This window comes from Streptomyces sp. NPDC028298 (genome assembly GCF_055565895.1).
The window spans coordinates 902,030-959,700 of the sequence record NZ_JBVHTL010000001.1 but is presented as its reverse complement, the minus strand read 5'-3'; the positions used below and the strand labels follow the sequence as shown (position 1 = coordinate 959,700).

The following is a 57,671-nucleotide window of genomic DNA, read 5'->3' as shown; positions in this document are numbered from 1 at the left end:
GCGACGGAATCCGGATGCCCTCGTCCCGGTAGCGCTTGTGCAGGGCCTTGATGAACTCGTGCTTGATCCGGTACTGGTCGCTGAACTCACCCACGGCCAGGATCACCGTGAGACCGATGCGCGAGTCGCCGAACGTGTGGAAACGCACGGCCGGTTCGTGCTCCGGGACGGCACCGTCGATCTCGGTCATCACCTCGGCGACGACCTCGTTCGTGACCCGCTCGACGTGGTCGAGGTCGCTGTCGTAACCGACGCCGACCTGCACCAGGAGCGTCATCTTCTGCTCGGGCCGGGTGAAGTTGGTCATGTTGGTGCCCGAGAGCTGGGCGTTGGGGATGATGACCAGGTTGTTGGAGAGCTGACGGACCGTGGTGTTGCGCCAGTTGATGTCGACGACGTATCCCTCCTCCCCGCTGCTCAGCCGGATGTAGTCGCCCGGCTGGATCGTCTTCGAGGCGAGGATGTGCACGCCCGCGAAGAGGTTGGCGAGGGTGTCCTGGAGCGCGAGCGCGACGGCCAGACCGCCGACGCCCAGGGCTGTGAGCAGGGGCGCGATCGAGATGCCCAGGGTCTGCAGGACGATCAGGAAGCCGATCGCCAGCACCACGACCCGGGTGATGTTGACGAAGATGGTGGCCGAACCGGCGACGCCCGAGCGGGACTGTGTCACCGACCGGACCAGACCGGTGATCAGGCGGGCCGCCGTGACCGTCGCGACCAGGATCAGCAGGACGGTCAGCGACCGGTTCACGGTGCGGCCGACCGGCGCGGTCAGCGGAAGCACCGCGGCCGCCGCGGCGACGCCTCCGGCCACCGCCGACCACGGCACGACGGTACGCAGGGCGTCCACCATGACGTCGTCGCCGCTCCAGCGTGTGCGCTCGGCGTGCTTGCCCAGCCAGCGCAGCAGCATCCGCAGCAGGAACGCCGCCAGCAGCCCGGCCGCCACGGCTATTCCGGCGATCATCAGGTCGTCCAGGGTGACGGAGCGCTTCATCGGTGACCTCCTCGGAGAGCGGGACCGGGACCCGTACCGGGATGAGGGCCCACGGGCCGAATGTGCTGTGTCGTCACTTGCCACCTGCTCGAATCCGGGAACGCGATCATGCCCGGACGGGCGTCAGCCGTCGTCCGGGGAGACGGCTCATCCTGCCGCATCCCCCTGCCTCCCCGTCACCACCCCTACGAGGGCCAGCCCTTGACACCCCAATCCGACAGACCTCCAGCTCCGATCCGTCCACCGCGCACCCGCAGCCGGGATCCGGCCACCGCGCACCCGCAACCCGATCCGGACACAGCACACCCGCAGTCGGGATCCGGCGCGAGGGGCCGTGCCGGTACATCAAATGCCCGTCGCCACCGACGCTCACCCCTCACCCAACGGCGACGGGCGGATGTACCGGCACGGCCCCGACCCACCCACCGGCCGAAACCGCGGGTACGCGGCTACGACGGTCCCCGGCCTGCACACCCGCCCTCGCAGTCACGCTTCGCCGAACGCACCGTGGCGCCCCGCGCCGGAGGCGAAGCGGGCCGCGCCCTCCATGCTCTCCTCCAGGACGCCCATGCCGTAACGGAGTTCGGTCCGCATGGCCTCTTTCTCGACCAGGCCCTCCTGGTCGAGGACCGAGGCCCGGTCGCTGCGCAGGCAGGCCTGCGGGAAGTCGGCGATCTCCGCCGCCAGCCGCTCGGCCTCGGCGCGAGACCGGCCGACCGGGACCACCCGGTTCGCGAGCCCCATCTCGTACGCCTCGGCGGCGGCGACGGCACGGCCGGTGAGGATCATGTCCATCGCCCGGCTCGTGCCGATGAGCCGGGGCAGCCGCACCGTTCCCCCGTCGATCAGCGGCACGCCCCAGCGGCGGCAGAACACCCCGAAGACGGCGTCCTCCTCGGCGACCCGCAGATCGCACCAGAGCGCCAGTTCCAGACCGCCCGCCACGGCGTGCCCCGCGACCGCCGCGATCACCGGCTTGGTCAGCCGCAGCCGGGTGGGCCCCATCGGCCCGTCGCCTTCCTCGGCGACCGCGTTCCCCCGCTCCGTGCCGATGGACTTGAGGTCCGCGCCCGCGCAGAAGGTGCCGCCCTCACCCCAGAGCACGGCGACACGCGCCGTCTCGTCGGCCTCGAACTTCCGGAAGGCGTCGGCGAGTTCGGCGGCGGTCGGCCCGTCCACCGCGTTCCGGGCCGCGGGCCGGGAGAGGACGATCGTGGTGACGTGACCCTGACGTTCGCTGCGGACCGGCATCGCGCTGTCCCTCTCTGCGGCCGGCGCGCCCCGTCGCGCGCCGTGGTTACTCCTCGGTATCACAGCGCGCGGCGCCCCGCACGACCCAGGACGGAAACGCTCGTGACCCCTGGCGCCTGCCCCAGCCCCCGACCGGGTCAGATCACCTTCCAGCGGACCAGCGCGCCCAGGGTCAGCGCCCCCGGCAGCAGCGGCACCCACACCGTGATGATCCGGTACGCCAGCACCACCGCCGTCGCCACGGCCACCGGGCCCCCCGCCGCGACGAGGGCCACGATCAGCGCGGCCTCCACCGAACCGAGCCCGCCGGGGGTCGGCACCATCGCCACCGCGATCGTCGCCGCCAGGTAGGCGATCATCATGTGCGTGGGCGACACCGGGAGGCCCAGCGCGCGTCCCACCGAGGCCAGCCCGGCGGCCTGGAGCAGCGGGAAGGCCAGCGATCCGCCCCACAGGGCGAGGGCGCGGGACGGGCGGGTGTGCACCGAACGGGCCTCACCGAAGGCGGTACGCAGGAAGGAGAGGACGGCCGTGCGCAGCCTTCGTACGAGAGCGAGCACGGCCAGCGCGGCGCACAGGGCCACGCCGACGCCGATCAGCAGCGGTCCGAGCGCTCCGTCGGGTATCAGACCGTCGACCCGCAGCGCGTCGGGGAACGCGATCAGCAGGCCGACCAGCAGGGTCAGCCGGGCGACCGCCTCCGCCAGCAGATACAGCGCGAGCGCGGCCGAGGAGCGGGCCAGCGGCACCCCGCACACGGTCATGAACCGCAGATTGACCGCCCCGGCACCCAGCCCCGTCGGCAGCAGATGGTTCGCCGCGCCCGCCGCGAACTGCGTGGCCAGCAGCCGGACCGCGGGCAGCCGTTCCATGACCGCGCCCTGCCGGGTCACGGCCGCGGCCACCCAGGTCAGGCAGGTCGCGGCGGCCGCGGCGACGAGCCAGGGCCACTCGGCCGACCTCAGATGCCCGAAGCCCTCGGCGAGCACGGACCGGTGCCGCACGGCCACCACGAGGACCAGCGCGAGCGGGATCAGGCACAGGACCGGCCGGACGGCGGGCCGCAGGGTGAGGAAGCGGGGGAGCCGGGGCAGCGCCCGGGGAAGTCGTACGGCTGTCACATCTCGAGAGGTTTTCCACACCGCACCAACGCGAGGTTGCGGGCGCGGGGACGGAGGCTGACACGCCGGGCAAGCCGAGGGAGGCCCGCCCCGGGGGCGCCGGGTGCCGGTCTCCGGGGAGGCCCACCCGCGTGAGTGCTCCCGCCCCGATCCGTTGACCTCAACAAAGCTTGAGGTCCTACTGTCTCTCCCATGAGCATGGAGACCACAGCCTGGACACAGTTGCACAGTGTCATGAACGCCCAACAGGAGCGTCGCCCCTTCGACCGCGCGACGCTGCGCCGCATCGCCGCCTTCGCCCGCCCGCACCGCCGCCGTATCGCGCAGTTCGTCCTCCTCAGTGTGGTGACGGCGCTGCTCGCCGTCGCGACGCCGGTGCTCGCGGGGCACGTCGTGGACACCATCGTGGCCCACGGGGACGAGAGCACCGTCGTCCGTCTTTCCGTGCTCATCGCCGTCATCGCGCTCGCCGAGGCGGCCTTCGGGATCCTGAGCCGCTGGCTCTCGTCGACGCTCGGCGAGGGACTCATCCTCGATCTGCGCACGGCTGTCTTCGATCATGTGCAGCGCATGCCGGTCGCGTTCTTCACACGTACACGTACGGGAGCGCTCGTCAGTCGACTCAACAACGACGTGATCGGCGCCCAGCGCGCGTTCAGCAACACCCTGTCCGGCGTCGTCGCCAATGTGGTGACCCTGCTGCTCACGCTGGTCGTGATGCTCACCCTGTCCTGGCAGATCACGCTGCTGGCGCTGGTCCTGCTGCCGGTGTTCGTGCTCCCCGCCCGGCGGATGGGCAGCCGCATGGCCAGGCTCCAGCGGGAGGCCGCGGACCTCAACGCCGCCATGGGCACCCGCATGACCGAGCGCTTCTCCGCCCCGGGCGCCACCCTCGTCAAGCTCTTCGGGCGGCCCGGGGAGGAGTCCGCCGAGTTCGCGGCGCGCGCCCGGCGGGTGCGGGACATCGGCGTCCGTACGGCCATGGCGCAGTCCGCCTTCATCACCGCCCTCACCCTGGTCTCGGCCCTGGCACTCGCCCTCGTCTACGGGCTCGGCGGCTGGTTCGCCCTGCGCGGCACCCTGGAGCCGGGCGCCGTCGTCTCGCTGGCGCTGCTGCTCACCCGCCTGTACGCGCCGCTCACCTCGCTGGCGGGCGCCCGCGTCGAGGTCATGAGCGCCCTGGTCAGCTTCGAGCGCGTCTTCGAGGTGCTCGACCTCAAGCCGCTCATCGAGGAGAAGCCGGACGCCCGCACGCTCCCGGACGGTCCCGCCTCCGTCGAGTTCGACGACGTCCGCTTCGCCTATCCCTCCGCCGACAAGGTCTCCCTCGCCTCCCTGGAGGAGGTCGCCGCCCTCGACACCCGCGGCGGCGACGAGGTCCTGCACGGCATCTCCTTCCGCGCCGAGCCCGGCCAGACCGTCGCACTCGTGGGCTCCTCGGGCGCCGGCAAGTCGACCATCGCCCAGCTCCTGCCGCGGCTGTACGACACCGACGCCGGCGCCGTGCGCATCGGCGGCGTCGACGTCCGCGAACTCAGCGCCGTGTCGATGCGCGCGACCCTCGGCATGGTGACCCAGGACGGGCACCTCTTCCACGACTCGGTCCGCCAGAACCTGCTCCTCGCCCGGCCGGACGCCACCGAGGACGAGCTGTGGGACGTGCTGGGCCGGGCCCGTCTCGACGACCTCGTACGGTCCCTGCCAGACGGTCTCGACACCGTGGTCGGCGAGCGCGGCTACCGGCTCTCCGGCGGCGAGCGCCAGCGCATGACCATCGCCCGGCTGCTCCTCGCCCGCCAGCGCGTCGTCATCCTGGACGAGGCCACCGCCCATCTCGACAACACCTCGGAGGCGGCCGTCCAGGAGGCACTCACCGAGGCACTGGAGGGCCGCACCGCCGTCGTGATCGCGCACCGGCTGTCGACGGTACGGGCCGCCGACCTGATCCTGGTCGTCGAGGCGGGCCGGATCGTCGAGCGGGGCACCCACGACGAGCTGCTCGCGGCGGACGGGCGCTACGCGGAGCTGTACCGCACGCAGTTCAGGACCGGCCGGCCGCAGCACGAGGAGGAGATCCCGGTCACGGCGGACGCGACGCCGTAGCGGCGACGCGAACGCCGTGACCACCTGATCACCTCACCCGGCCCGGTCCGTCCGGTCCCTCCGTTCCCGCGGCCCCCGGTCAGGTGGTGAAGCGGTGCCGGCCGGAGCCGACGCGGTACACCGCGCAGCCGTCCTCCGTACGCAGGAAGGCGGCGCCGGTGTGCGCGACCGCGTCCGGGCCGCTCGCCGGGATCCACACCTCGGCCGTGGTGTTGGCCGGGACGGCGCAGGTGAGGTCGAAGCCGTCGGAGCCCTGTCGCCACCGGGTGGAGACCGGACCGTAGAGGGACGTGAACGTGGCCCGCGCGGAGGTGAGGCCGCCGCCCGGCCGGGGACGGACGACGATCTCGCGGTAGCCGGGCCCGCCCGGCGAGATGCCGGCGACGGTCGCGTACATCCACTCGCCCACCGAGCCGTAGGCGTAGTGGTTGAAGGAGTTCATGTCCGGGGTCTGGAAGCTGCCGTCGGGCCGGATGGAGTCCCAGCGTTCCCACATCGTGGTGGAGCCCTTGTCGATCTGGTAGCCCCAGCTCGGGAAGGAGCGCTGAAGGAGGAGCCGGTAGGCGACGTCGGTGTGCCCGGTGTCCGTGAGGACCGGGAGCAGCCTGGGCGTCCCGAGGAAGCCGGTCGACAGATGCCAGTCCCTCGCGCGGATCAGGTCGACGAGCCGTCCGGCCGCCGCCGTGCGCAGCGCGTCCGGAACGAGGTCCATCGACAGGGCGAGCACGTACGCCGTCTGCGTGTCGCCCCGTACCGTCCCGTCGGCGCCGATGTACGCGTTCCGGAAGGCCTCCCGGACGCGGTCGAACAGGCCCGCCCAGGGCGCGGGGTCCTCGCCCAGCGCGGTGGCCATCCGGGCCGCGAGGTCGGCGCTGTGCGCGAAGTACGCGGTGGCGATGACGTCCTTGGGCGTCTCGTCCGAGACGTTCAGCCAGTCGCCGTACCCCTCAGCGGGCCGCAGCAGGCCGTGGCTGTGGCGCTCCAGATAGCCCAGCCACGCCTTGACGGACGGCCAGGCGTCGGCCAGGACCTGCCGGTCCCCGTAGGCCTGGTACAGCGACCAGGGGACGGTCACACCCGCGTCTCCCCAGCCCGCGACCCCGTTGCCGACCGTCCCGACCATGGGCGCCACGTCCGTGAACGCGCCCTCGGCGGTCTGGCCGTCGCGCAGGTCCACCAGCCACTTGGCCAGGAAGCGCGCCGACTCCATGGTGTAGGCGGCCGTGGGGGCGAAGACGTTGATGTCCCCGGTCCAGCCGAGCCGCTCGTCGCGCGCCGGCGTGTCCGTGGGGACGGAGAGGAAGTTGCCCCGCTGGCCCCAGGTGATGTTGCTGTGAAGCTGGTTGAGCAGGGGTGCGTCGGTCTCGAACTCCAGGGTGAACGGCGCCGACGTATGCATGACACGGCCGGTCACGGCCGCCGCGGAGGGAGTCCCGGGGAACCCGGTGACCTCGACGTAGCGGAACCCGTGGAAGGTGAAGCGCGGCTCGTACGTCTCCTCGCCGCCGCCCTTGAGGATGTACGTGTCGGTCGCCGCCGCCGAGCGCAGATTCGCGGTGTAGAGGGTTCCGTCCGGGTTGAGGACCTCGGCGTGACGCAGCCGCACGGTCGTTCCGGCCTCGCCCGTGACGCGCAGCCGGACCGAGCCGACCATGTTCTGGCCCAGGTCGAACACGTGGACGCCCGGGGCGGGTTCGGTCACCTTCTCGGCGGGCCGTTCGGCGGCCACGCGCACCGGACCGTCGGACTGCGCGACGATCCGGCGGGGCGCAGCGTCCCCGGCGGCGCGGACGGCGAGCCAGGTACGGTCGTCGAAACCGGGGGAGGTCCAGCCGTCGGTCTCCGCACGCGCGTCGTACGTCTCGCCGTTCAGCAGGTCGGCCGCGACGATCGGTCCGGACGCGGCCCGCCAGTCGGTGCCCGACGAGACGCTCTCTCTCGTCCCGTCGGCGTACTCGATCTCCAACTGGGCCAGCAGCGCGGGGCGTTCACCGTACTGGTGGGGTCCGAACATGCCGACGTTTCCCGCGTACCAGCCGGGCGCCACCCAGGCGCCGACGGCGTTGGCCCCGGGCCGCAGGAGGGAGGTGACGTCGTACGTCTGGTACTGGACGCGCTCGCGGTAGTCGGTCCAGCCGGGGGCGAGCTGGTCGCGGCCCACCCGCCGGCCGTTGAGGTGGGCCTCGTACAGGCCGAGGGCCGTCGCGTACAGGCGCGCGCGGGCCACTCGCTTGGCGGGCAGGGTGAACGCGTGGCGGAGCTGGTTCGCGGCGAACGAGGCCGGGACGACCCTGCCCCAGGGGCCCGCGCCCCACGCGGCCGCCACCTTGGCCGCCGGCCAGCCGCCGTCGTCGTAGCCGTCCCCGCGCCAGTCACCGGCGGGCTTCGCGTCCGTGGCCCGCCAGGACGCGTCGGTGACGATCCGGCGCTCACCGGAGGCGGTGGTCAGGGTGAGGACTCCGACCAGGCCGGCGGGCCCCACCGTCGCGTTGGCCGCCTCCACCGCGAGGACGTTCCGCCCGGGGCGCAGCCGTCCGAGGACGTCCACGACGGCCGGGCGGCGCCAGTCCTCGTGCTCGGTCGCCAGGTCGGTACGAGCCACCTCGGCGCCGTTGACCGAGAGCGAGAAAACGTTGTCGGCGCTGAAGGCGATCTTCGCCGCCGTGACACCGTCGGGAACGTCGACGACCCGCCGGAACCACCGCGTGGCCGCCGGGGCGCTGCTCGCCGGATCACCTTCGGGGAACCAGATCCAGGCGCTGCCCTCCAGGGAGGGCGCGTCCGTGAGGGCGGGAGGAGCCGAGACCCACTCCGCCGACCACGGCGTGTCCAGGAGACCCGTCTCCCACCAGGACGGCGCGCTCCAGCCGGAGGCCGCGCCGTCGGTGTCCCAGACCCGCACGGACCAGAAGTAGCGGGTCCGCGGGGCGAGCCGGGGACCGGCGTAGGGGACGAGGACGGACTGGTCGGACGTCACCTTTCCGCTGTCCCACACGTCGGGCCGGGACAGGCCGGACGCGCTGGTGGCCACCCGGATCCGGTACGCGCTCTGTCGCGTCCCCGGCGCGTCCGAGACCATCGGCCAGCTCAGCCGGGGGTGCTGGGTGTCGAGCCCCAGGGGGTGCTCGACGTACTCGACGGTCGGAGCGGTGACGCGCGGGGCCGAGCGCCGTGCGCGCGGGCCGGCCGGTGCGGATGCCGACGAGGGCGAGGCCGCGGCTGCCGGTCCCGCTCCCGCGGCCGTCGCCGCGACGACACCCGCCGCACCGGCCGCGCCCGCCAGGATGTTCCTCCTGCTGATCAACTGGGGCCCCTCACCTAGGAGTTATGAATCGTTTCACGGCGGTGAAGGTAGGGGCGGGGGAGGTGGCGGTCAACAAGTGCGGCGGTATTTTCCGGAAATCGGCCATGCTTATCCGTGTCATCAGTCGATTCGGCCGGTTCGCGTGCCCGAACATTGAACGGTTTCAATCGGGTGGACGAGGGCCCGCGCCGACTGGGCGCGGCCGGCTGGAGGGGAGCGTGAGCCTGCGGCGGCCGACGGCCGGAGGGCCAGCCGCCCCGACGGCCGGCGGGTGTGTCACCCGCCTGGATGCACGCGGGTGCCGACCCTGGCCGGGCGCCGTGCCGCGAGGTGGCAGAATGCTCCGGCGCCGCCTGGTGCTGCCTGGTGCCGCCGGTCGTGTCGGCTGCTGACCGGCACTGAGCGGCGCTGACCGGCACTGCCCGCTGGCGCGTGGTGGCCCTGCTGCCGACCGGCGTGGCCTGCTGTTTCCCGCCGCCGCCCGGCGGTGAGTGCCCGTCGAGTGGTGATGGTCACGAACGGCGTCGGAGGCCCTCGCCGCGCTGCTATAGTCATTTCCGATCGATCTCGATCGCAGGATTGTTACTCCCTACGGAGACGCCCCCGGCGTCCGGTTTGAGGGAGGCAAGGCCTGGGTGGCGCCCCGTGCGCTTCCCGGGCCTTTTTTGTTGCCCCGGTCCATGTGCGAGAGATCGCGGACCAAGGCAAGACGGCACGAATCAGGGATGCAAGGACGCGTCATGAACACACCCACACCCGGTGCGCTGGCGGAGCAGATCCTCAGCGGCGTCGGCGGAGCCGAGAACATCGGGAGCCTCACGCACTGCGCCACGCGGCTGCGCTTCGAGCTCCACGACGGCAAGAAGGTCGACCAGGCCGCGCTCGACGCCCTCGACGGCGTCATGGGCACGGTGCCCCAGTCCGGCGACCGCTTCCAGATCGTCATCGGCGGAGCCGTCGCCGGCGTCTACTCGGACATCATGAACCTGCCGTCGATGGCGGGCGGCGCCACGGCGCGTCCGCAGTCCGACGCCGAGGTCAAGGCCGAGATCCGCGCCAAGGGCCGCGGTCGCTTCGCCTGGCTGGACAACTTCTTCGAGTACCTCTCGGACTCGTTCCGTCCGCTCCTGGGCGTGCTGCTCGGCGCCTCCCTGATCATCGCGATCGCCTCGATGCTCGACGCCTTCGGCGTGGTCGACTTCCGCTCCGCGGACAAGTCCGCCACCTGGGTCTTCGTCGACTCGATGTGGCGCTCGGTGCTGTACTTCCTGCCGATCATGGTCGCCTACAACGCGGCCAAGAAGCTGAAGATCGACCCCTGGGTCGGCGCCACCGTGATGGCCGCGGTGATGACCCCGAACTTCACGGGCATGATCGGGTCCAAGACCCCCGGCGTCACCACGACCACCAACACCACGCTGGGCACCTCGGAGTCCGTGGCCCACGTCTTCGGGCTGCCGATGCAGCTCAACGACTACGGCGGCCAGGTGTTCGTGCCGCTGCTGATGGTCGCCCTGCTCGCCCTCGTCTACAAGGGCCTGAAGCGGATCTTCCCCGAGAACGTGCAGATGGTCTTCGTACCGTTCTTCAGCATGCTGATCATGATCCCGATGACCGCGTTCCTCATCGGCCCCATGGGCGTCTGGGCCGGCAACGGTCTCGGCACGGGTCTGTCGTGGCTGAACGGCAACGCCCCGATCGTCTTCGCGATCGTCATCCCGATGCTGTACCCCTTCCTGGTGCCGCTCGGTCTGCACTGGCCGCTGAACGCGCTCATGCTCGTGAACATCAACACCCTCGGGTACGACTTCATCCAGGGCCCCATGGGCACGTGGAACTTCGCCTGCTTCGGCGCGACCGCCGGTGTCCTGCTGCTCTCGATCCGGCACCGTGAGAAGGACATGCGCCAGACCGCCACCGGCGCCCTGGCCGCGGGTCTGCTCGGCGGTATCTCCGAGCCCTCGCTGTACGGCATCCACCTGCGCTTCAAGCGGATCTACCCGCGCATGCTCGTCGGCTGCCTCGTGGGCGGTGTGATCATCGGTCTCCTGGGCGGCGTGAACACCAAGGCCTTCGCCTTCACCTCCCTGCTGACCATCCCGGTCTTCGACCCGATGATCAAGTACATCATCGCGATCTCGGCGGCCTTCTTCACCTCGATGGCGCTCGTGTACTTCGCGGACTACCGCACCAAGGAAGAGCGCGCCGAGGCCAACGCCGAGCGTGACGCGGCCGAGACGGCCGCCGGCGGCAAGGCCGTCGTCCCCGCCCAGACCGCCTCTGCCCAGACCGTCGCGGCCGACGACCGTGAGCTCGTCGGCGTCGGTGCCGCCGCCGCTGCCACCGGTGCCTCCACCGGCAGCGTCCCGGGCGCTGCCACCACGGCCGAGACTCCCGCCGCCGGAAAGGGCCTCGAGCTCACGGCGCCCGTCGCGGGCCGTGTGATCGGCCTGGGCGAGGTCGAGGACCCGGTCTTCGCCTCCCGCGCGCTCGGCGAGGGCGTGGGCATCGAGCCGGCCGACGGCCGCGTCGTCGCCCCGGTCGACGGTGAGCTGATCACCGTCGCCGACACCGGCCACGCCTTCGGCATCCGTACCGCGAACGGCGTCGAGGTCCTCATCCACGTCGGCATCGACACCGTGAAGATGCAGGGCGAGGGCTTCGACGTGCGCGTCGCGGCCGGGCAGAAGATCGCCGCCGGCGACCTCCTCGCCGAGGTCGACCTCGACGCCGTACGCGCCGCGGGACACCCGGCCGTCACCCTGATGACCGTCCTCAACACCGCGGACATGACCTCGGTCGAGCCGCACGTCGGGCAGGACGTCACCGCCGGCACCCCCGTGGTGACCGTGCGACGGTGATCAGCCCCGCTTGACGCCTACGATCCGGCGCGTGCACGCCTCCCGCGAGGGACGCGTGCACGCGCCGCGTCGGCGTTCGGGAGACCATGGAGATCGGACGGAAAGGAGGGCCGGCGGTGAAGGCTGTGCGTGTCCTGAACAACAACGTGGTCCTCGCGAGCGACGAGAAGGACCAGCCGGTCATCCTGACCGGGCGCGGCATCGGCTTCAGCTCCCACCAGGGCAAGCCCGTCGACCCCACGCTCATCGAGCGCGTCTTCGTCCCGGCCGACGGCCGCGACCCCGCCGCGGGCCCCGTCCCCGACGCGGACCCCGCCCGGCTGGCCGAGGCCATGGCCCTCATCAGCGAGGAGATCCTGGAAGCCGTCGTGACCGCCCTCGGCGACGCCGGCATCGAGGGCCGCGAGTCCACCCGGCCCACCCTCGCCATCGCGGTCGCCGACCACGTCGCCGGAGCGCTGGACCGGGCCGCGCGGGGCATCGTCATCGAGTACCCGCTGCGCGCCGAGGTGCAGACCCTGTACGCCACCGAGTACGCCCAGGCGCAGCTCCTGCTCCAGGCCATCAACGAGCACGTGACCCCGCAACTGGAGGCCTCCGAGGCGACCCCGCTGGCACTGCACCTGGTGAACGCGGGCTTCGTCTCGGGCGACCTGTCCTTCACCTACACGATGACCGGGGTCATCCAGCAGATGCTCGCGGTCATCAGGGAGCGGTACGGGCTGGACGTCTCGCACGAGTCGATGAACGTGGCGCGGTTCATCACCCACGTGCGCTATCTCTTCGTACGGATCCAGCAGCGCCGGCAGCTCAAAGGCCACGAGTCCACGATCGGGAAGGGCATCCGCCAGTACTACCCGGAGGCGACCCGCACCGCGCAGCAGCTCGCGACGATCGTCGAGCTGCGCCTGGGCCGCCAGCTGAGCGAGGACGAGGTCTCCTACCTGGCGCTCCACGTGGCCCGCATGACGATGGAGGCCGACGACACAGCGGCGTGAGCCACGAACCGGCCCCGGCCTGACACTCCCGGTCGCCCCCGAGCGGACTGCTCATCCCTGTCGCCGGTGAGCGTCCTGCCCAGCGAGGTACGTCCCTCGGCCGCGTGGTACGTCGCCCGAACCCGCTGTCAGACTTCGTTCCCCGGCAGGGTTGCGAGGAACGCGTCGATGTCCTGACGGAGGTAGCGTGAGACCTCGGTCAGGGTGGCGACGGTTTCCTTGAGCTCGTGAGCCAGCTCAGGGGCGGTGGCCCAGACTTCCGGCTTTCTGGTGATGACCGCGTACAACAAGTCGTCGTCGAACCAGCCGCCCTCGGCCTGCTTCGACGCGGTGTCCCGCAGAATTTCCACCGCCACCGGCAGGAGCCAGGGCAGCCCCACATCCTGCCCGATCAGCCGCGCCAGCTCGTGCGGCGCCAGTGTCGCGACCGGCCGGCGCCGCAGCTCGTACACGTTCCGGACCATGGGGGTCGAGTCCGCCGGAGGCGCAGGCCAGCGAAGCCCCTCCAACTCCTCGAGGGAGCAACCGCGATCGAAGGGCTCGGGCATTGTCGGATCCTCTCGTGCTCCGCGGCCGTGGGCGCGAAGGGCATGACTTCTGGAGTGCGTCCGCGCTGTTCATGGTAGGTATCGGCGTCGCCCGCAGCCGCCGTCCCCCGTGGCCGATCAGGCCTGATCGGCGGTGCGGATCGGTGGTCGACGTAAGGGTCCCGTCAAGGCCGGGAGCGTCGGCGTATGGGAGCCGTCAACGGGGGCCGGATCCGGGCGGAGCGGAGGTTTCCTCTAAGCGTCCGATGCAATAGGAACCTCCCCTAGGAGTTCGCGATGGCCGATCTGGCCTTCGTCGTCACCACGATCGCGTTGTTCGCGCTGGTGGCCTTCGTCGCCAAGGGGGTGACGAAGCTGTGACCGCCGAGAACGTCGTCGGCCTGATCGTGGCCGTCGCCCTGCTGGGCTATCTGGTCCTTGCCCTTGTCTTTCCGGAGAGGTTCTGAGCACCGATATGAGCCCCGTCCTCGCCGGCGTCCTCCAGTTGCTCGCCCTCATAGGCGCGCTGGCGCTCGTCTACATCCCCTTCGGTACCTACATGGCCCGGGTCTACTCCTCCGAGAAGCACCTGCGGGTCGAGAAGTGGGTCTACAAGGGCATCGGCGCCAACCCGGACGCCGAGATGACCTGGCCCGCGTACCTCCGCGCGGTCCTCGCGTTCTCCGCGGTCAGCGTCCTGTTCCTCTACCTGCTCCAGCGGCTCCAGGGTGTGCTGCCGGGGTCGTTGCACTTCGACGCGGTCAACCCGGCCCAGTCGTTCAACACCGCCGTGTCGTTCGTGACGAACACCAACTGGCAGTCGTACTACGGCGAACAGACCATGGGCCACGTCGTGCAGACCGCCGGTCTGGCCGTGCAGAACTTCGTCTCCGCGGCGGTCGGCATGGCGGTCGCGGTCGCGCTCGTCCGCGGCTTCGCACGGTCGCGCACCGGTGAACTCGGCAACTTCTGGACGGACCTGGTGCGTGGCACGCTGCGCATCCTGGTGCCGGTCGCGGCGGTCGCCGCGGTGATCCTGGTGGCGTGCGGGGCGATCCAGAACTTCTCCGGCATCCACGAGGTCGGCCAGTTCATGGGCGGCTCGCAGCAGTGGAACGGCGGCGCGGTCGCGTCGCAGGAGGCCATCAAGGAGCTCGGTACCAACGGCGGCGGCTACTTCAACGCCAACTCCGCCCACCCCTTCGAGAACCCGACCCCGTTCTCGAACCTCTTCGAGATCTTCCTGATCCTGGTGATCCCGTTCGCGCTGACCCGCACCTTCGGCGTGATGGTCGGCTCGGTCAAGCAGGGATACGCGATCCTCGCCACGATGGCCACCATCTGGATCGGCTTCACCGCCCTGATGATGGCGACCGAGTTCCACCACCACGGCGCGGCCTTCGACCTCGCGGGCGGGGCGACGGAGGGCAAGGAAACCCGCTTCGGCGTCGGCGCCTCGTCCATCTTCGCCGTGGCCACGACCCTGACCTCCACGGGCGCGGTGGACTCCTTCCACTCCTCGTTCACCGGACTCGGCGGCGGCATCACCATGCTGGGCATGCAGCTCGGCGAGATCGCGCCCGGCGGCACCGGATCCGGCCTCTACGGCATGCTGATCATGGCGATCATCGCGGTGTTCATCGCCGGCCTGATGGTCGGCCGCACCCCCGAGTACCTCGGCAAGAAGATCGGCGGCCGGGAGATGAAGCTCGCCGCCTGCTACATCCTCATCACCCCCGCGCTGGTGCTGGTCTTCACCGCGGCCTCCATGGCGCTGCCGACCCCGCCGCACTCGATGCTCAACTCCGGCGCGCACGGGTTCTCCGAAGTCCTCTACGCCTTCACCTCGGCGGCCAACAACAACGGCTCGGCGTTCGCCGGCCTGAACGCGAACACCGACTGGTACAACACCATGACCGGACTCGCGATGCTGCTCGGCCGCTTCCTGCCCATGGTGTTCGTGCTGGCCCTGGCCGGTTCGCTCGCGGGGCAGAAGCCCGTCCCGGTGACCGCGGGAACCCTGCGGACCGAGAAGCCGCTGTTCACCGGCCTGCTCGTGGGCGCGGTCCTCATCATCACCGGTCTCACGTACTTCCCGGCCCTCGCCCTGGGCCCGCTCGCGGAAGGACTCGCGTGATGACCACCCGTACAGAGAAGGCAGAGGACTCGATGTCCACAGCCACACCCACCAGGGCGCCGCACAGCGACGTCCCCACCGCGCACAAGCCCTCGGACGGCCGTGTCGGAGCCGGTCTCTTCGACGCCGGACAACTGATCAAGTCCGTGCCGGAGGCGTTCCGCAAGCTCGACCCCCGGGTGATGGTCAAGTCGCCCGTGATGTTCGTGGTGTGGGTCGGCTCGGTGCTCACCACCGTCTTCTCCTTCAAGGACCCGGGCGACTGGTTCGGCTGGACGATCAGCGCCTGGCTGTGGCTCACCGTCCTGTTCGCCAACCTCGCCGAGGCGGTGGCCGAGGGACGCGGCAAGGCGCAGGCCGACACCCTGCGCAAGGCCAAGACCGACACCGTCGCCCGCCGGCTGCTGACGGACGGCTCCGAGGAACAGGTGCCCGGCACCGCGCTGACGATCGGCGACCTGGTCGTCTGCGAGGCCGGTGACATCATCCCCGGCGACGGTGACGTCGTCGAAGGTGTCGCCTCCGTCGACGAGTCGGCCATCACCGGCGAGTCGGCCCCGGTCATCCGGGAGTCCGGCGGCGACCGGTCGGCCGTCACCGGCGGTACGAAGGTCCTCTCCGACCGGATCGTCGTCAAGATCACGACGAAGCCCGGCGAGACCTTCATCGACCGGATGATCGCCCTGGTCGAGGGCGCGGCCCGGCAGAAGACGCCCAACGAGATCGCGCTGAACATTCTGCTGGCCTCGCTGACGATCGTCTTCCTGCTGGCCTGCGCCACACTGCCGCCGCTCGCGGCCTACGCGGGCACCGACCTGACCATGGTCGTGCTGGTGGCCCTGCTGGTCTGCCTGATCCCGACCACCATCGGCGCCCTCCTCTCCGCGATCGGCATCGCCGGCATGGACCGGCTCGTGCAGCGCAACGTGCTCGCCATGTCCGGACGCGCGGTCGAGGCCGCCGGTGACGTGTCGACGCTGCTGCTGGACAAGACCGGCACCATCACGCTCGGCAACCGGCAGGCGTCCGAGTTCGTTCCGGTGACGGGGACGACCGAGGCCGAGGTCGCCGACGCCGCCCAGCTCTCCTCGCTGGCCGACGAGACCCCCGAGGGCCGCTCGATCGTCGTCCTGGCGAAGGAGCGGTACGGGCTGCGCGAGCGTCACCAGGGCGAACTCGCCGGCGCCGAGTGGATCGCCTTCACCGCCCAGACCCGCATGTCCGGCGTCGACGTCGACGGACGCAAGATCCGCAAGGGCGCGGCCGGTTCGGTCATCGCCTGGGTCGCCGAGCAGGGCGGCACGGTCTCCGCGGACGCCGGCACCCTCGCGGACCGGATCTCGGAGTCGGGCGGCACCCCGCTGCTCGTGGCCGTCGAGGACGTGCACGGCGCACGGGTCCTCGGTGTCATCCACCTCAAGGACGTCGTCAAGGACGGCATGCGCGAACGGTTCGAGGAACTGCGCCGCATGGGCATCAAGACCGTCATGATCACGGGCGACAACCCGCTGACCGCGAAGGCGATTGCCGAGGAGGCGGGCGTCGACGACTTCCTCGCGGAGGCGACTCCCGAGGACAAGATGGCGCTCATCAAGCGGGAGCAGGCCGGCGGCAAGCTCGTCGCGATGACGGGCGACGGCACCAACGACGCCCCCGCGCTCGCCCAGGCCGACGTCGGCGTGGCGATGAACACCGGCACCTCGGCCGCCAAGGAGGCCGGGAACATGGTGGACCTGGACTCCAACCCCACCAAGCTCATCGAGATCGTCGAGATCGGCAAGCAACTGCTGATCACCCGGGGCGCGTTGACGACGTTCTCCATCGCCAACGACGTCGCCAAGTACTTCGCGATCATCCCCGCGCTGTTCGCCGCCGTCTACCCGGGCCTGGACAAGCTCAACATCATGCACCTGTCCTCGCCCGACTCCGCGATCCTCTCCGCCGTCATCTTCAACGCGCTCGTCATCATCGCGCTGGTACCGCTCTCCCTGAAGGGCGTCCGCTACCGGCCGGTCAGCGCCGACAAGCTGCTCCGCCGCAACCTCGGAATCTACGGACTCGGCGGCCTGGTCGCCCCGTTCATCGGCATCAAGGTCATCGACATGATCGTCTCGATCGTCCCCGGGATCAGGTGAAGGACATGAACAACTCCTTTGTGAACACCGCCCGGTTGCTCGGCGCGGGTCTGCGGGCGCTGCTCGTACTGACCCTGGTGACCGGTGTCGTCTACCCGCTGGTCGTCACCGGCGTCGCCCAGGGCCTGTTCAACGGCAACGCGAACGGCTCGGAGATCAAGGCGGACGGCAAGGTCGTCGGCTCCTCCCTCATCGGCCAGTCCTACGACCTGCCGCTGAAGAAGGGCCAGGAGACCCCGGAGCCCGACCTCAAGTGGTTCCAGGGGCGCCCCGCCAACGGGCTGGGCTCCAACAGCATCAACACGCGGTACACGCTGATCCTCTCGGGCGCCACCAACCTGGCCGGTGACAGCGGCGCGGTCGACGGGACGTGCCCGGCGAAGCCGGAGGACGGCACGCTCTGCGCCCAGGTGGCCGCCGCCAAGGCCGCCGTCGTCAAGGACAACTCGGTACCTGGCTACAAGGTCGAGCCGTCCGCCGTACCCGCCGACGCCGTCACCTCCTCCGGTTCCGGCCTCGACCCGGACATCTCCCCGGCGTACGCCGAACTCCAGGTCCACCGGATCGCCGAGAAGAACGGCCTGCCCGTCGCACGGGTCGAGAAGCTGGTGGAGGACCACACCCAGGGCCGCACCCTCGGCTTCATGGGGGAGCCCCGGGTGAACGTCCTGGAGCTCAACGTCGCTCTGAAGGACCTCGCGGCGAAGCGGTGACGGCTATGGCCTTACGCGGCCCCGAGGGGAGCCGGCGGCCCGGGATTCATCCCGGGCCGCCGGCTCCCGCCGTCATGAACTCCGGTCCGGGCGTGCGCTGTTGCCGGGAGGAGCGACGAGGTACGGGGCGGCTGCCGGGCCGGGCGGCGTCGCGCCGACGGCGTATGACTTGCGGCATCGGGCGGCATCGGGCGGCATCGGGCGGCGTCGGGCCGACGGAATCGAGTGTCATCGGGCCGGCGGCATCGGGCGGGCTTCGGGGGTGGCCGCAGCGGGCCGGCGGCACCGGAGCCGGCCCGTGCCTCTGCTTGTCTACCTCGGATTCGTGCTCTCCCGTTCCAGGTCGCCGGTGTCCAGGCGCAGCCGCAGGGTGTTGCGGCGGTGCGCGGCCGTCAGCGCCGCCCGCAGCGGGGAGGGCGGGACCGCGAGCACGGGGCAGACGGCGTGGGCGAGGCAATGGCGGCCGACCGACGGCCACAGCGCGCGACGCAGCACGCCTCGGTCGCCCGCGCCGACGACGATGAGGTCGCCGTCCCGGTCGGCGACGCGCACCAGTGCCGGGCCGGGGGCGCCCCGGACGACGAGCGCCCGTCCGGGCAGCCCGCTGCCCGCGCCGCCGAACGCGTCCCGCAGCGCGTCCGTGAGCCGTTCCCCGGCGAGCCGTTCCCACTCCGGGACCAGGGCTCGCGTGGCCGGGAACCTGCGGGCGGTGAGATCCCCCTCCGGAGGCTCCCAGGCGACCACCGGCCAGAGCTCCGCGCCGCGGAGCCGGGCCTCGTCGGCGGCCCGGCCCAGAACGGTGAGGCACCCCGGTGAGTCGCCCACGCCGACGACGACGCGGGCGACCGGGGGACGGGGGGACTCGGACATCGTCTTCACCTTCCGCATGTGCCGACCAGGAGGTCCGGGCCGGCGATCCATCGGTCTACCGCCTCCATCTCACCGCCGTCCCCGTGCTCCCGGCAGCGCGCGAGCCCGTTCTTGGCGCTCCCCTGACGGCGCTCCGCGGGCCCTCCCACCAGCGGTGTCAGCGGCCCGTCAAAGTCGTCCGGCCTCTCGTCAACGTCCCGTCAGGACCGGTCCGGCCAGCGGGGGATGCGGGCATAACGTCGGCAGCGAACCCCGGTCCGCCTCCCCGCGTCCGGGGTCCCACAACTCCGATCCCACACTTCCCGCCCTTCGTGAGGCACCCCATGACAGAACTCCTTCACGGCGAGGACCCCGAGCCCGCCGATCGATTCCCGGCCGGACCCCTGTACGTACCGGTCCGGCCGGGTCCCTCCGGGTGCGCGGCCCGGCTCTTCCGCACGCCGCTCGGCCGGCGAACCGCCGTCGGCTTCACCTCCGAGCACCGGCTCATCGCCACCCTCGGCTCAGGCCAGGCCTGGATCCGGCTCGCCGAGCCCGCGCTGCGCGCGCTGACCGTGCCGCTCGGCGTCACCACGGTCACCGTCGACCCGCAGTTCACGGCCCCGGCGCCCGCACGCGTCACGGAGCCCGTCCCCGTGACGTCGGCCCCCGTCCCACCGGCCGGCCCGGTCACGCACGAGTTGTCCGCGCTGCGGATCGCCTGAGAGGAGCGACGATGACCACGGTTCACGAACCGGCACCCGCGACCACCGCCAGTACCACGCCGGGTATCCCCACCACCGCAACCGTCGCAACCGCTGCCGATGACGGACCCGGCACAGGCACCGCTGCGACCGTAACGACCGCCGCCACCAGGGCGATCGGCACAGGTACCACCGCGAATGCCACCGGGCCTGCGGCGACCGCCGGCACCGCAGCGGTCGGCCTGTCGGTGTGGCCCGCCTCCACCACCGAGGCCCCGCACGGTGATCTCGTCGTGGGTGGCGTACCGCTCGCCGAGATCGCCGACCGCTTCGGCGCCCCCGTCTACGTCCTCGACGAGGCCGAGGTCCGCGACCGCTGCCGTACCTACCGGGACGCCTTCCCCGACGCGGAAGTCCTGTACGCGGCCAAGGCGTTCCTGTGCCGCGCGATGGCCCACTGGATGGATGAGGAGGGCCTCGGCCTCGACGTCTGTTCCGCCGGCGAACTCGAACTCGCCGTCACCACGGGCTTTCCGCCCGAGCGGATCGTGCTGCACGGCAACGCCAAGTCCCCGCACGACCTGGAGCTCGCCCTACGGCTGGGTGTCGGCCGCATCGTCATCGACAGCCCTTCCGAGATCGCCCGGCTCGCCGCAGCCGTGGGCCCGGACGGCCATCAGAAGGTGATGGTCCGGGTGGTGCCCGGCATCAGCGCGGGCGGTCACGAGAAGATCCGCACCGGCACCGAGGACCAGAAGTTCGGCCTGTCCATCGCCGACGGCTACGCGGCGCACGCCATCACCCGCATACTCGACCAGCCGCAGCTCGAACTCACTGGTCTGCACTGCCACTTGGGATCGCAGATCACCAGCGTCACTCCGTACCGGATCGCCGTACGACGTCTGGTGGGCCTGATGAGCCGGCTCCACGAGCAGCACGGCCTGATCCTGCCCGAACTCGACCTCGGCGGTGGCCACGGCATCGCCTACCGCCCCGGCGAACCGGCCCTGGACCTCACCACGCTGGCCCGCAAGGTACGCGCCGAACTCGCCGACGCCTGCGCCACGGCCGGACTCCCGGTCCCCCGCCTGATCATCGAACCGGGACGGGCCATCGCCGGACCGGCGGGCATCGCCGTCTACCGTGTCCTGTCCGTCAAACACACCGGCGGGCACGTGTTCGTGGCCGTCGACGGCGGCATGAGCGACAACCCGCGCCCCGCCCTGTACGGCGTCCGCTACGCGCCCCGCCTGATCGGCCGGCACAGCACCGCGGCCCCGGCCCGGGTCACCGTGGTGGGCCGGCACTGCGAGGCCGGCGACATCCTCGCCGCGGACACGGACCTCCCCGCCGACGTACGCCCCGGCGACCTGCTCGCGGTCCCCGTGGCCGGCGCCTACCACCTGTCCATGGCCTCCGGCTACAACCTGGTCGGCCGCCCGCCCGTGGTCGCCGTCCGCGACGGCCGGGCCCGCCTCCTGGTCCGCCGGGAATCCCTGGCCGACATCCGCAGTCGCGACGTGGGCCTGTAACCGACCCCAGATCTCCGGACAGGCCGGCCCTCCCTCCCTCGGCGGTCGGCCTGTCCGGGCCTTCGTGCCTGGATGCCGGCCGCCTGCCTGTTCAGGGGCAGTCCTCCACGCCCGGCGCCGGTGCCAGACAGGCGCCGGGCGGCATGTCTATTCCCGTTCCCCCTCGGCACCACCGGCGCCCGGCACCTCGGCTCCGGCCCGGCGGGCGGCTCCGGCCAGCGCCTCCAGGGCGGCCAGGTGCGACGCGAGCGCCTCGCGGCCGGTCAGGGTGAGAGCGAGCCACGTACGGGGCCGCTTGCCGAAGTAGCCCTTGCGGACGCTCACGTAGCCGGCCTTCTCCAGCGAGGCGACCGTCTTGCTCAGTACGGAATCGGTGACCCCGCAGTAGTCCCGCACCGCGCTGAACTCGGCCTCGGCGCAACCGGAGAGGAACGCGGCCACGGTCAGCCGGGTGGGGTGATGGATCTCCTTGTCCAGGCCCGGCGGGCCCGCGTCGCTCACGACGCCTCCTGGGCGGCGGCGCGCCCGCGAGCGGCCTGCGTCCAGGACATCGCGCCGGCCACCACGCCGAACCCGGTGAACGCTCCGGCACCACCGAAGAGGAGGGCCCCCATCAGGCCCGCGGCGAAGGGGACCAGGGGCAGCACCCACGCGTGCCAAGCGGTCCCGCGCTCGCGCCGGGCGAACCAGGGCGCGACGCCCGAAGCGCGCTGAACCCTCCAGGTCACCACGAGGAACGCGCCCGCGCAGAGCAGTGCTGCCCCGAGGATCCAGCCCTGCCACCGGGGCCACCCCGGCGCCAGGCCGAAGCCGCTCATGGCCGCGGCGAGCAGCAGGCCGTGGACGGCGGGGTACCAGGCGGGCACCGACCGCGCCGACTGCCGTGCGGCGTTCTCGGCGGCCCGCGCGCTGCGCAGTGCCGCGGCGGCGGACTCGGCGCCGGGCCGCATCGCTCCTGAGGTGTTCATGGGTTGTCCGGCCTCCGCGCGTGGGGGTGTCGTTGCTGATGCCAGACTGGCATCTACTTTCCAATACGGCAAGTAGTTTCTGTCTCGGCGAGTACGGGCGCACGAAAGCCCCGCCGGAACGGATCCCGGCGGGGCCCTCGGCGAGACAAGTGCGTACGCACACAACGCCCCTGAGCGTGTGTCACCTATGGCAGGCGGACGTCACGCCAGGTCGGCGGGCGGCCTTGTCTCGCTCGCCGCCTCGGTGGCCTTACAGCCGGTCAGTCCCTGCGGGCCAGCAGGCGGTAGGCGTTGGAGACGCCGAGCCGGTGTGCGAGGGGGCGGATCGCGAAGCGGTCCAGGAGTGTGGCCAGGACCAGGGGCGGGATTCCCGCGACGAGCAGGGCCGTTCGCCCGGCCCGCCGTAGTGCGCCCGGTGGGTTCGGCAGCCAGGGCGCGTCCTCGCGCGGAGCGGCGTGGTCCAGCGCCAGCCAGGCCGCGGCGAGCAGGTCCACCGGATCGTGCGGCTCGGCGTGCTGCTGGGCCACCACCGTGAACCCCAGCTCCGTCAGTCGGTGGCGCAGATTGTCGACCGGCACGAAGTGCAGGTGCTGCGGCTGGAGCCAGGGCAGCCACCAGCGGCCCAGCAGCCGGGCGTAGCGGCTCTCGGGGTCTGGGACCTCGATGAGCAGATGGCCGCCGGGCCGTACCGCCTGCCACGCGGCCCGCAGTTCACGGTCGGGGTCGGTGCTGTGCTCCAGGTAGTGGAACATGCTCACCACGTCGTAGCGCGCGGCGAGTTCCGGTGCCAGGTCGAGGAAGGCGCCACGGTAGCCGTGCTCCACCCGGCCCTCGCGGGCCGCGAGTTCGACGCCGTCCGTGAAGTCGAGACCGTCGAACTCCGTGCGGGGCAGAACCTCGCGGGCCGTCGCGCAGAAGTGGCCGTGTCCGGTGCCGACGTCGAGCCAGGTCTTCGGGTCGGAGTCGTACGGCAGGATCGACTCGGCACGGTCCCGGTACATCTTGGTGCGGCCGCCGAACGTGTCGCCGAGTCTCTTCTCGCCGAGCCCGTCGTAGAAGTCGCGGTAGTAGAACTCCAGCCCGGCCTCGTTCAGTCGGGGGTTCTGGAAGACGTGCCCGCAGGCGTCGCACCGGTCGAGGACGAACCGGCCCGGCTTGTGCTGGAGCAGGTCGGTGGTGCGCAGCCGGGTGGTCAGCCGATCGGAGCCGCACCAGGGGCAGGTGGTGCGCGGTGGGTCGAAGTAGCGGTCCGTGCCCTCGGCCAGGTCGGCCAAGTAGCCGGGGCGTAGCCCTGCCACCTGCTCGGCACGGCTGGGCTCCCCGACCGGTTCCGCGGCGTTGGGCTTGGGTAGCTGCGCGGGAACCCGTCCCGCCGATTCGCGGGCGCCCGGCCTCAACTGCCCCCCGGGGTTGGGTCCGGCCGGTTCCTCGGCGTCGGGCCCGGGTGGCTGCTCGGCGTCCAGGCCGGCTGGTTCGCCGGCGTCCCGCCTGCCCGGCTCCTCGGCGGCCTGCCCGGTCGGGCGATCCGTCTGCTCACTCATCGGTACTCCCAGGCGAGTTGTTCGAGGCTGTCCGCCGCCGTGGATGCACCGCCGGCGGCGCGGAACGCGGTGCCGATCCGTTCGGCGGCCGCGCGGTGCCCGGGTTCGTGCAGTACGGCGTCGAGCGCGGCGCCCAGCCGGGCGGCCGTCACCCGGCCGAACCTGACCCGGACGCCCGCCCCCGCGTCCACCACCTGCCCGGCCACCACCGGCTGGTCGTCGCGGATGGGTGCCACCACGAGCGGAACCCCGTGCCACAGCGCCTCGCACACGGTGTTGTGGCCGGCATGGCAGATCACGGCGTCGACCCTTTCGAGGAGGGCGAGTTGGGGTACGGAGGGCAGGACCAGCAGGTCCTTGTCGTCGCCGAGTGAGGGTCGAGAGGTGTACGGAGCCCTTGTGGCGTCCGGGGGCGGGTCGTCGCCCCGTGACCGCCAGGCGGCGTCCGCGCCCAGGGTGTTCCCCGGGTCGACGACGACCCCCTGCACCCGGTCGGCCCGTCCGCGCAGGGCCTCCCGGCAGACGGCGAGGAAGCGCCCGCCGGCGTCCGCGTTCGCGGTGCCGAGCGTCACCAGCACCGTGGCCCGGCCGGGGTCGAGCCAGTCCCAGGGGAAGTCGGCCGCGGCCGGTCTGGCCGTGATCGAGGGACCGACCCAGCGGATCGGGCCGCCCCGAGCGACGGCCGGCGGACCGGCCAGCTCCACCGTGCTGAACGCCAGCACCAGATGCGGTGAGAACCGCGGATCGGTGTCGCCCGACGGAACCCCGACGGACCGGCGCAGGTCCGCCAGGCGCTCCGCCAGCCACTCCGTGACCTTCGGCAGCCCGGCCAGCGGGTCGCCGAACTCGGCCGAGGTGGTCGCCGAGGTGGCCCACGGCAGCCCCGCCCGCTCGGCGACCAGCCCACCGGAGAAGGCCTGTTGGTCGGCGACGACCACGTCAGGACGGAACGTCTCGACCGCCGCCCGCACCCCCGGCGCCATGGCCTCGGCCAGCGGCAGCAGATACCACTCCCACAGGAACTTCAGCGCCTCCGGCCCCCGCAGGTCGGCGGGCCGCCGGGCCTCGCCCACCCCCGGTACCGGCCCTGCGCACGGGAACACCGGGGCCCGGTCACCCGCGAGGCGCTCCACGAGATCGGGGTCCGCGCAGGCCCACGCCACCCGGTGCCCGCGCGCGAGCAGCAGGTCGGCGACCCCCACGGCGGGGTTGATGTGCCCCACCAACGGCGGTACCACGAAAAGGAATCCGCTCACCGAGCCTCGGCCCCCACGCTCCGGGCCGCCAAAGTCCCCTGGATCAGTTCCAGGATGTGTCCGCCCACGGTCCCGGGCGCTTCCACCAGGACCGAGTGCTCGTGCCCCGGGATCACCACCGTCCGGCAGTCCGGCAGCAACGACCGTAACCAGGGCGCGAGTTCGGCGAGGTCGGAGTCACCTCCGTACACGCCGAGCACCGGACGGCGCAGTTCGGCGATCTGATTGTCCGTCAGGACGCTGCTGGCCGGGATGTCCTGTCCGAGCGTGGTGTCCCGGGCGAGCCGGGCCGCGCCCCTGGCCAGCCGGGCCGTGTTGTGGCCGCGGTTCGCCGTGATCCAGGCGACGGCGTCGGGCTCGTTGTGCGCCAGTTGGGTCACCACCCGATCCAGGATGCCGCCGAGCTTCGACGCCCAGGCGGCGGTGGCCGGTTCGGACTCGATCAGCGTCACGCCGGCCACCCGCTCCGGGTGGCGGACCGCGAAACCGAAGGCGATCGTGCCGCCGTAGGAGTTGCCGACCAGGTGCACCGGTCCGGTCACCGCCAGCCGGTCCAGCAACGCCCGGAGATCGTCGATGTTGTGGTCCAGGGTGTAGCCCTCGGGCGGGCGTTCGCTGCGGCCGTGGCCCCGCAGGTCGTACATGACGACGTCGAGGCCGGCCGCCGCGAAGGCGGGCGCCACGGTGAAGTAGTAGCTGGCCAGGCTGTCGGTGAGCAGACCGTGGACCAGTACGACGGTCGCGGTGGCCGCCCGGCCGTCCCGGGGGCCGATCCGCTGTACGTGCAACCGGAGTCCACCGGCGTCGACCATCGCCATGCCTCAGCTCGCCTCCGCCGCCTTCAGGCTGGTCACGACGTAGGCGACGAGCTGCCCGACGGTGAGCCCGATGATCTCGTCGAACTCCATCCCGGCCAGGAACTCGGCGAAGTTGACCCGCCCGCCGTACCGCTCCTCCAGCAGTCCCGACAGCGTCACCAGGTCGATGCTCTCCAGCTCCAGATCGCGGTTGAACGTGGTCGCCATGCCGATCTCGACGTCGTCCAGGCCGTACTCGTCCTCCAGGAGCCGGGCGAGCAGTCCGGCGATGTCGGCGAGGACCACGTCCGCCTCGGCGGTGCGCGGGGTGGCGATGTCTGTAGGGCGGGTGGTGACGTCTGCGGGGTGGGGGGTGGCTTTCATGGGGCTTACTCCTCCTCGTGGGGGTGTCCCGTCGGTCCGAGCGGTCCCGTGGTCCAGGCCACGACGTAGGCCCGTTCGGTCAGTCCGGGCGGGTTCGTGGCAGGCGCGCACCGCACCGCGTAGGCGCGTTCCAGGCGCCCTGAGACGATCAGCTCGTCCCCGGCCGGTGCCGCCTCCAGCACGGCGAAGTCGCGTGGCCGGCCGCCGAAGCCGGTGCCCTCGGCCTTGGCGACCGCCTCCTTGGCGGCCCAGAACCGGGTGAACCACAGTGCCTCGGTGTCGCCGGTGTCGCTCGTGCTGCCCGGCCCGCGGGTGGCGGACAGCGCCCGCAGCAGCCGCAGTTCGTCCGCGCCGAGCACCGTCGCCATCGCCTGCCGGTCGCGGGCCGTGACCTCCTCGATGTCGATGCCGGGACCGGGAGCGGGCGTGTGCGGCCGTACGATCGCCACGCCCGCCTCGGCGCGGTGTGCGAGGGACACGTCCAGCGGGGGCAGCTCCCTGCCGTGCACCCCGGTGACGTACGGGCGGCCCATGTCGTCGTTGCGCACCCGCAGCTCCGCGGGAAACACCGGGTCCTCGCCGTGGTCCCACAGCCATTGCCGTACGGCGTCCTTGACCGCGATCCGGCCCAGCAACCACTGCCGCCGTCCGCGCGGTGCGTGCCCGGCGTACTCCGAACGCTCCTGTCCGCCCAGCGAGTTGCGCATGATGAGTTCGCGCGATGCCAGATCCGGCCACCGTTCGTGCACCAGCGACCAGCCGCCGGGACGGGCCTCGGACAGGGTGTTGCGCTCGGGGAAGCGCTCCACCGGCCGGGTGTGCGGGTCGTTGTCGAACCGGCGGTCCTGCCAGCCGCGCACCTCCGCCCACACCACGCCCGCCACCGAGAGCTGTACGTCAGCCTCCAGCACGGTGTCGGTGAGCGAGGTGATCCGCACCAGGCACGCCACCTCCGTCCCCGGGGCGGGGTGCGGGCCGTGGAAGCGCATCTCCCGCATCCCGACCGGGAACACGACCGTCCGCTCGGAGCGGGTCGCCATGATCCAGTAGCCGAGGATCTGGCCGACGTTGTCCAGCAGGGCGCCGGGTGCCGTCGGGGTGGTGATGACCCCGCGGATGTGCCGCTCGCCCAACGCGGTCAGTTCGGTGACTCCCTGGAACGCCGGACCGTGGAACATCCAGCGCTCGCCGTACAGTTGCGCCGCGGTGTGGAGCGGGGCGCGCTCGCTCGCGGGGGCGGTGCGCCAGCAGGCGGGCGGCGGGGCCGGGTACCCGGTGCCGAGTTCGACCGTGGCGCGGGCCCGGGGGCCGAAGGACATGGCGAGGCGGTCCGGTCCCACGGGCTCCGCCGTGACCCGCACGTCGACGGCGGGGGTGGCCGTCAGCCACTCCTCGAACCGGGCGCCGTGCACCGCGACCGGTACCCTGCCCCCCGCCGCCCGCCGGGCCGCGTCCATCAGGTGGTGCACGATCGTGGTCGCCGGGACGACCGGCCAGCGGTCGGCCACGTCCGGCCAGCCCGCCCGTTGCGGGAAGAAGCAGTGGTCGAGCAGGTACGGCATGGTCTCCGGGGAGACGCGGACGACCGAGGTTCGGGCGAGGGTGTCCGTCGCCGCGTCGCCGACCGCCGTTTGCGTTTCACCGCCCGCAGCTCGCGTCTCGCCGACCGTCGCCTGCGTCTCCGCGACGGGTCTGGAGGCGGGCATGGCGACGGGTCTGGAGGCGGGCGCGGAGGCGGGGTCGGAAGGTGGGGGCGTGGCGCCCGGCCGGCGAGCGGGCCGCGCGGTGATGAGTGCTGCCGCCGTGTCCGCGGTGTCCCGCAGCAGGGCGTCCAGTTCGGCGGCACCGGGGAACCGGTCGGCGAGCCCACCAAGGCCACCAAGCGCGCCCAGCCCGCCCGGCCCATTCGGCGCGTACCGCGCGGCGGCGCCCGGAGCGGGGGTGGCCGTCTTCAACTCAGCTCTCAGGTCGGCGAGTTCAGGCCCGTCGAGCGAGATCAGCGCGCCGTCCAGGTCGAGTCGTACGGGAGGCCGCGCCGACAGCGCCCCGCCGTCGGCGGTTCCGGTTCCTCCGATACTGGTTTCGGCTCCTGCTCCGGCTCCTGCTCCGGCTCTCGAAGTGGCAGCCGTACGAGGCCCGTTGGACAGGGCGGGAGCGACGGCCGCCCCCGCCGTCCACAGTGCTGCCGCCACCCGGCGCAACTGGGCGAGGCCGCTGCGGTGGGGGGAGTTGGCCGCCACGGTCAGATGGTCGCGGTCGCCGAGGGTGTCGCCCACGAGCGACCCGAGTTGCCCGGGGCCCACCTGGACGAAGGTCCGGTGCCCGGCCGCGTACAGCGCCTCGGTCAACTGCCGGAAGCGCACGGGTTCCAGCAGGTGCCGGACGAACAGATCACGTACCGCCTCTTCTCGTTCGGGGAACGGCGCCGCGGTCGTCCCCGACCACACCGGGACGGTCGCCGGATGCAGCCGGAACCGCCGCGCCGCCTCTCTGATCGGCCCGAGGTAGGGCGCCAGCATCGGCGTGTGGAAGCCGGACCGGAACGGCAGCACCTGGCCGAGTACACCGCGGGCCCGGAACGACCGGATGAAGTCCTCGACCGCGTCGTCCGGCCCGCACACCATCGACTGGCCCGGCGCGTTGTCGTGGGAGAGAACCAGGCCCGCGCCCGTGAACTCCTCCTCCAGGGCGGCCAGTACGCGCTCGGCGGGTGCGCCGACGGCACCGAACGCGAGACCCGGCACCGTGACCGTGTCCGGATCGAAGCCCGCCATGAAGGCGTCGACCTCGTCCCCGGAGTACAGCCCGGCCACCGTCATCGCGGTCCATTCGCCGACGCTGTGCCCGGCGACCGCGTCCGGCACGACACCCAGGCGACGCAGCGCCGCGTCGAGAAGGCGTCCGACGGCCACCACGCCGAGGCCGTGCCGGCCCACGTCGCCGACGGGGTCGCCGTCGGGCAGCGCCCGGGGCAGTCCGAAGTACGCGGCCACGTCGTCGACGCGCGCGGAGAACTCGCTCTCCAGACCGGGGAAGACGAAGACGAGCTTGCCGTGCCCAGGACCGAGCAGGGGGCCGGGCCGGAACCAGACGTCGCCCCGGCCGTGCCAGGCGCGGCCCCGGCCGACCGCCCGGCGGGCCAGCGCCAGCCGTTTCGCGGTCGGGTCGACGATGCCGAGCCGGGCCCGGCCCGCGGCCGGATGGTCGAGCGCGGGGTCGAGCCCGGCGGCGCGTACCGCGGCGTCGTCGGTGTCCAGGAGTGCGGCGAGCTGTTCCGGACCGTCCGCGGCGAGCAGCAGGACCCGTTCGGGCTCGGTGACCCGCACGGCCGGGCGCGCGGCTGCCGGGGCGGGGGCCGTCGTGACGGGTGCCGGTGCCTCCTCCAGCACCACGTGCGCGTTGATCCCGCCGAAACCGAAGGCGTTCACGGCGGCCCGGCGCACCGGCTGACCGGACGAGACTTCCCAGGGGACGGCTTTCTCCAGCGTGCGGAAGCGGGTCGCCGCCAGCGCCGGATGAGGGTCGTCGCAGTGCAGTGTCGGCAGCAACGTCGCGTGGTGCACCGCGAGGGCGGCCTTGACCAGTCCGGCCACCCCGGCGGCGGGCATGGTGTGGCCGATCATCGACTTCACCGAGCCGATCACCGCGCGGTCCGTGCCGGGTTCTCCGGCGGGGCCGAACACCGCTCCGAGCGTGGCCAGTTCGGCCGCGTCGCCGGCCGGGGTCGCGGTGCCGTGCGCCTCCAGCAGCCCGACCGAGCCGGGCGCGGCCGGGTCGAGCCCGGCGGCGAGCCATGCCTGCCGCACGGCACTCGCCTGACCGCCGGGATCGGGGGAGACCAGGCCGGCGGCCCGGCCGTCGCTCGCGACCCCGGTGCCCCGGATCACCGCGTAGATCCGGTCGCCGTCGCGCCGGGCGTCGGCCAGTCGCTTCAGTACGACGACTCCGGTGCCCTCGCCGACGAGGAGGCCGTCGGCGTCGCGGTGGAAGGGGCGGATGCGCTCGCTGGGGGAGAGGGCGCGCAGTTGGGAGAAGACGCTCCACAGGGTGATGTCGTGGCAGTGGTGGACGCCTCCGGCGAGCATCAGGTCGCAGCGGCCCGAGGAGAGTTCGCCCACCGCCTGGTCGACCGCGACCAGCGACGAGGCGCAGGCGGCGTCCACGGTGTAGGCGGGGCCGCGCAGGTCGAGCCGGTTGGCCACGCGGGAGGCGGCGAGGTTGGGCACCAGGCCGATCGCCGACTCGGGGCTGTCGGGGCCGAGCCGGTCGGTGAACGCCGCTCGCACGCGCTGCAGTTGAGTGCTCGTCAGGTCTGGTAACAACTCGCCCAGAGTGCGTACCAGTTGCCCGGCCGTGCGCACTCGCTGGTCGAGCCGGACCAGGCCCGGGGTGAGATAGCCGCCCCGGCCGAGGACGACACCGACGCGCCGCCGGTCGGGAAGCCGGTCGGGGCCGCCCGCGTCCTCGAGGGCCGCGGCTGCCACGTGCAGGGCGATGAGCTGGTCGGGCTCGGTGCCGGCGACCGAGTTCGGCATGATCCCGAACCTGGTCACCTCCACCTCAGCCAGTGCGTCCACGAACCCGCCCCTGCGGCAGTACACCTGGTCGGCCACGGCCGGTGCGGACGCGGTGCCGGGGCGGTAGTAGTCGGCGTCCCAACGCCCGGGCGGCACCTCTCCGATCGCGTCCACGCCGTCCCGCAGGTTGAGCCAGTACGCGTCCAGATCCCGGGCCCCCGGCATCAGCACGGCCATGCCGACGATGGCGACCGGAACCTGCCGCCGGGTCACCGGCTGTTCCGCCGTACCGGCCGCCCGATCCCTCGCCGTGCTCGCGGCACTCGTCGCACTTGCCGCGTCGGCCGTACTCGGCGTCCCGTCCCTGGCCGCACCTGCTACTTCGGCCGCACTCGCCATCCGGTCCCTCGCCGCACTTGCTGCGTGGGCCACACTCGCCGTCCGGTCCCTCGCCGCGTCTGCCGCGGGACCCGTCACCGAACCCCTCACCAGCCCGAGGCTGTGTAGACGACGGAGGTGGTCGACGGGTCGCCCCAGGCGAGTTCACGCAGCAGGGCCGCGGTGCCTTCCTCGGGGTCGATCAGGCCGATGCCCCGGCGGCCGTAGGCGCGGGCCAGCTCCGGTTTGACCATGCCGCCGTGCCGGGCGGCGGGCGCCCAGGGCCCCCAGTGCACGGTCAGCGCCCGGTGCCCGGTGCGCGCGGCCCAGGCCGAACCGAGGGTCTGGAGCGCGTCGTTCGCCGCCGCGTAGTCCGCCTGGCCCCGGTTGCCGAGGACGCCCGAGATGCTGCCGAACAGCACGGTGAACGCCGGTCCGTCGGGCAGTTCCTCCAGCGCGGTGAGCAGGGCGTCGGCGCCGGTCGCCTTCGTGCCGTAGACCCGTTGGAAGGACTCGGGGGTCTTCTCGGCGATGATCCGGTCCTCGATCACCCCGGCCGCGTAGACGACACCGTCGAGGCGGCCGTGCTCGGCGTGGATGTCCTTCACCGCCTGGAGCACCGCGTCCGGCTCCCGGAAGTCGACACAGCGGTAGCGGACCTCGCTTCCGAGCGCCCTGAGTTCCGTGAGTGTCGTGGCGATCTCCCGCTGGGCGAGGAGGAGTTCGGCGGCCTGGTTGATCGCCGCGGGTGTCGTCCCGCCGCGCGCGGCGAGCGCCGCGCGCAGTGCGGCCGAGGTATGCGCGGCGGCCGTGTCCGGGTCCTCCGGGCCGTCCGGCGCCGGTGTCCTGCCGAGGAGTTCGAGCCGGCAGCGTCCGGCGGCGGCGAGGGCCGCGGCGCACTGTGCGGTGATGCCGCGTGCCCCGCCGGCCAGCAGGACCACCGCGTCCCGGTCCAGGCCGAGCGCGGCGGCCTCGGCGGCACCGGCACCGGCCGGGCCCGCTCCGGTGCCGCCGAGGATCCCCAGCGGTGACTCGACCAGCTCCAGGCCGAACCGGCCCTCCGGGCGGCGCAGGACGAGCGGGGCGAGGTCGGACGTGCCCAGCTCGTCGACCAGCGCGTCCGCGAGCAGCAGCCTGTCCGCGACGGTCAGCGTGTCCGAGACGGCCGACGTGGTCACCACCTCCACCGTCCGCGCGACCGTCGACGGGTACTCGCGCGCCACCGTGCGGAAGAAGCCGCGCAGCCCCGCTGCCGCCGTGTTCGGCGCACCTCTGCCCACCGCCCGCAGGGCCAGCAGCCGGGTCGGTGCCATGGCGAGGGCGGCCTTCAGGACGGGGAACGCGTCCGGCAGCACCGGCGCGCCACCCGTGACGAGGTACACGACCCCGTCCACCCGTCCGTCCTCCCGCGTGAGCAGATGCTCCCGTTCGTGTACGACGACGTCGGCGCCGTACGAGGCGAGCCGGGCGCCGATCTCGGGGGCGTCGCCGAGGACGGCCCACCGCGTCCCGGACAGGAGGGCCGCCGGATCCGCGGCGCCGCCCTCCGGCCCGAGGGGCACCGACCGCAGCACATACCGCTTGGGCGCTTCGCCGCTCACCGTCGCGGCGTTCAGCTCGTCGCCGACCACCGCGTCGCCGCTCGCCGCATCGCCGTTCGGAGCTTGGCTGTTCACGGCTTCGCCGTTCGCCGCGCATACGGCCTCGACCGTGCCGGACGCCGCCGATGTCAACGACGCCTCGAACGCCTCGGCGGACTCGGCGGACTCTCCGGGCTCGGTGGCCGCGGGGGCCTCAGCCGGGTCGGCGGTGTCGGCCATGTCGGCCGCCGGGATCGTCCCGGCGGCCTCGGCGGCTTCGGCGGGAAGCGCGGCCGGTTCGGCGGCGCCGGAGAGCCGCGCGGTCAGCCAGTCGGTCACCGCGGCGGCGGTCCGTGCCTTCGCCAGATCCTCCAGCTCGGCGTCGTCGAGACCGGTGAGGTCCGCGCCGTCCCCGGCGCCGAGGCGCCGGGCCAGTTCGCCGGCTATCTCGGCCCGTTTGATGGAGTCGATGCTGAGGTCGGCCTCCAGGTCGAGATCGGGCTCGATCATGTCGAGGGGATAGCCGGTTCGCTCGCTGATGATCTCCAGGACCATCTGCTGGACGTCGACGTCCTGAACCGATGCCGACCCGGTGGCGGGTGCCTGGTCGTCCGACGGCCCGGTCGCCCGGGGCGGCGCCGACATCGGTGGTTCCGGCTCCGCCTGGGGCGCGGCGGCGGTCGTCGTGTCCCGCGGTGCCGGCACGGGGACGGGCGCGGGCGGCGCGGCGGTCCGTTCACCGGCCACCGCACCGAGGTAGGTCATCAGCACGTCACGCTGGGCGGCGACCATCTCGCGGCTGGTGCGCAGGAATTCGGTGATCACCGCGTCCTGGGCGTCTTGGCGGTCCTGGTAGTGCGCGCCGTTGCTGCCGTTTCCGGCGTGCAGGTCGTGCACGCCGTTCGTGCCGTGGCGGCCGTCCCGGTCGGACGGGACCGCGTGCGGGGGGTTCGTCGGCACAGTCGTCTCCACGACTCGTCGGGCCGGTGCGAGCGCACCGGGAAGGAGGTCTCCGGCGGCGGTGCGGACCAACTGTCCGTCGACCGTCCAGCCGGGCCGCTTCGGCACAGGCGTGCGCACCGCGTCGACGGCGTCGCGGCCCCGTAACAGCCAGCCGGTCCGCACCGGCAGCCCGGCGACGGCCAGCCGCGCCAGGGCGTCCAGCCAGCCGCGCAGGCCGCTCTCGGGGCGCGGCTCGCAGGCGACCGTCCGGTGCGGCCGGTCGCCGAGGATCTGTCCGACCAGCCCGGTCAGCACGGATCCGGGCCCGGCCTCGACGAAGATCCGCGCGCCCGCCTCGTACATCGCCTCGATCTGCTCGACGAAGCCGACCGGGGCGCCGATCTGCGCGGCGAGTTCGGCCCGTACCGCGTCCGGGTCGGCGGCGTACGGCATCGCGGTGCGGTTGGCCCACACCGGGAACTCCGGGGCGCGCACCGGGCGGGCCGCGAGCGCCTCGGCGAACCGAGCGCCCGCACCGGCGACCAGAGGGCTGTGGAAGGCGCAGGCCGCGGGGATGCGCCGGGCGTCGTACCCGGCCTCGCGCAGCAGACGTACGGTGTCCGTGACGGCGTCGGCCGGGCCGGATATCACCGTCTGGCGGGGCGCGTTGCGGTTGGCGACCACCACCGTGGCCGGGGCCTCCACGGCCCGGAGCGCTCCCGCGACCTCCGCGGCGCCGGCCGTGACCGCGGCCATGGTCCCCGGGTCCGCTCCGCGGTCGGCCCCGGCGGCCGCGAGGATGGCCTTCGCCCGTTCGGAGCTGAGCGCCAGAAGCGTCTCGGGGCTCAGGGCGCCCGCCGCGCTCAGGGCGACCAGTTCGCCGTAGCTGTGCCCGGCGGCCATGTCGGGCCGTACCCCGGCCGTGGTGAGCAGGGCGTGGGCGGCGAGTCCGGTGATGCCGAGGGCGGGCTGTGCGGCCCGGGTGTCGGTGAGCGCCGCCCGCTGCCGGTCGCGTGCGCCGTCGTCGAAGGCGGCGGGCGGGTACAGCCGGCCGGCGTGGTCGGCGCCGAGTTCGAGGTAGTGGCGCAGCTCGGGGAAGGCGACGAACAGGTCGGTGAGCATGCCGGGGCGCTGGCTGCCCTGACCGGGAAAGAGGAAGGCGACCTTGCCTTCGACCGCTTTGCCCTCAGCCGCTCTGCCCTCGCCCGCCTTGCCCTCGGCCGGGTCCTGGGCGCGGTGGGGCCCGTGCGTGGGGCCGTCAGCCGGGTCCTGGGCGCGGTGGGGCCCGTGCGTGGGGCCGTCAGCCGGGTCCTGGGTGAGGTGGGGGCCGTGCGGGGGGCCTTCGGCCGGGTCCTGGGCGAGGCGGACGTCGCGCGCGGGGTCCTCGGCCCGGCTCTGGGCGAGGTGGACGCCGTGCGCGGGATCGTGCTCCCCGGCCAGCGCCTTCCGCAGCCGCCCGACCAGTTCGTCCACGTCCGCGGCCACGACCGCCACCCGCGCCGGATCCGGACAGACGTCGGCCCGGCGGGCCGCGCTCAGCGCCAGGTCGCGCAGCCGCCACGGTCGGCCGTCGGCCTCGGCGGCCACCAGCAGGTCCTCGACGGCCCGGTGGGCCGCCGCCGTGTCCCGGCCCCGGAACACGAACAGTTCGGCGGGCCATTCGTCCAGCGCCTGCGCCGGTGCCACCCCGTCCGCGTACGCGCCGAGCACCACATGGAAGTTGGTGCCGCCGAAGCCGAACGCGCTGACACCGGCGAGGCGTTGACCGGCCGGAGCCGCCCAGGGCCGGGCCCTGATGTGGAAGACGAACGGGCTGCTCGCCTCGTCCCAGGCCGCGTTGGGGTGCTCCAGGTGCAAGGTGGGCGGCCGGACCCCGGTGTACAGCGCCAGGGTCGTCTTGATCAGCCCGGCCAGCCCGGCGGCACACTTGGTGTGTCCTATCTGCGACTTGACCGAACCGAGCGCGCAGCTCCCCGGCTCGGCCCCGGCCTGGCCGAACACCTCGCCCAGGACGGTCAGTTCGGTGCGGTCGCCGACCACGGTCCCGGTTCCGTGCGCCTCCACCAGCCCGACGTCCGCCGGTGACACCCCCGCGTTGCGGTAGGCCCGCTCCAGCGCCGAGCGCTGCCCCTCGGGGCGGGGCGCGGTCAGACCCAGGGAGCGGCCGTCGCTGGAACTGCCGAGGCCCTTGATCACGCCGTAGATCCGGTCGCCGTCCCGCTCGGCGTCCGCGAGCCGCTTCAGGACGACGCAGGCGACGCCCTCGCCGAGCGCGATGCCGTCCGCCGAGCCGTCGAAGGAGCGGGAGCGCCCGGTGGGGGAGAGCGCGTGCACCGAGGAGAACAGGACGTAGTCGTTGATGCCGTTGTGCAGGTCGGCGCCGCCGCACAGCACCACCTCGCTGGTGCCGCCGACGAGTTCCTTGCACGCGACGTCCACCGCGGCCAGCGAGGAGGCGCAGGCGGCGTCGACGGTGTAGTTGGCGCCGCCGAGGTCCAGCCGGTTGGCGATCCGGCCGGAGATCACGTTGGCGAGCATGCCGGGGAAGGAGTCCTCGGTCAGCCGGGGCAACTGGACGTCGAGGCCCTCGGGGACGCGCCCGTGGTACGACGGGAGAACGGCGCGCAGGGTGGCCGCGTTGGACAGGTCGCTGCCCGCCTCCGCGCCGAACACCACCGACGTACGGGAACGGTCGAACTCCCTTCCCCCGTCGCCGTATCCGGCATCCTCCAGGGCGCGCCGGGCGGCCTCCAGGGACAGTAACTGGACCGGCTCGATGCTGCCGAGCGAGGCCGGCGGGATGCCGTAGCGCAGCGGGTCGAAGGGGATACGGGGCAGGAAGCCGCCCCACTTGGAGGGCACGGCCCCGCTGGAGGAAGCGGCCCGGTCGGAGGGAGCGGCACCGCTGGAGGGGACGGCACCACTGAAGGGGGCGAACCCGTCGGAGGGGGAGCCGCCGTTCGTGGTCGGGGCCCCGTCGGCGCCCGGCCCGTAGTGGACGGCCGGGTCCCAGCGGTCGGGCGGAACCTCACCGACCGCGTCCCGGCCGCCGACGACGTTCGCCCAGAAGGCGGCCAGGTCGGGCGCCTGCGGGAACATGCAGGCCATTCCGACGACAGCGACGTCCAAGGGAGGCGGCGCCACCGGCTCCCGCGTCCCGGCCGCGCCCGGTCGCTCGCCGAGCCGGTCGCGCAGCCCCGCCGCCTGCCGCGTGAGGAAGCCGGCGGCCCCGGAGGTCACCGACTCGTGCAGCGCCGCGAGGGTCGTGGTGGCCGAGCGCAGTACGGCCACCTCCCCGGCCATGAACATGCCGTCGGTGAGCTGGCGCGCCTCGCCGACCGACCTGAGCGCCCCGCCGCCGTCCCGTTCCACCCCCTTGCTCGCGAGCCGCAGCCGCCCGACGTTGAGCTGCTCCAGTTCCTCCCAGATCCGCCGGTCGGCCACGCCCGCGGACCGCAGCCGCCCCTCGTGCGCGCGGTACCCCTCGGTGAACGAGCTCGGCACGCAGCGGGTGGCGTGGCCGGGCGCGGTCTCCAGGAGGGTGGTCCGCTCGGCGGCCCGCACCTGGCGCTGGAAGAGCGGCTGGATCGCGCCGCGCGCGACCGCCTCCTCGGTGAACAGGTACGCGGTGCCCATGAGGACCCCGACGGCGGCCCCGCGAGCGGTCAGCGGGGCCGCGAGCGCCGCGACCATCGCCGCCGAGCGCTCGTCGTGGACACCGCCGGCGAAGAACACCTCCAGCGCCTCCGCCGTGTCCCCGCCGTACCCGTCTCCTGCACCCTCGCCGCCGCCCTTGCCCTTCCTGCCGCCGTTGTCGGCCGTGTCGTCCAAGAAGTCCTCCAGGACAGCGAGTTGCGCCTCCCAGAGCGGGAAACTGCCGCGCGGACCGACGTGTCCGCCGCACTCGGAGCCCTCGAACACGAACCGGCGGGCCCCGGCTTCCAGGAACTGCCGCAGCAGCCCCGGCGAGGGCACGTGCAGGAACGTGCGGATCCCCTCCCGCTCCAGCGCCCGCGCCTGGGAAGGCCGCCCGCCCGCGATGACGGCGTGCGTCGGCCGCAGTTCCCGTACTGCCTCCAACTGAGCGGCACGCATCTCCTCCGGCGCGAAACCGAGCACGCCGACGCCCCAGGGCCGCCCGGCCACGGCGGCCCGGGTCTCGGTCAGCATCGCCCGGGCGCGCGTGCCGTCCGCCAGTGCCAGTGCGAGAAAGGGCAGGGCGCCGTCCTCGGCGACCGCCGCCGCGAACTCGGCGCGGTCACTGACCCGGGTCATGGGTCCCTGGGCGACGGGCAGTCGGGTGCCGAGCGCCCGGCCCATCGCGGAGCCCATGCCCAGTGCTGCGGCGGCCGTGTCGTCGCGCACGACGTCGCGCACCGCGTCCGTCAGAGCGCGCACCGTCCGGCGCACGTCCCCCCAGCGCTCCGCGAACCGGGCGGCGAGGAAGCCGTCCTGACCCACCGGCAGCAACTGGGTACGAGGATCCTGGGCGCCCAGTGCCGCCGCCACCGTCTCCGGGTCGTCCCGCTCGACGCGTGGTGCGTCCGGGCCCCGCCGCAGCAGCACCCGGTGACCGGCCAGCACGGTCGTCTCCGAGCCGTCCAGGGACCGCAGTTGTGCCGCGGCCGCCTCGGGGAGAGAGGACTCGGCGAGCAGCGCGAGCTGGCTGTCCAGCACCACCCCGGCGGCCCCGCCGGCCATCGCGGCGGCGGCCGTCCGGGGGCCGATGCCGCCACAGGCCCAGACGGGGAGCGTCATGTCGGGCGCTGTGAGCAGCCGCTGGAGCAGGACGAAGGTGCTCAACTCCCCGATCCGGCCGCCGCATTCGCTGCCGCGGGCGATCAGTCCGTACGCTCCTGCGAGCACCGCGGCCCGCGCCTCGTCGAGGTCCCTCACCTCCACCAGCACACGGTGGTCGGCGGTCAGGTCACCGGTCCGCCAGGGCGCGTCGACCGCGAGGACCACCGTGTCCGGCCGGCCGGCGTCACCGGTCCCCGGCGCGAGGTCGTCGGGGTCCAGGCGGCAGCGGGCGCCGATCCGCACCCCGAACAGGCCCGGTGCCAGGCGGCGCAGGCGTTCCAGGGCGTCACGGGATCTTCGGTCCCCGTCGCCCAGGTCGAGAACGCCGAGCCCACCGGCCCGGCACACCGCCGCGGCCAAGTGGGCGTCGGGTTCGCCGAACGGGGTGATGCCGATGATCATGTCCTCGGAACGCACAGCAGACGTCATGATTCTCCGAATCAAGCTGAGACTGCATGGTGGGGGATGCGGTACGACAACGATGGCGGCACGTCGGATTCCAGCGGGACCTGCGGAAACCCCGGGAACACCGTTCAATAAAGCCTGCTCGAAACGCGTTGAAAGGTAGCCCTGTTGTTACTGGCTGGTCAATGTTGAACCAGTGGGGCGCTGTACGGACGCATCGATTCGGTCAATCGTGGACGCCGGAAGGGGTGCCGGGAATCGGAGCAATTCCTTGATGGTGGCGTCTCGTTCACTCACTTCACACATCATCGAAACGCCAATAGGTGAATGAGGAACTTTCTCGGGTGCGGCATGTCCGAATCGGGTCGCATTTCCCCGCGGGCGGCGGACCCGGGAAAATTCCATGTGTCGATCTTGAAGTGACCGGGAAAGGCGTGTGCCGGTTGCCGCCGCCACTTGTCGTTCGCCTGATCCCTTCCTGGGGATACGGCCGGGAGAGTGCCGGACGGGGGGCGCGCTCAGGCTCGAGGCCGGGATCGCCGGGGAGCCTGAGGGGGGCTGAGGGGGGGGCTTGAGGGGGCTGTCCGGAATGGGGAGTCGCGGTAACCTGTGCGCGACGCCCTTGACCTGCAAAGGCAGGCAGGGAGCAGACGATTCGGGAGTTCCTCGTGCTTCGTACCATGTTCAAGTCCAAGATCCACCGTGCCACGGTCACCCAGGCCGACCTGCACTACGTCGGATCCGTCACCATCGACGCCGATCTGCTCGACGCCGCCGATCTGCTGCCCGGCGAGCTCGTCCACATCGTCGACATCACGAACGGCGCCCGTCTGGAGACGTACGTCATCGAGGGGGAGCGCGGCTCCGGTGTCGTCGGGATCAACGGAGCGGCGGCCCACCTCGTGCACCCCGGCGACCTGGTGATCATCATCAGTTACGCTCAGGTGACCGACGCGGAGGCGCGGGCGCTGCGGCCGGCGGTCGTGCACGTGGACCGCGACAACAGGATCGTGTCCCTCGGCGCCGACCCGTCCGAGCCGGTACCGGGCTCGGACCAGGAGCGCAGCCCGCAGGCCGTGCCCGTCACCGTCTGAGGGGCGGCGCGGCGGCATCGCAGGACGCAGGACCGAAGGACCCCAGGACTCAGGACCCGAGGAGTGCCCGTGAGCGACATCGAGATCCGCGACGACCGGCCGGCCGGCCGCCTCGAGGCGTTCGCCGGGGGCCAAGTGGTCGGGCACATCGAGTACTTCGTCCTGGAGGAGCCCGCGCGGGCCCTCGTCCCGGTGCACACCATCGTGGAACCGGAGCACGAGGGCCGGGGCATCGCCGGCTCCCTCGCCCGCGAGCTGTACGGCATCGCCGCCCGTGAGGGTGTCGTCGTGGCGCCGCTCTGCCCGTACGTCGTGAAGTGGGCCGCCCGGCACCCCGAGGAGGCTCCGGCGGCCGACCCGGCGCTGCTGGAGGCCGCGATGGAGTGGCTCGCGGCACACCCCGGCCGCTTCTGATGACTCCGGCCCCGGTCCGGCCCTCGCCACAGGTCCAGGTCCAGCCCTCGACGCAGGCGCCGGTCGAGCTCTCGGCGCAGGTGCAGGTCCAGCCCTCGGCGCAGGACCCGGTCCGGCCCTCGGCGCAGAGCCAGGTCCGGTCCCGGGTCCAGGCCTCTGAACCGGCGCCCACTGCAGCCCCGGCTCACCCCGGCCTCGGGCCCCTCGCCCTGCTGCACACGTCACCGGCTCACATCCCCGTCTTCGACGCCCTGCGCGACGCGGACCATCCGGGTCTGGAGCTGCGGCACCTCGTCGACGAGGAACTGCTCGCCAGGGCCCGTCGCGAGGGGCCCGAAGCGGTGGCCGACGAGGTCCGGGCGCAGCTGGCCGACGCCGTCGCCGACGGGGCCCCCGTCGTCCTGTGCACCTGCTCGACCATCGGCGCGATCGCCGAGCGGACGGACGTCGGCGTGCCCGTGCTCCGCGTGGACCGTCCGATGGCCGCCGCCGCGGTGGCCAAGGGCTCCCGGGTCGTCGTCCTCGCGACCGTGGCCAACACCTTCGAACCGACCGTCGCCCTGGTCGAGGAGGAGGCCCGCCGGGCGGATCGTCCCGTCGAGGCCCGGACGGCCCTCGTCGAGGGCGCGTGGGCGCTGTTCGAGGCGGGTGACTCGGAGGGCTGCGCCCGCGTGGTGGCCGAAGCCGCCGACGCGGTCGCCGACGCCGACGCGATCGTCCTCGCGCAGGCGTCCATGACCGCGGCCGAGGGGCTCACCACGACCGCGGTGCCGGTGCTGTCGAGCCCCCGCCTCGGGCTCGCCGCAGCGGCTGACGCGGTCCGCCGGGTGCGCGCGGCCGGGTAGGGGCGAGAGCGGCGCCGAGCGGGGCGCCGCCGCGCCGGGTGGTGCCGATCGTGCACTCGGGTCCGGTCCGGTCCGAGTCCCGTCCATGCGGGGCCATCTCGGTCGGTCCTCGGCGTCCCCGGACCTCCGTGGCCGTCGTCGCGCCCCGGCTTGGGCCGTCCAGGCGGCCTTCCCCGCGCGACGGGGTGAGTGGGCGCTCGGGCGCTGGGTACGCGGGAGACACGTCCAGAGGGCCGATGTACCGACTGGCTGGAGGACCGCCATGACACAGCCGTATCCCGACCCCGTGCCGCCGGCACCCACGCCCGGACCGAGCCCCGAACCCCCGGGGCCGTCACCCTTCCCGGACCCGGTGCCGACCCCGGGCGGCCCCGATCCCGTACCGGGACCGACCCCGGGCGGCCCCGACCCCGTACCGGCGCCGAAGCCCGGACCGCCCCCCGTGCCGAAACCCGGCCCCCCGCCGGGGCCGAACCCGGGCGGGCCCGATCCCGCACCGGGGCCCGAGCCCGTACCCTCCCCGTCCCCGATCCCGAAGCCGCCGGGCCCCGATCCGGTGCCGGAACCCCAGCCCGGGCCGGGGCCGCTGACCTGACGCACCCAGCCGGCCGGCCCTGGTGACTGGCGTGCCCGTCCCCAGTCGGCCGACCGGCCCGGAGCACCGGTGGGCCCGCACCAGCGGGCCCACCGGCCCCGGTCACCGCGGTGCCGGACGATGTCAATACACTCCCGCGCGTGAACGACATACGGTGCACGCAGTGCGGTCATGTTGGGCTGGAGCCGGGGTTCGTCGAGGACTCCGGACAGGGCGCTCGCGGGTTCGCGCGGTGGGTCGAGGGCGCGCTTCAGCGGGGCCCGCTGGGCGGTGCCAGACTGATGGGCCGACCGCGCTGGCAGATCGACGCGTTCCGCTGTCCCAACTGCGCCCACCTGGAACTCTTCGCGGGCCAGCGCAGCTAGCCTCGCCCGGCCGCGCCGGGGCCGACACCCACGCCCGCAGGATCCCGGGTATCCATGCCCGCAGGAACCCGGGCATCCAGGCCCGCAAGCCCGCCACCCCGACCTCGAACGCGCCGAAGCCGTCACGCCCCCCTTCCGGGAACCTTCCGGGAAACTTCCGGGAACGTGACGGCTTTCGGACGAGCGGGCGGGACCGGGGCGCCCGGTGACAGCCCGCGGGGCGACCGCTACGCCTCGACCTCCGACCGGTCGCCGCCCCACAGCGTGTGGAACGACCCCTCGCGGTCCGTCCGGCGGTACGTGTGCGCTCCGAAGAAGTCCCGCTGCCCCTGGGTGAGCGCGGCCGGCAGTCGCTCGGCGCGCAGGGCGTCGTAGTAGGCGAGGGCCGCCGAGAAGCCGGGAGTGGGCACGCCCTGGCGGGTCGCGGCGACGACGACCTCGCGCCAGTCGTCCTGCGCCGCTCCGATCTCCTGGGCGAACGTCTCGTCCGACAGCAGGCTCGGCAGGTCCGGCCGGGCGTCGTACGCGGCGCGGATACGGTCCAGGAAGGCCGCCCGGATGATGCAGCCGCCGCGCCAGATCGAGGCGACCGAACCGAGGTCGATGTTCCAGTCGTACTCGTCGCTGCCCGCGGTGATCTCGTGGAAGCCCTGGGTGTACGACACGATCTTCGACGCGTACAGCGCCTGCTCCACCCGGTCCGCGAAGGCCGCGGCCTCGGACTCGTCGAGCTTGCGCGCCGTCGGACCGGCGAGGTCGCGCGAGGCCTCGCGCAGCGCGGCGTGTCCGGACAGCGAGCGGGCGAAGACCGCCTCGGCGATGCCCGACACCGGCACGCCCAGGTCCAGCGCGATCTGCACGGTCCAGCGGCCGGTGCCCTTCTGCTCGGCCCGGTCCTGGACGACGTCCACGAACGGCTTGCCCGTCGTCGCGTCCACGTGCGACAGGACCTCGGCGGTGATCTCGATCAGGTACGAGTCGAGCCGGCCGGTGTTCCACGTGCGGAAGATGTCCGCGATCTGGGCGGGGGAGTACCCGGCCACGTCACGCAGGAGCTGGTAGGCCTCGCCGATGAGCTGCATGTCGGCGTACTCGATGCCGTTGTGGACCATCTTCACGAAGTGCCCGGCGCCGTCGGGACCCACGTGCGTGACGCACGGCGACCCGTCGGCGGCCTTCGCGGAGATCTTCTCCAGCATCGGACCGAGCGAGGCGTACGACTCGACCGAGCCGCCCGGCATGATGCTCGGCCCGTTCAGCGCGCCCTCCTCGCCGCCGGACACGCCCGTGCCGACGAAGTGGATGCCCTGCTCGCGCAGCGCGCGTTCACGGCGCCGGGTGTCCGCGAAATGCGCGTTGCCACCGTCGATGATCATGTCGCCGGGCTCCAGGAGCGGGGCGAACTCCTGGATCACCGCGTCCGTCGGCTCACCCGCCTTCACCATGATCACCAGGCGCCGGGGCCGCTCCAGGGCCGCAACGAACTCCTTCGCCGTCTCGGCCGCCACGAACGTGCCCTCGTGGCCGAACTCCTCCACCAGCGCGTCCGTCTTCGCCGACGTGCGGTTGTGCACGGCGACCGCGTATCCGTTGCGTGCGAAGTTGCGGGCGAGGTTGCGCCCCATGACCGCGAGACCCGTGACGCCGATCTGGGCTGAAGTGCTCATCCGGTTGGCTCCTAAGAAGTGCGGTAAGTCCGTCGGCCGACAGGGAGGACGCCTCGGCGCCGATGACGCCGGTCCTGCCCGTCCGTGCCGCTCGCCAGTATTGCCCCAGCCCATCCTGACGTGTCGGAGGTGTCCACGCAGGGGAACGTCCCGGCGCCGCGAGGGCGGATTTCGGACACTCTGTGCCGACGTGACCGCGCGCGACGGGCCGATCCGGCGGTCCGTACGCGGTCCCGGCTCGCGCGCGGCCGGGCCCGAGGGAAGAGCCGGACACCCGTCGCGGGACACGGGAACCCGACGTCGGCGGGCCATGGAGTGGCGGGCGGGGCACCCCGGCCCCGGGCGGCCCCGGTCACTCACCGTGGTGCGGGCGCCCGGTCCCGCGCGGGTCCGGAATTGGGTCGACGGGCTTTTCGGAGCGACCGGTTGCCGCCTTGTCCCGGCCTGTTCCCAACGCTTACTTTTGCCGCTCCTGACGCATGTCTAGGGGGGCTCCCTCATGGCCGTACGCGGTCGGCACCGCCGGTATCAGCCGAACAGGATCAACCGCGCCTCACTCACCGTCACGGCGGGCGGCGCCGGGATCGCGCTCCCGCTGGTCGGGGCCGGAGTGGCCCACGCGGCCGACGTCGGGACCTGGAACAAGGTGGCCGCCTGCGAGTCCAGCGGCAACTGGAGCATCAACACCGGCAACGGCTACTACGGCGGCCTGCAGTTCACCCGGTCCACCTGGGAGGCGTACGGCGGCAAGGCCTACGCCGGGCGCGCGGACCAGGCCACGAAGGACCAGCAGATAGCCGTGGCCGAGAAGGTGCTGAAGGGGCAGGGGCCCGGTGCCTGGCCCGTGTGCTCGGTCCGCGCGGGGCTGACCAGAGGGGGCACGACACCCGACATCAGCCCGGCGGGGACCGCGCCGCAGACGGCGAAGCGGCATTCGGTGCGGGACGTGAAGCCGCAGACCACGCCGCAGTCGCGGGCCGGGACCGCCGAGATGTACACCGTCGTGCGCGGCGACACGCTCTCCGGCATCGCCGACTCCCGGCACGTCCAGGGCGGCTGGCAGGGGCTGTACGCCGCGAACCGCTCGACCGTCGGCTCCGACCCGGACCTGATCCTGCCGGGCCAGCGGCTCGCCCTGGACGGCAGGGCCCAGGCACCCGCGCACACGCCCGCGAAGAGCCCGGCGAAGACGACCGAGCGGACGCCCGCGAAGAAGGCGCCGACGACGCCGGCCAAGAAGACCTCCGGCCGGACGTCCTCGCACACGACGACCCCGGTCAGGTCCGGGACGCACACGCTCGTGGCCCCGGTCCACGCGGCGACCGGCACGCAGTACCACGCCACCGGCTCCCACTGGTCGAAGGGCTACCACACGGGTGTCGACTTCCCCGTGCCGACGGGCACCTCCGTCGCGGCGGTGGCCGCCGGGCACGTGGTCAGCGCGGGCTGGGGCGGATCGTTCGGCTACGAGGTGGTGATCCGGCACGCCGACGGGCGCTACACGCAGTACGGCCACCTCTCCGCGATCTCCGTGAAGGCGGGGCAGAGCGTGGTGGCGGGCCAGCGCATAGGGCGCTCGGGGTCCACGGGCAACAGCACGGGCCCGCATCTGCACTTCGAGGTGCGGACCGGGCCCGGCTTCGGTTCGGACGTCGACCCGGTGGCGTACCTCCGGGCCGGTGGCGTCAGGATTTGACTCGGGTGCGGTGGTGGCTGACGAACGGGATCGGCACGTACGGCACACCGAGCATCACCGTCAGATAGGGCAGCTCGTCTTCGCCCGCCGGCGGGCGGGGGGCGACGACCTCCCTCGTGGGCACCGCGGCCCTCGTCGGAGCCGGGACGAACGTAGCGGCGATCACGGGCTGGGGAACCACCGCGGCCGGAGGAGCCGTCACGGCCCGCGGAACCGGCGGGAGCAGGCCGTCGCCGCCCGCCGGCGGAGCGGGTGCCGGGCCTCCGGCACCCTTCGGCGACGCCGGTACGAGTCCGTCCGCGCCCTCGGCGGGCTCGGGCAGCCCGGCCAGCAGCTCCGCCACGGCCGCCTCGGCGGGCGTCAGCGTGCCGAGGCCGGCGACGGCGGGGACGGAGGGCTCCGCGAGGCGGGGCCGCGCCACGGCCGGCTCGGGCTGCGGCTCGAGCCGCAGCCCGGACGGGGCGGTGAAGGCGGGCGGAACCAGGTCCGCCGCGGGCCGGAGCGCCGCGTCGGCCGGCTGCACGGCGTCCGCCTCCGGCACGGCCACGGGTTCGGGGGAGGTCTCGGGGGCGGCGGCCACGGGCCGCTCGGCGCCGCTGATCCGCTCGGTCGTCAGCAGGATGAGACCGCCGGCCGCCACGACGCCGCAGCCCAGGGCGAGCGCGGTGCCGGTGGAGCCGTAGCGGAAGGTCTCGCCGAACATCGTGAGGCCGACGGCGGCCGCCACGACGGGGTTCACGACCGTCAGCGTGGCCAGCGGAGCCTCCAGGCCGGCACCGCGGTACGAGGCCTGCGAGATCAGCATGCCGGCCGTCGCGAACACACCGATGGCGGCGAGGCTCGAGAAGTCGGCGAGCGAGACCTGACGGGACCAGTCGACCGCGACGGTCTTGGTGAACACGGAGGACATGCTGAAGGCGACGCCCGCCGCGACCGCCAGCAGCACACTGCGCACGGCCGGGTGCCGGTGCGCCGCGCGCCCCGCGACCATCAGGGCCGCGACCGCGCCGCCCGACACCACGCCGAGCGCGAGGCGCTGGGCATTGCTCAGCGACTGGGCGTCGGACGCGCCGACCAGGGACAGCAGACCCGCGAGACCCACGGTGGCCATGATCGCGCCGCGCCAGGCGGTGGCTCCGGCCTTGCGGCCGACGAACAGCGCCGCCATGGGAAGCGCGAAGACGATGGTGAGCGCGCCGAGCGGCTGTACGAGGCTCAGCGGGCCGAAGGCGAGGGCCACCACGTGCAGCAGCCCGCCCAGGCCGGTCAGCGCCACGGCCGCCCACCAGCCCGGCCTGCGCAACGGGGCGTAGGTCTGGCCGGGAGAGGTCACGGCGACCTGCTCCTGGATGATCGCGCCGCCCGCGTACGCGACGGCTGAGACGAACGAGAGCACCACGGACAAAGCGAGGGCACTCATGAGTCCCTCCTCTGCGTACGGCGCGGAGCGGCGGCCCGGCGCGACGAACGGTCGGCTTCCATGCAAACAACGATGCCGTGCGATTTAGTTCTCGTCGTCGTCCCTGAGCAGTCAATGGGTCCTACTGCCGATGGAGTACGAATCGCCCGGCGTCCTCCCCAGGGTGGGCGACATCACGGCCCGATCCACTGCTGGTCACCCCTAGGGGGCTTGGTACTACTGGTCTTCGTGGACCTCGACCCCCGGCTCTCCGCCCTCGACGCGCTCGGCGGATTCTCCGTACTACGCACCGGCGTACCCCCGGGCGCCGCCCTGCCCACCCTCGCGAGCGCCTGCGCGGACCCCCGATCCGGGACGCCTTCGGAGGTTTACGGAGATCCGATAACTTTCCGCATTCAGAAGGTGGCGCAGAGTATCCGGGCGTCGGAGGTGCGGGTCGCGGTCTCGGTGGCGCAGCAGGGGCTCGCCGCCCGCTTCTGGTCGATCGCCCTCGGTGCCGCCGCGCTCTGCGGCCGGCTGCCCGACCTCGATCCGGAGCTGCTGCACTGGGACCCGGACGCGGGGGCACCGGACGACCTGTGGCTGCGCGAGGTCCGCTTCCGGCCCGTGTCCGATCTCGACGCCGTCGTGCGCGCCGGGCTCCTCGTGCCGCTGAGCGCGGCGCTGCGCTCACGCCACCGGGTCGCACCGGCCCTGCTGTGGGGCAACGCGGGGTCCGCCCTGGCCGGGACCGTCCGCCAGCTCGACCGCTGGGCGCTCGCCCACGGGCGCCCGGACGTGGGGGAGCGGGCCCGGACCCTGGCCGGCCCGCTCTTCGCGCACCCCGACCTGTCCGGCACCCTCGACCCCGGCACGTTGCGCCGCCGGAGCTGCTGTCTCTACTACCGGGTGCCCGGCGGCGGAGTCTGCGGCGACTGCTGCTTCGAGCGACCACCGCGCCCGCCACGCCCGGCGCAGCGTCCCTGACGGCCGCGCCCGGTGCACCGTCCCTCCTGGCAGCCGCGCCCGGTGCACCGTCCCTCCTGGCAGCCGCGCCCGGCGCAGTGTCGCTCCTGGCAGCCGCGCGCCGCGCACCGTCCCTTCTGACGGCCGCGCCCCGCGCACCGTCGCTCCTGACCGCCGGGGCCGGGCCACCGTCTCTCCTGGACGCCGGAGCCGGGCCTATCCGACTCGGTCTCAGGCCGGACCCCGACCCGGGCTCCGGCCCGATCCGCCCCGGGTCCCCGGCCCGATCCCATCCAGGCCTCCGGCCGGACCCGACGCCGCCGTCCGCCGCCCCCGGCACAGGGGTCCTCCGCGCGGTCTTCCGTATCGGCTTCAACTGAGTGACCATGAGGGGCACCAGCCGGCGAGGACGGGGGTTCTGTGTGCGCGTGGGACTGCTGACCCGGGAGTATCCGCCGGACGTCTACGGCGGCGCGGGCGTCCATGTCGAGTTCCTCGCACGGGAGTTGCGGGCCCTCACCGAACTGGACGTGCACTGCTGGGGCGAGGGCGGCGCCGGCGGGGTCGTCCGCCACCGGCCCTGGAACGCGCTCGACGGCGCCAACGACGCCCTGCGCACCTTCTCCGTGGACCTCTCCATCGCCGCCGCGCTCGAAGGCCGCGACCTCGTCCACTCCCACACCTGGTACGCCAACCTCGCGGGCCACTTCGGGAAGCTCCTGCACGGCATTCCGCACGTGATGACCGCCCACTCGCTCGAACCGCTGCGACCCTGGAAGGCCGAGCAGCTCGGCGGCGGCTACGCCCTGTCCGGCTGGGCCGAGCGCACCGCCATCGAGGCCGCCGACGCCGTGATCGCCGTCTCCGGCGCCATGCGCGACGACATCCTCGGCTGCTACCCGGGCCTGGACCCGGCCCGCGTGCGCGTCGTGCACAACGGCATCGACACCACCCTGTACCGGCCCGACCCCGGCACCGACGTCCTGGAGCGGATCGGCCTGGACACCGCCCGCCCGTACATCCTGTTCGTCGGCCGCATCACGCGGCAGAAGGGGGTGCCCCATCTCCTGCGCGCGGTACGGGACATCGACCCGGCCGCCCAGGTGGTGCTGTGCGCGGGCGCCCCCGACACCCCGGAGATCGACCGCGAGTTCCGCGAGCTGTACCAGGAGTTGAGCGCGGTGCGGCACGGCGTGCACTGGATCCCGCAGATGCTGCCGCGGCCCGACGTCATCCAACTCCTCACCCACGCGGCCGTGTTCGTCTGCCCTTCGGTCTACGAGCCGCTCGGCATCGTCAACCTGGAGGCGATGGCCTGCGGAACGGCCGTGGTGGCCTCACGCGTCGGCGGCATCCCCGAGGTGGTCGAGCACGGCGAGACGGGCCTTCTCGTGCCGCTCCAGGACGACTTCGAGGCGGGGCTCGCGACCGCACTCGACTCGGTGCTCGCGGACCCCGGCGCGGCGCGGCGCATGGGCGAGGCCGGACGGCGGCGCGCGGTGGGGGAGTTCGGCTGGGACGCCGTGGCCCGCAGGACCGTGCGGCTGTACGAGGAAGTCCTCAAAGCGGGGTAACCGTTCAGACAGGCGAACTTCGGAACACGGGGCGGGGCCCGGGCAGCCGGGCGCGGCCCCACCGGGCGTAGAGGGGCGGCGGCATGCGGCGCGGTGGGCGCGGTGGACCTTCGGTGCTGGGAATCGTACTGGCGGGCGGTGAGGGCAAGCGGCTGATGCCGCTCACCGCGGACCGGGCGAAACCGGCGGTGACCTTCGGCGGCACGTACCGCCTCGTGGACTTCGTCCTCTCCAATCTCGTGAACGCCGACATCCTGCGCATCTGCGTGCTGACGCAGTACAAGTCGCACTCGCTGGACCGGCACATCACCACCACATGGCGGATGTCGAGCCTGCTCGGCAACTACGTGACGCCCGTGCCGGCCCAGCAGCGGCTCGGGCCCCGCTGGTATCTCGGCAGCGCGGACGCGATCCTCCAGTCGCTCAACCTCATCCACGACGAACAGCCCGAGTACGTGGCGGTGTTCGGCGCCGACCACGTCTACCGCATGGACCCCCGGCAGATGCTGGCCCAGCACATCGAGAGCGGGGCGGGCGTGACGGTGGCCGGAATACGGGTGCCGCGCGCCGAGTCGTCCTCGTTCGGGGTCATCAGCCCGGGCTCGGACGGCCAGAGTGTGCGCGGTTTCCTGGAGAAGCCCGCCGACCCGCCGGGCCTCGCGGACGACCCCGAGTGCGTCTTCGCCTCGATGGGCAACTACATCTTCACCACCAAGGCGCTGGTCGAGGCGCTCCAGCGGGACGCCGAGGACGACAACTCCGTGCACGACATGGGCGGTTCGATCCTGCCCGCGCTCACCGAGCGCGGTGAGGCGCAGCTCTACGACTTCAGCGACAACCACGTGCCCGGCGAGACCACCCGCGACCAGGGCTACTGGCGTGACGTGGGCACCCTCGACGCGTACTACGACGCCCACATGGACCTGATCGCCGAGCGGCCCGCGTTCAACCTGTTCAACCGGAGCTGGCCTGTCTACACGAGTTCGGGGCAGCTCTCGCCGGCGCGGTTCAACGCGGGCGGCATCGCCAGCGAGTCCATCATCAGCGCGGGGTGCCTGATCCGCGGGCAGGTGACACGGTCGGTGCTGTCGCCGGGTGTGGTCGTCGACCCCGGGGCGGTGGTGCAGGGGTCGGTGCTGCACGACAACGTCAAGATCGGGCGGGGTGCCGTGGTGCGGGGGGCGGTGCTCGACAAGAACGTCGAGGTACCGCCGGGTGCGACCATCGGCGTCAATCCGGAGCGCGACGCCGACCTCTACACGGTCTCCAAGGCCGGGGTGATCGCCCTGGGCAAGGGCCAGCGCGTGCCCTGACCGGCCTCACGGGCCTCGCGAGAGGCCGCACGGGGTCCGGCGCACGGCGACTTCCGGCCGTTGTCGGACCCCGCTTGTCATGTCCCTGGACGGGGCGCGGAACCCCGTGCTGTCATGCCACTTGCCCGTGGAGGACGACGTTGTACAGCCTGACAACGATGTCATCGCGCGGGACGGTCCCGGCGCACCGCGCCCCCGGCGCGACGCGTCCCGCGGGTTCCCCTCCGGTTGCCCGGAAAGCCGGTCGCCCGCCCCGACCATGCATGAGGACAACGATGTCGATCACCCCCCGGAGGTCTCCCGTATGAGATGGACCCGGCGCCTGCGTCTGTGCACGGCGGGACTGGTGACAGCGTCCGCGCTGTTCGCCCTGCCCACCGCTCAGGCCGCCGAGCCGCGCGACGGCCAACTCACCGACCTGGTCAATCCGTTCATCGGCACCCAGAACGAGGGCAACACCTACCCCGGCGCCGCCGTGCCCTTCGGCATGGTGCAGTTCTCACCGGACACCGGCCACAACACCGGCTACGACCACTCCCAGAACCACGTCCGCGGCTTCTCCCTCGTCCACCTCTCGGGCGTCGGCTGCGGCCTCGGCGGCGACCTGCCCGTGCTGCCCACCACGGGGGACATCACCCGGACGGACGACGCGCAGTACGCGGCCGAGTTCGGCCACGAGACCGAGGAGGCGCACCCCGGCTACTACCGGGCGGACCTGAAGTCCGGGATCGAGGCCGAGCTGACGGCCACCGCGCGCACCGGCGTGCAGCGCTACACCTTCCCGGCCACCGACAAGGCCAACGTGCTGCTGAACGCGGGCCAGTCGCTGCACAGGACGGTGGCCACGAAGGTCGAGATCCTGGACGACCGGACCGTCCGCACGGAGATCACCGGCAGCGGCTTCTGCCAGGGCACCAAGCCCTACACGGTGTACACGGTCACGCGCTTCGACCGGCCGTTCACCACCTCGGGGACCTGGAACGGCGACACCGTCACCGGCGCCGCGAAGGCGGCCGGCACCACCGGGCGCACCGGCGCCTTCGTGCGCTTCGACACCACAGAGGACCGCACGGTCGAGGCGACCACCGCGCTCTCGTACGTCGACGCCCGCGGAGCGGCCGTCAACCTCCGTTCCGAAGGCGGCCGTTCCTTCGACGCGGTCCACGCCGCGGCCCGCCGCGCCTGGGAGGACCGGCTCGACGACGTACGCGCCCAGGGCGGCACCGACACCCTGCGCCGTACCTTCTACTCGTCGCTCTACCGGTCCTTCCTCGCGCCCAACATCGGCAGCGACGCCGACGGCCGCTACACCGGCTGGGACCAGCGGATCCACCGCGCCAAGGGCTTCACGTACTACCAGAACTGGTCGCTGTGGGACACCTACCGCACCCAGTCGCAGCTCCTCTCCCTGCTCGCGCCGCGCGAGGCACGGGACATGGCGATCTCGGTGATCAGGATCGACGAGGAGAGCGGCTGGCTGCCCAAGTGGGGCTACGGCACGGTCGAGACGAACATCATGACCGGGGACCCGGTCACCCCGTTCCTCACCAACGCCTACCAGCAGGGCCTGCTCGGCGGGTACGAGGAACGGGCGTACCGCGCGTTGAAGAAGAACGCCGACGGCGTGCCCCCGGCCGACTCGCCCGCGGTGGGCCGCGAGGAGAACCGCGAGTACATCGCGAACGGCTTCGCCCCCTACGTCAGCGGCCGTCCGCACGCGAAGCCCGGCGACTCGGACTACGACCACGGCGCCTCCGTGACCCTGGAGTACGCCCTGTCGGACGCGGTGCTCGGCGCGATGGCACGGGACCTCGGCCACCCCGAGGACGCGGCGCGCTATCTGGCGCGGTCCCAGAACTACCGCGCGATCCACGACCCTTCGACCGGCTTCTTCCGTGCCCGGGACGTCTCCGGTCACTTCACCGGCCCCGTCGACCCGGCCCAGAGCGTCGCCTTCCACGAGGGCACCGCCTGGCAGTACCAGTGGCTCGTGCCGCAGGACCTGCCGGGCATGATCGGCCTGATCGGCGGCAAGCAGGCCGCGAACGACCGGCTCGACTCGTTCTTCGCCTACGACCGGTTGCTCCAGGACCCCGCGAAGACGGCCCGCGAGGTCTGGGTCAACGGCCCGTACGCCTACTACAACGCCGACAAGTACAACCCGCAGAACGAACCCGACCTGATCGCCCCGTACACCTACCTGTCCACCGGGCAGCCGTGGAAGACGACCGACGTCGTGCACGCGGCGCTGACCCTGTTCACCGACGCGCCGACCGGCATGACCGGCAACGACGACCTCGGCACGATGTCCGCCTGGAACGTCCTGTCGTCCATCGGGATCTTCCCGGTGCAGCCCGGATACGACACCTGGGGTCTGTCCACGCCCGTCTTCGCACGGGTCGACCTCACCCTCGACCGGCGCTACTACCCGCGCGGCGCCCTGACCATCACGGCGCCGGGCACCTCGGACACCGACCGGTACATCAGCTCGGCCCGCCTCGACGGTTCGCCGTACGGCCGTACGTACCTGACGACCGGCACGCTGAAGGGCATCCGTTCGCTCCGCTTCACCGTCGGCGCGGAGCCGTCCGAGTGGGGAACGGCGGCCTCCGACGCGCCTCCGGTCCTGAAGTGAGGACGGGCGTGCACTGAGGAGAATGAAGTCCCGCCCGTCCCCGGAGGGGCGGGACTTAATCCGCTGTTAACTGTGCGTAACTTGATCGTACTTGACCGTAATCACCGGTCCGGGTTTGACTGCAAGTTCACCCGTCGTCGACGCGAGAGCAAGCCCTTGATCTCCGACCTCCTCGCACCACTCGACCTGGCGTTCTGGAACATCGAGTCCGACCGGCACCCGATGCACCTCGGAGCCCTCGGTGTCTTCGCCGCGCACTCGCCCACCGCCGGCGCCCACGCCGCGGACCTGCTCGCGGCCCGCGCCGCCGCCGTCCCCGGGCTGCGCATGCGCATCCGCGACGTCTGGCAGCCCACCGCCCCGCTCGCCTTCGGCAGCGCCGCCCGCGAGCCCGCGCCCGACTTCGAGCCGCTGGACCACGTCCTGCTGCACAAGCCGACCGCCGACTTCCACGCCGAGGCCGGCCGGCTCATGGAGCGCCCGCTGGAGCGCGGCCGGCCGCCCTGGGAGGCGCACGTGCTGCCCGGCGAGGACGGCACGTCCTTCGCGGTGCTCTTCAAGTTCCACCACGCCCTCGCCGACGGACTCAGGGCCCTCATGCTCGCCGCCGCCATCATGGACCCGATGGACCTGCCGGAACCCCGGCCGCGCCCCGCGGAACCGCCCCGGGGGCTCTTCCCGGACGTCCGCAAGCTGCCGGGACTGGTCCGCGGCACCCTCTCCGACGTGAGCCGCGCCCTCGACATCGGCACCTCGGTGGCCCGCGCCACCCTCACCGCGCAGTCCTCGCCCGCCCTCACCTCCGCGCCCACCGGGACGCGGCGCACCGCCGGGGTCGTCATCGACCTCGACGACGTGCACGTCGTCCGCAAGACCGTCGGCGGCACCGTCAACGACGTCCTGATCGCCGTCGTCGCGGGCGCGCTGCGCCGCTGGCTCGACGAGCGCGGCGACGGCAGCGAGGGAGTCTCCCCGCGCGCCCTGATCCCCGTCTCCCGGCGCCGGCCGCGCACCGCGCAGCCGCAGGGCAACCGGCTCTCCGGCTACCTGATACGGCTTCCCGTCGACGACCCGGACCCGCTCGGGCGGCTGCGTGCCGTACGGACGGCGATGGACCGGAACAAGGACGCCGGACCCAACCGGGGCGCGGGAGCCGTCGCGCTGCTCGCCGACCACGTGCCGCCGCTCGGACACCGGATCGGCGGGCCCGTCGTGGGCCAGGCCGCCCGGCTGCTGTTCGACATCCTCGTCACCAGCGTGCCGCTGCCCAGCCTCGGCCTGAAGCTCGGCGGCTGCCCGCTCACCGAGGTCTATCCGTTCGCCCCGCTGGCCCGCGGCCAGGCCCTCGCGGTGGCCGTCTCGACGTACCGCGGGAAGGTCCACTACGGGCTGGTAGCCGACGCCGAGGCCGTCCCCGACCTCGATCTGCTGGCCCGTTCCCTGGCCGAGGAGGTGCGCGAACTGATCACCGCCTGCACGCCATGATCACCACGGGTTTGGTGCCGCGCGCGATTGGTCCGTAAAATTCCGCCTTCGAAAGCGAGCGCGGTTCGAACGCGGCGCACAACCCGAGGAACGGCAGCAGCGATGACGGTGACAGAGGACGGCCGGGCGACCCCCGCCGTGGACACGACAGATGTGGCGGACGTCGCGTTCGGTCCCGGCATCGATCCGGAGCGGCTGGCCGTCTGCCTCGGCGTGCTCGACGAACTCGAGAAGATCGAGGTCGACCACCCCGACGCGATCGCCGTGCGCCGCGCCACCGCCGGCATCTACCGCATGGTGAAGCAGCGCCGCCGCCAGGAGCGCCGCGCCGCCAAGACGGCCCACGACAAGATGGTCACCGAGTCCACCGCGACCGGTTCCGCCCAGCGCATCGACGACGAGACCGAGGGCATCCTGCCGTCGTCCGTGACGGAGGAGGGCAGGATCGCGGGCATACTCCAGCGCCCGCGCTCCTGCTACACCTGCAAGACGCGCTACGTCGAGGTCGACTACTTCTACCACCAGCTCTGCCAGGACTGCGCCGCCCTGAACCGCTCGCGCCGCGACGCCCGGACCGACCTCACCGGCAAGCGGGCACTGCTCACCGGCGGCCGCGCCAAGATCGGCATGTACATCGCGCTGCGCCTGCTGCGCGACGGCGCGCACACCACGATCACCACGCGCTTCCCGAACGACGCGATCCGCCGCTTCAAGGCCATGGACGACTCGGCGGACTGGATCCACCGCCTGGAGGTCGTCGGCATCGACCTGCGCGACCCGGCCCAGGCCGTCGCCCTGGCCGACCGCGTCGCCGAGCAGGGCCCGCTCGACATCCTGATCAACAACGCCACGCAGACCGTGCGCCGGCTGCCCTCCGCGTACGCCGCGCTCGTCGAGGGCGAGAGCGCCCCGCTGCCGGCCGGCGAACTGCCCGCCCAGCACGTCATCGGCGCCTTCAACTCCGGCGCGGTCGACGGACTGCAGGCGCTGCCCGTCGGCGTCTCCGGCCTGGAGGCGCAGAAGGTGGCCGATCTCGCCCTGGTCGCCGGCAACGCCAGCGTGGTCCGCCACCGCGAGGGCACCGCCATCGACGCGGGCGGCCTGCTCCCCGACGTCGTCGAGAGCAACACCTGGGTGCAGACCATCGAGCAGATCTCCCCGGTCGAGCTGCTCGAGACCCAGCTCTGCAACTACACGGCGCCGTTCATCCTGATCAGCGCGCTGCGGCCGCAGATGGCCGAGGCGGCCCGTACGGCGTCCACCGGGCGCGCGTACGTCGTCAACGTCTCCGCGATGGAGGGCGTGTTCGGCCGCGGCTACAAGGGGGCCGGTCACCCGAACACGAACGCCGCGAAGGCCGCCATGAACATGGTGACCCGCACGAGCGCCCAGGAGATGTTCGAGTCGGACGGCATCCTGATGACCTCGGTCGACACCGGCTGGATCACCGACGAGCGCCCGCACTACGACAAGCTGCGCCTGGCCGACGAGGGCTTCCACGCCCCCCTCGACCTCGTCGACGGCGCCGCCCGTGTGTACGACCCGATCGTCCGCGGCGAGCTGGGCGAGGACCTGTACGGCGTCTTCCTGAAGGACTACGCGCCCGGCAAGTGGTAGGCATCCGGCCGGGTCGGACACGCCCTACGGCGCGGACCCCCGCACACCGGGGGTCCGCTGCCGCAGCCGTTCCTGGACGGGCGCGGCTGCGGAGCCCGGGGAGGCCGCTCTCACGCGTGTGCCCCCGTCGACCAGCAGGTCGGCACCGGTGATCCACCCGGCCGCGTCGGAGACCAGCCAGGTCACGGCGGCGGCGACGTCCTCGGGCCGTCCGATGCGGCCGAGCGGCAGCGAGGCGCCCAGCCGGTCCTCGGCGCCCTCCCACACGAAGCGGGCCATCTCGGTGCGCACGAGGCCGGGGGAGACCGAGTTGACCCGCACCTTCGGGGCCAGCTCGCCGGCCAGTTGCCGGGTCAGATGGAGCAGGGCGGCCTTGCTGGTGCCGTACGCGCCGATCTGGGGGCCGACGTGTCCGGCACCCTCCGTGCAGACGTTGACCACGGACCCGCCGTGCTCGCCCATCCACGCCCGCCAGGCGCACTGCACCAGGCGCAGCGGCGCCTCGACGTTCACGGTGAACGCCTCGCGCCAGCGGTCCGGGTCGGCGTCCATGAGCGGGCCGTAGGGCTGGTTGGTCGCCGCGTTGTTGACCACGATGTCCAGGCGTCCGAAGGACCGCAGGGCCAGGCCGGTCAGTTCCCCGAGGTGTGCCGCGTCGGCGACGGAACCGGCGAGCCCGACGCCGCCGACCCGCTCGGCCGCGCGCCGCACCGCGTCCGGGTCCCGCGCGCTCACGCACACCCGGACACCCGCTCCCGCGAGCGCCTCGGCCACGGCGAGACCGATGCCGCGCGAGGCGCCGGTGACGACGGCGGCCCTGCCCTGGAGTCCGTACGCGTACGGCGACGTCATCCGCGTACGGTCTCATGACGGGCCGTCAGCCGACAGCCCCGTGCGCCGGCGGAGCCGGACCCCCGCGTCGCCAGTCCCGTGTGCGGGCGGACCTCTACTCCTGCGTCCGCAGAGCCGTACCCCTGCGGCGACAGACCTGTGCGCCGGCGGACCGGTGCCCTGCGCCGCCAGTCCCGTGCGTCGGCGGACCTCTACTCCTGCGTCGGCAGCCCCGTACCCCTGCGTCGGCAGACCCTTGCGTCGGCCGGACGCCGGTGCGTCAGTCCGTGGCGCCCAGTCGTGCGGAACGTTCCGCCAGGTCGGCCGTGGGATCCGGCCGTCGCGGGTGCCGGGGGGTGCCGGTGCGGGCGGCCG

Annotated in this window: 37 protein-coding genes and 1 pseudogene (2 of these 38 running past the window's edge); 20 read left to right on the top strand and 18 right to left on the bottom strand. The window is 72.9% G+C overall.

Annotated features, from left to right (window positions below):
- From ACZ4TO_RS04295 to ACZ4TO_RS04285, 3 genes are all read right to left on the bottom strand, one after another.
- Positions 1-997, bottom strand: the 5' portion of a protein-coding gene (locus ACZ4TO_RS04295) for a mechanosensitive ion channel family protein (protein WP_382779082.1). Its footprint begins 89 nt before the window's first position; 997 of the gene's 1,086 nt are visible here — the first part of the coding sequence; it begins with the start codon at positions 995-997; its stop codon lies beyond the left edge, outside the window.
- 486 nt (positions 998-1,483) lie between these two features.
- Entirely contained in the window at positions 1,484-2,248 is a 765-nt protein-coding gene (locus ACZ4TO_RS04290; RefSeq protein ID WP_468023381.1) for a crotonase/enoyl-CoA hydratase family protein, read from the bottom strand.
- 137 nt (positions 2,249-2,385) lie between these two features.
- The gene (locus ACZ4TO_RS04285) at positions 2,386-3,369 is read right to left on the bottom strand and encodes a lysylphosphatidylglycerol synthase transmembrane domain-containing protein (protein ID WP_468023380.1); all 984 of its coding nucleotides are present in this window, start codon (positions 3,367-3,369) and stop codon (positions 2,386-2,388) included.
- 198 nt (positions 3,370-3,567) lie between these two features.
- On the opposite strand from ACZ4TO_RS04285, the gene ACZ4TO_RS04280 reads away from it, so the two are divergent.
- Entirely contained in the window at positions 3,568-5,472 is a 1,905-nt protein-coding gene (locus ACZ4TO_RS04280) for an ABC transporter ATP-binding protein (RefSeq protein WP_382780776.1), read from the top strand.
- Between the two features lie 79 nt (positions 5,473-5,551).
- Here the strand turns inward: ACZ4TO_RS04280 and ACZ4TO_RS04275 are convergent, their stop codons facing one another.
- Entirely contained in the window at positions 5,552-8,776 is a 3,225-nt protein-coding gene (locus ACZ4TO_RS04275) for an alpha-L-rhamnosidase (protein ID WP_468023379.1), read from the bottom strand.
- A 740-nt stretch (positions 8,777-9,516) separates the two neighbouring features.
- Between ACZ4TO_RS04275 and ACZ4TO_RS04270 the strand changes: the two genes are divergently transcribed.
- Both ACZ4TO_RS04270 and ACZ4TO_RS04265 read left to right on the top strand, forming a co-directional pair.
- Positions 9,517-11,637, top strand: a complete 2,121-nt coding sequence (locus ACZ4TO_RS04270) for a glucose PTS transporter subunit IIA (RefSeq protein WP_468023378.1) — start codon at positions 9,517-9,519, stop codon at positions 11,635-11,637.
- Between the two features lie 116 nt (positions 11,638-11,753).
- Entirely contained in the window at positions 11,754-12,635 is an 882-nt protein-coding gene (locus ACZ4TO_RS04265; protein ID WP_382779097.1) for a PRD domain-containing protein, read from the top strand.
- Between the two features lie 128 nt (positions 12,636-12,763).
- On the opposite strand, the gene ACZ4TO_RS04260 is transcribed toward ACZ4TO_RS04265, so the two are convergent.
- On the bottom strand, positions 12,764-13,183 hold the full coding sequence (locus tag ACZ4TO_RS04260; RefSeq protein ID WP_468023377.1) for a contact-dependent growth inhibition system immunity protein: 420 nt from the start codon (positions 13,181-13,183) through the stop codon (positions 12,764-12,766).
- Between the two features lie 356 nt (positions 13,184-13,539).
- Here ACZ4TO_RS04260 and kdpF point away from each other — a divergent pair, with 356 nt between their 5' ends.
- The 4 genes from kdpF to ACZ4TO_RS04240 are packed head-to-tail and all read left to right on the top strand — an operon-like array spanning position 13,540 to position 18,147.
- Entirely contained in the window at positions 13,540-13,629 is a 90-nt protein-coding gene (gene kdpF / locus ACZ4TO_RS04255) for a K(+)-transporting ATPase subunit F (RefSeq protein WP_037896654.1), read from the top strand.
- An 8-nt stretch (positions 13,630-13,637) separates the two neighbouring features.
- Positions 13,638-15,299 (top strand): potassium-transporting ATPase subunit KdpA, encoded by a 1,662-nt coding sequence (gene kdpA / locus ACZ4TO_RS04250; RefSeq protein WP_468023376.1) that lies wholly within the window; start codon positions 13,638-13,640, stop codon positions 15,297-15,299.
- Positions 15,299-17,434: a potassium-transporting ATPase subunit KdpB gene (gene kdpB, locus ACZ4TO_RS04245; protein WP_468023375.1), complete on the top strand. Its 2,136-nt coding sequence runs from the start codon at positions 15,299-15,301 to the stop codon at positions 17,432-17,434. Before kdpA ends, kdpB begins: the two co-directional genes overlap by 1 nt.
- Positions 17,435-17,439: 5 nt before the next feature.
- A complete protein-coding gene (locus tag ACZ4TO_RS04240; protein ID WP_468023374.1) occupies positions 17,440-18,147 on the top strand; it encodes a potassium-transporting ATPase subunit C in 708 nt (235 codons plus the stop codon).
- 312 nt (positions 18,148-18,459) lie between these two features.
- Here the strand turns inward: ACZ4TO_RS04240 and ACZ4TO_RS04235 are convergent, their stop codons facing one another.
- Positions 18,460-19,017: a universal stress protein gene (locus ACZ4TO_RS04235; RefSeq protein ID WP_468023373.1), complete on the bottom strand. Its 558-nt coding sequence runs from the start codon at positions 19,015-19,017 to the stop codon at positions 18,460-18,462.
- Between the two features lie 323 nt (positions 19,018-19,340).
- Between ACZ4TO_RS04235 and ACZ4TO_RS04230 the strand changes: the two genes are divergently transcribed.
- Entirely contained in the window at positions 19,341-19,721 is a 381-nt protein-coding gene (locus ACZ4TO_RS04230) for an SAV_915 family protein (RefSeq protein ID WP_468023372.1), read from the top strand.
- 11 nt (positions 19,722-19,732) lie between these two features.
- Positions 19,733-21,232: a diaminopimelate decarboxylase gene (gene lysA, locus ACZ4TO_RS04225; protein WP_468023371.1), complete on the top strand. Its 1,500-nt coding sequence runs from the start codon at positions 19,733-19,735 to the stop codon at positions 21,230-21,232.
- 147 nt (positions 21,233-21,379) lie between these two features.
- On the opposite strand, the gene ACZ4TO_RS04220 is transcribed toward lysA, so the two are convergent.
- The 8 genes from ACZ4TO_RS04220 to ACZ4TO_RS04185 all read right to left on the bottom strand — a co-directional run bounded on the left by ACZ4TO_RS04220 (position 21,380) and on the right by ACZ4TO_RS04185 (position 38,824).
- Entirely contained in the window at positions 21,380-21,733 is a 354-nt protein-coding gene (locus ACZ4TO_RS04220) for a transcriptional regulator (RefSeq protein ID WP_468023370.1), read from the bottom strand.
- A complete protein-coding gene (locus ACZ4TO_RS04215; RefSeq protein WP_468023369.1) occupies positions 21,730-22,200 on the bottom strand; it encodes a hypothetical protein in 471 nt (156 codons plus the stop codon). The genes ACZ4TO_RS04220 and ACZ4TO_RS04215 overlap by 4 nt, the downstream gene beginning before the upstream one ends.
- Before the next feature lie 260 nt (positions 22,201-22,460).
- Positions 22,461-23,498 carry a class I SAM-dependent methyltransferase gene (locus tag ACZ4TO_RS04210; RefSeq protein WP_468023781.1) on the bottom strand — a complete coding sequence of 346 codons (1,038 nt, stop codon included), beginning with the start codon at positions 23,496-23,498 and terminating at the stop codon, positions 22,461-22,463.
- Between the two features lie 239 nt (positions 23,499-23,737).
- Positions 23,738-24,997, bottom strand: coding sequence for a glycosyltransferase (locus ACZ4TO_RS04205; protein ID WP_468023368.1), 1,260 nt, complete (start codon positions 24,995-24,997; stop codon positions 23,738-23,740).
- Positions 24,994-25,815 carry an alpha/beta fold hydrolase gene (locus ACZ4TO_RS04200; RefSeq protein ID WP_468023367.1) on the bottom strand — a complete coding sequence of 274 codons (822 nt, stop codon included), beginning with the start codon at positions 25,813-25,815 and terminating at the stop codon, positions 24,994-24,996. Before ACZ4TO_RS04200 ends, ACZ4TO_RS04205 begins: the two co-directional genes overlap by 4 nt.
- A gap of 3 nt (positions 25,816-25,818) precedes the next feature.
- Entirely contained in the window at positions 25,819-26,178 is a 360-nt protein-coding gene (locus ACZ4TO_RS04195) for an acyl carrier protein (protein WP_382779129.1), read from the bottom strand.
- A 5-nt stretch (positions 26,179-26,183) separates the two neighbouring features.
- Positions 26,184-30,932: a type I polyketide synthase gene (locus tag ACZ4TO_RS04190; RefSeq protein ID WP_468023780.1), complete on the bottom strand. Its 4,749-nt coding sequence runs from the start codon at positions 30,930-30,932 to the stop codon at positions 26,184-26,186.
- A 248-nt stretch (positions 30,933-31,180) separates the two neighbouring features.
- Positions 31,181-38,824, bottom strand: coding sequence for an SDR family NAD(P)-dependent oxidoreductase (locus tag ACZ4TO_RS04185; RefSeq protein WP_468023366.1), 7,644 nt, complete (start codon positions 38,822-38,824; stop codon positions 31,181-31,183).
- 644 nt (positions 38,825-39,468) lie between these two features.
- Between ACZ4TO_RS04185 and panD the strand changes: the two genes are divergently transcribed.
- From panD to ACZ4TO_RS04165, 4 genes are all read left to right on the top strand, one after another.
- Positions 39,469-39,894, top strand: a complete 426-nt coding sequence (gene panD / locus ACZ4TO_RS04180; RefSeq protein WP_355767909.1) for an aspartate 1-decarboxylase — start codon at positions 39,469-39,471, stop codon at positions 39,892-39,894.
- A gap of 69 nt (positions 39,895-39,963) precedes the next feature.
- Complete coding sequence (locus ACZ4TO_RS04175; RefSeq protein ID WP_382779135.1) at positions 39,964-40,308, top strand: GNAT family N-acetyltransferase; 345 nt, start codon at positions 39,964-39,966, stop codon at positions 40,306-40,308.
- A gap of 209 nt (positions 40,309-40,517) precedes the next feature.
- The gene (locus ACZ4TO_RS04170; protein ID WP_468023779.1) at positions 40,518-41,153 is read left to right on the top strand and encodes an aspartate/glutamate racemase family protein; all 636 of its coding nucleotides are present in this window, start codon (positions 40,518-40,520) and stop codon (positions 41,151-41,153) included.
- A 735-nt stretch (positions 41,154-41,888) separates the two neighbouring features.
- Positions 41,889-42,113 (top strand): hypothetical protein, encoded by a 225-nt coding sequence (locus ACZ4TO_RS04165; RefSeq protein ID WP_382779137.1) that lies wholly within the window; start codon positions 41,889-41,891, stop codon positions 42,111-42,113.
- Between the two features lie 227 nt (positions 42,114-42,340).
- Here the strand turns inward: ACZ4TO_RS04165 and gndA are convergent, their stop codons facing one another.
- The gene (gene gndA / locus ACZ4TO_RS04160; RefSeq protein ID WP_468023365.1) at positions 42,341-43,780 is read right to left on the bottom strand and encodes an NADP-dependent phosphogluconate dehydrogenase; all 1,440 of its coding nucleotides are present in this window, start codon (positions 43,778-43,780) and stop codon (positions 42,341-42,343) included.
- 499 nt (positions 43,781-44,279) lie between these two features.
- On the opposite strand from gndA, the gene ACZ4TO_RS04155 reads away from it, so the two are divergent.
- Positions 44,280-45,476 (top strand): transglycosylase family protein, encoded by a 1,197-nt coding sequence (locus ACZ4TO_RS04155; protein WP_385038976.1) that lies wholly within the window; start codon positions 44,280-44,282, stop codon positions 45,474-45,476.
- Positions 45,477-45,717: 241 nt separating this feature from the next.
- Here ACZ4TO_RS04155 and ACZ4TO_RS04150 read toward each other — a convergent pair.
- A pseudogene (locus ACZ4TO_RS04150) lies at positions 45,718-46,896 on the bottom strand (DMT family transporter); the annotation flags it as partial.
- 402 nt (positions 46,897-47,298) lie between these two features.
- On the opposite strand from ACZ4TO_RS04150, the gene ACZ4TO_RS04145 reads away from it, so the two are divergent.
- The 6 genes from ACZ4TO_RS04145 to ACZ4TO_RS04120 all read left to right on the top strand — a co-directional run bounded on the left by ACZ4TO_RS04145 (position 47,299) and on the right by ACZ4TO_RS04120 (position 56,465).
- Positions 47,299-47,862, top strand: coding sequence for a (2Fe-2S)-binding protein (locus tag ACZ4TO_RS04145; protein WP_468023364.1), 564 nt, complete (start codon positions 47,299-47,301; stop codon positions 47,860-47,862).
- Positions 47,863-48,263: 401 nt separating this feature from the next.
- Positions 48,264-49,415, top strand: a complete 1,152-nt coding sequence (gene glgA, locus ACZ4TO_RS04140) for a glycogen synthase (RefSeq protein WP_468023363.1) — start codon at positions 48,264-48,266, stop codon at positions 49,413-49,415.
- A gap of 83 nt (positions 49,416-49,498) precedes the next feature.
- Positions 49,499-50,728 (top strand): glucose-1-phosphate adenylyltransferase, encoded by a 1,230-nt coding sequence (gene glgC, locus ACZ4TO_RS04135; protein WP_382779150.1) that lies wholly within the window; start codon positions 49,499-49,501, stop codon positions 50,726-50,728.
- A gap of 304 nt (positions 50,729-51,032) precedes the next feature.
- Entirely contained in the window at positions 51,033-53,363 is a 2,331-nt protein-coding gene (locus tag ACZ4TO_RS04130) for a GH92 family glycosyl hydrolase (protein ID WP_468023362.1), read from the top strand.
- Positions 53,364-53,519: 156 nt separating this feature from the next.
- Positions 53,520-54,848, top strand: a complete 1,329-nt coding sequence (locus tag ACZ4TO_RS04125; protein WP_385038959.1) for a wax ester/triacylglycerol synthase family O-acyltransferase — start codon at positions 53,520-53,522, stop codon at positions 54,846-54,848.
- A gap of 102 nt (positions 54,849-54,950) precedes the next feature.
- The gene (locus ACZ4TO_RS04120; protein ID WP_468023361.1) at positions 54,951-56,465 is read left to right on the top strand and encodes an SDR family NAD(P)-dependent oxidoreductase; all 1,515 of its coding nucleotides are present in this window, start codon (positions 54,951-54,953) and stop codon (positions 56,463-56,465) included.
- A 24-nt stretch (positions 56,466-56,489) separates the two neighbouring features.
- Here the strand turns inward: ACZ4TO_RS04120 and ACZ4TO_RS04115 are convergent, their stop codons facing one another.
- Both ACZ4TO_RS04115 and ACZ4TO_RS04110 read right to left on the bottom strand, forming a co-directional pair.
- Positions 56,490-57,317, bottom strand: coding sequence for an SDR family oxidoreductase (locus ACZ4TO_RS04115; RefSeq protein WP_468023360.1), 828 nt, complete (start codon positions 57,315-57,317; stop codon positions 56,490-56,492).
- 259 nt (positions 57,318-57,576) lie between these two features.
- Positions 57,577-57,671, bottom strand: partial view of an HD domain-containing protein gene (locus ACZ4TO_RS04110; protein ID WP_468023359.1) — the end only. The gene runs 562 nt beyond the window's last position; only the last 95 of its 657 coding nucleotides appear in the window; the start codon falls outside the window, past its right edge; it ends in the stop codon at positions 57,577-57,579.

Bases quoted from the DNA above. Each gene is read 5' to 3' on its own strand.
- ACZ4TO_RS04290 (WP_468023381.1), bottom strand. From the start codon at position 2,248: ATGCCGGTCCGCAGCGAACGTCAGGGTCACGTCACCACGATCGTCCTC.
- ACZ4TO_RS04280 (WP_382780776.1), top strand. From the start codon at position 3,568: ATGGAGACCACAGCCTGGACACAGTTGCACAGTGTCATGAACGCCCAA.
- ACZ4TO_RS04270 (WP_468023378.1), top strand. From the start codon at position 9,517: ATGAACACACCCACACCCGGTGCGCTGGCGGAGCAGATCCTCAGCGGC.
- ACZ4TO_RS04260 (WP_468023377.1), bottom strand. From the start codon at position 13,183: ATGCCCGAGCCCTTCGATCGCGGTTGCTCCCTCGAGGAGTTGGAGGGG.
- kdpA (WP_468023376.1), top strand. From the start codon at position 13,638: ATGAGCCCCGTCCTCGCCGGCGTCCTCCAGTTGCTCGCCCTCATAGGC.
- kdpB (WP_468023375.1), top strand. From the start codon at position 15,299: ATGACCACCCGTACAGAGAAGGCAGAGGACTCGATGTCCACAGCCACA.
- ACZ4TO_RS04240 (WP_468023374.1), top strand. From the start codon at position 17,440: ATGAACAACTCCTTTGTGAACACCGCCCGGTTGCTCGGCGCGGGTCTG.
- ACZ4TO_RS04235 (WP_468023373.1), bottom strand. From the start codon at position 19,017: ATGTCCGAGTCCCCCCGTCCCCCGGTCGCCCGCGTCGTCGTCGGCGTG.
- ACZ4TO_RS04230 (WP_468023372.1), top strand. From the start codon at position 19,341: ATGACAGAACTCCTTCACGGCGAGGACCCCGAGCCCGCCGATCGATTC.
- lysA (WP_468023371.1), top strand. From the start codon at position 19,733: ATGACCACGGTTCACGAACCGGCACCCGCGACCACCGCCAGTACCACG.
- ACZ4TO_RS04215 (WP_468023369.1), bottom strand. From the start codon at position 22,200: ATGAACACCTCAGGAGCGATGCGGCCCGGCGCCGAGTCCGCCGCCGCG.
- ACZ4TO_RS04200 (WP_468023367.1), bottom strand. From the start codon at position 25,815: ATGGCGATGGTCGACGCCGGTGGACTCCGGTTGCACGTACAGCGGATC.
- ACZ4TO_RS04195 (WP_382779129.1), bottom strand. From the start codon at position 26,178: ATGAAAGCCACCCCCCACCCCGCAGACGTCACCACCCGCCCTACAGAC.
- ACZ4TO_RS04190 (WP_468023780.1), bottom strand. From the start codon at position 30,932: ATGGCCGTGCTGATGCCGGGGGCCCGGGATCTGGACGCGTACTGGCTC.
- ACZ4TO_RS04185 (WP_468023366.1), bottom strand. From the start codon at position 38,824: ATGACGTCTGCTGTGCGTTCCGAGGACATGATCATCGGCATCACCCCG.
- gndA (WP_468023365.1), bottom strand. From the start codon at position 43,780: ATGAGCACTTCAGCCCAGATCGGCGTCACGGGTCTCGCGGTCATGGGG.
- ACZ4TO_RS04155 (WP_385038976.1), top strand. From the start codon at position 44,280: ATGGCCGTACGCGGTCGGCACCGCCGGTATCAGCCGAACAGGATCAAC.
- glgC (WP_382779150.1), top strand. From the start codon at position 49,499: ATGCGGCGCGGTGGGCGCGGTGGACCTTCGGTGCTGGGAATCGTACTG.
- ACZ4TO_RS04130 (WP_468023362.1), top strand. From the start codon at position 51,033: ATGAGATGGACCCGGCGCCTGCGTCTGTGCACGGCGGGACTGGTGACA.
- ACZ4TO_RS04120 (WP_468023361.1), top strand. From the start codon at position 54,951: ATGACGGTGACAGAGGACGGCCGGGCGACCCCCGCCGTGGACACGACA.
- ACZ4TO_RS04115 (WP_468023360.1), bottom strand. From the start codon at position 57,317: ATGACGTCGCCGTACGCGTACGGACTCCAGGGCAGGGCCGCCGTCGTC.